37 protein-coding genes and 1 riboswitch are annotated in these 57,671 nt (G+C 49.0%); of the genes, 16 read left to right on the forward strand and 21 right to left on the reverse strand.

Annotated features, from left to right (window positions below):
• Positions 1-348: 348 nt before the first annotated feature.
• The 4 genes from WKT13_RS05565 to WKT13_RS05580 form a co-directional block, all read right to left on the reverse strand.
• Positions 349-3,048, reverse strand: coding sequence for a 3'-5' exonuclease (locus WKT13_RS05565; RefSeq protein WP_340323187.1), 2,700 nt, complete (start codon positions 3,046-3,048; stop codon positions 349-351).
• 57 nt (positions 3,049-3,105) lie between these two features.
• On the reverse strand, positions 3,106-3,897 hold the full coding sequence (nagB, locus tag WKT13_RS05570; protein WP_294460837.1) for a glucosamine-6-phosphate deaminase: 792 nt from the start codon (positions 3,895-3,897) through the stop codon (positions 3,106-3,108).
• Between the two features lie 31 nt (positions 3,898-3,928).
• Positions 3,929-5,560, reverse strand: coding sequence for a beta-N-acetylhexosaminidase (locus WKT13_RS05575; protein WP_340323188.1), 1,632 nt, complete (start codon positions 5,558-5,560; stop codon positions 3,929-3,931).
• Positions 5,561-5,694: 134 nt separating this feature from the next.
• A complete protein-coding gene (locus WKT13_RS05580) occupies positions 5,695-7,062 on the reverse strand; it encodes a glycosyl hydrolase (protein ID WP_340323189.1) in 1,368 nt (455 codons plus the stop codon).
• A 914-nt stretch (positions 7,063-7,976) separates the two neighbouring features.
• On the opposite strand from WKT13_RS05580, the gene hflX reads away from it, so the two are divergent.
• The 3 genes from hflX (at position 7,977) to WKT13_RS05595 (ending at position 14,102) form a co-directional block, all read left to right on the forward strand.
• Positions 7,977-9,236, forward strand: a complete 1,260-nt coding sequence (gene hflX / locus WKT13_RS05585; protein WP_298619793.1) for a GTPase HflX — start codon at positions 7,977-7,979, stop codon at positions 9,234-9,236.
• A 16-nt stretch (positions 9,237-9,252) separates the two neighbouring features.
• Entirely contained in the window at positions 9,253-11,106 is a 1,854-nt protein-coding gene (locus WKT13_RS05590; RefSeq protein ID WP_340323190.1) for a DUF4954 family protein, read from the forward strand.
• A gap of 92 nt (positions 11,107-11,198) precedes the next feature.
• Positions 11,199-14,102 (forward strand): M16 family metallopeptidase, encoded by a 2,904-nt coding sequence (locus WKT13_RS05595; protein WP_340323191.1) that lies wholly within the window; start codon positions 11,199-11,201, stop codon positions 14,100-14,102.
• Positions 14,103-15,006: 904 nt separating this feature from the next.
• Here WKT13_RS05595 and nhaA read toward each other — a convergent pair.
• A complete protein-coding gene (nhaA, locus tag WKT13_RS05600; RefSeq protein WP_340323192.1) occupies positions 15,007-16,329 on the reverse strand; it encodes a Na+/H+ antiporter NhaA in 1,323 nt (440 codons plus the stop codon).
• A gap of 595 nt (positions 16,330-16,924) precedes the next feature.
• Here nhaA and WKT13_RS05605 point away from each other — a divergent pair.
• Together WKT13_RS05605 and WKT13_RS05610 are read left to right on the forward strand one after the other, a co-directional pair.
• Entirely contained in the window at positions 16,925-18,571 is a 1,647-nt protein-coding gene (locus WKT13_RS05605; RefSeq protein ID WP_298619782.1) for a fumarate hydratase, read from the forward strand.
• Positions 18,572-18,662: 91 nt separating this feature from the next.
• On the forward strand, positions 18,663-19,307 hold the full coding sequence (locus WKT13_RS05610; protein ID WP_340323193.1) for a SagB/ThcOx family dehydrogenase: 645 nt from the start codon (positions 18,663-18,665) through the stop codon (positions 19,305-19,307).
• A gap of 138 nt (positions 19,308-19,445) precedes the next feature.
• Here WKT13_RS05610 and WKT13_RS05615 read toward each other — a convergent pair whose 3' ends face one another.
• From WKT13_RS05615 to WKT13_RS05630, 4 genes are all read right to left on the reverse strand, one after another.
• On the reverse strand, positions 19,446-19,883 hold the full coding sequence (locus WKT13_RS05615; protein ID WP_298619778.1) for a PepSY-like domain-containing protein: 438 nt from the start codon (positions 19,881-19,883) through the stop codon (positions 19,446-19,448).
• A gap of 17 nt (positions 19,884-19,900) precedes the next feature.
• Positions 19,901-20,338 (reverse strand): PepSY-like domain-containing protein, encoded by a 438-nt coding sequence (locus WKT13_RS05620; protein ID WP_445323588.1) that lies wholly within the window; start codon positions 20,336-20,338, stop codon positions 19,901-19,903.
• Between the two features lie 252 nt (positions 20,339-20,590).
• A complete protein-coding gene (locus WKT13_RS05625; RefSeq protein ID WP_340323194.1) occupies positions 20,591-21,871 on the reverse strand; it encodes a sensor histidine kinase in 1,281 nt (426 codons plus the stop codon).
• The gene (locus WKT13_RS05630; RefSeq protein ID WP_298619772.1) at positions 21,868-22,545 is read right to left on the reverse strand and encodes a response regulator transcription factor; all 678 of its coding nucleotides are present in this window, start codon (positions 22,543-22,545) and stop codon (positions 21,868-21,870) included. The genes WKT13_RS05625 and WKT13_RS05630 overlap by 4 nt, the downstream gene beginning before the upstream one ends.
• Positions 22,546-23,190: 645 nt before the next feature.
• On the opposite strand from WKT13_RS05630, the gene WKT13_RS05635 reads away from it, so the two are divergent.
• From WKT13_RS05635 to WKT13_RS05665, 7 genes are all read left to right on the forward strand, one after another.
• Positions 23,191-23,787: a hypothetical protein gene (locus WKT13_RS05635; protein WP_340323195.1), complete on the forward strand. Its 597-nt coding sequence runs from the start codon at positions 23,191-23,193 to the stop codon at positions 23,785-23,787.
• 94 nt (positions 23,788-23,881) lie between these two features.
• Positions 23,882-24,589, forward strand: coding sequence for a hypothetical protein (locus WKT13_RS05640; protein WP_340323196.1), 708 nt, complete (start codon positions 23,882-23,884; stop codon positions 24,587-24,589).
• Between the two features lie 12 nt (positions 24,590-24,601).
• Positions 24,602-25,171 (forward strand): DUF805 domain-containing protein, encoded by a 570-nt coding sequence (locus WKT13_RS05645; RefSeq protein WP_340323197.1) that lies wholly within the window; start codon positions 24,602-24,604, stop codon positions 25,169-25,171.
• A 243-nt stretch (positions 25,172-25,414) separates the two neighbouring features.
• Positions 25,415-25,509: riboswitch (TPP riboswitch) on the forward strand.
• 39 nt (positions 25,510-25,548) lie between these two features.
• The gene (locus WKT13_RS05650; protein ID WP_340323198.1) at positions 25,549-27,858 is read left to right on the forward strand and encodes a TonB-dependent receptor; all 2,310 of its coding nucleotides are present in this window, start codon (positions 25,549-25,551) and stop codon (positions 27,856-27,858) included.
• Positions 27,859-27,869: 11 nt separating this feature from the next.
• Positions 27,870-28,499, forward strand: a complete 630-nt coding sequence (pnuC, locus tag WKT13_RS05655) for a nicotinamide riboside transporter PnuC (RefSeq protein WP_340323199.1) — start codon at positions 27,870-27,872, stop codon at positions 28,497-28,499.
• Entirely contained in the window at positions 28,496-29,188 is a 693-nt protein-coding gene (locus WKT13_RS05660; RefSeq protein ID WP_340323200.1) for a thiamine diphosphokinase, read from the forward strand. The genes pnuC and WKT13_RS05660 overlap by 4 nt, the downstream gene beginning before the upstream one ends.
• 204 nt (positions 29,189-29,392) lie before the next feature.
• Entirely contained in the window at positions 29,393-31,423 is a 2,031-nt protein-coding gene (locus WKT13_RS05665; RefSeq protein ID WP_340323201.1) for a TonB-dependent receptor plug domain-containing protein, read from the forward strand.
• A 253-nt stretch (positions 31,424-31,676) separates the two neighbouring features.
• Here the strand turns inward: WKT13_RS05665 and dnaA are convergent, their stop codons facing one another.
• The 5 genes from dnaA to WKT13_RS05690 form a co-directional block, all read right to left on the reverse strand.
• Positions 31,677-33,068, reverse strand: coding sequence for a chromosomal replication initiator protein DnaA (gene dnaA / locus WKT13_RS05670; RefSeq protein ID WP_298619755.1), 1,392 nt, complete (start codon positions 33,066-33,068; stop codon positions 31,677-31,679).
• 1,174 nt (positions 33,069-34,242) lie between these two features.
• Positions 34,243-35,145, reverse strand: coding sequence for an MlaD family protein (locus WKT13_RS05675; protein WP_340323202.1), 903 nt, complete (start codon positions 35,143-35,145; stop codon positions 34,243-34,245).
• Positions 35,146-35,157: 12 nt separating this feature from the next.
• Complete coding sequence (locus WKT13_RS05680) at positions 35,158-36,408, reverse strand: N-acetylmuramoyl-L-alanine amidase (protein ID WP_340323203.1); 1,251 nt, start codon at positions 36,406-36,408, stop codon at positions 35,158-35,160.
• 53 nt (positions 36,409-36,461) lie between these two features.
• The gene (gene folB, locus WKT13_RS05685) at positions 36,462-36,845 is read right to left on the reverse strand and encodes a dihydroneopterin aldolase (protein WP_340323204.1); all 384 of its coding nucleotides are present in this window, start codon (positions 36,843-36,845) and stop codon (positions 36,462-36,464) included.
• Between the two features lie 117 nt (positions 36,846-36,962).
• Complete coding sequence (locus tag WKT13_RS05690) at positions 36,963-39,512, reverse strand: adenosylcobalamin-dependent ribonucleoside-diphosphate reductase (RefSeq protein ID WP_298619745.1); 2,550 nt, start codon at positions 39,510-39,512, stop codon at positions 36,963-36,965.
• Between the two features lie 231 nt (positions 39,513-39,743).
• Here WKT13_RS05690 and WKT13_RS05695 point away from each other — a divergent pair, with 231 nt between their 5' ends.
• Positions 39,744-40,484, forward strand: a complete 741-nt coding sequence (locus tag WKT13_RS05695) for a nitroreductase family protein (protein WP_340323205.1) — start codon at positions 39,744-39,746, stop codon at positions 40,482-40,484.
• A gap of 248 nt (positions 40,485-40,732) precedes the next feature.
• On the opposite strand, the gene WKT13_RS05700 is transcribed toward WKT13_RS05695, so the two are convergent.
• The 3 genes from WKT13_RS05700 to WKT13_RS05710 form a co-directional block, all read right to left on the reverse strand.
• Entirely contained in the window at positions 40,733-43,207 is a 2,475-nt protein-coding gene (locus tag WKT13_RS05700) for a bifunctional UDP-N-acetylmuramoyl-tripeptide:D-alanyl-D-alanine ligase/alanine racemase (protein ID WP_340323206.1), read from the reverse strand.
• 143 nt (positions 43,208-43,350) lie between these two features.
• Complete coding sequence (locus WKT13_RS05705) at positions 43,351-44,178, reverse strand: GSCFA domain-containing protein (RefSeq protein ID WP_340323207.1); 828 nt, start codon at positions 44,176-44,178, stop codon at positions 43,351-43,353.
• Positions 44,179-44,190: 12 nt separating this feature from the next.
• Positions 44,191-46,683, reverse strand: coding sequence for a YfhO family protein (locus WKT13_RS05710; RefSeq protein WP_340323208.1), 2,493 nt, complete (start codon positions 46,681-46,683; stop codon positions 44,191-44,193).
• Between the two features lie 974 nt (positions 46,684-47,657).
• On the opposite strand from WKT13_RS05710, the gene WKT13_RS05715 reads away from it, so the two are divergent.
• Positions 47,658-48,341: a 5'-methylthioadenosine/adenosylhomocysteine nucleosidase gene (locus WKT13_RS05715; RefSeq protein WP_340323209.1), complete on the forward strand. Its 684-nt coding sequence runs from the start codon at positions 47,658-47,660 to the stop codon at positions 48,339-48,341.
• Between the two features lie 18 nt (positions 48,342-48,359).
• Positions 48,360-48,845, forward strand: a complete 486-nt coding sequence (locus tag WKT13_RS05720; protein WP_340323210.1) for an S-ribosylhomocysteine lyase — start codon at positions 48,360-48,362, stop codon at positions 48,843-48,845.
• Between the two features lie 113 nt (positions 48,846-48,958).
• Here WKT13_RS05720 and WKT13_RS05725 read toward each other — a convergent pair whose 3' ends face one another.
• From WKT13_RS05725 to typA, 3 genes are all read right to left on the reverse strand, one after another.
• Positions 48,959-49,663: a porin family protein gene (locus tag WKT13_RS05725; protein WP_340323211.1), complete on the reverse strand. Its 705-nt coding sequence runs from the start codon at positions 49,661-49,663 to the stop codon at positions 48,959-48,961.
• Between the two features lie 170 nt (positions 49,664-49,833).
• On the reverse strand, positions 49,834-53,406 hold the full coding sequence (locus WKT13_RS05730; RefSeq protein WP_445323582.1) for a glycoside hydrolase family 2 TIM barrel-domain containing protein: 3,573 nt from the start codon (positions 53,404-53,406) through the stop codon (positions 49,834-49,836).
• Between the two features lie 378 nt (positions 53,407-53,784).
• On the reverse strand, positions 53,785-55,587 hold the full coding sequence (gene typA, locus WKT13_RS05735; protein ID WP_340323212.1) for a translational GTPase TypA: 1,803 nt from the start codon (positions 55,585-55,587) through the stop codon (positions 53,785-53,787).
• Between the two features lie 305 nt (positions 55,588-55,892).
• Here typA and rpsO point away from each other — a divergent pair, with 305 nt between their 5' ends.
• Positions 55,893-56,162: a 30S ribosomal protein S15 gene (rpsO, locus tag WKT13_RS05740; protein ID WP_298619727.1), complete on the forward strand. Its 270-nt coding sequence runs from the start codon at positions 55,893-55,895 to the stop codon at positions 56,160-56,162.
• A 1,000-nt stretch (positions 56,163-57,162) separates the two neighbouring features.
• Here rpsO and folK read toward each other — a convergent pair.
• Positions 57,163-57,597 carry a 2-amino-4-hydroxy-6-hydroxymethyldihydropteridine diphosphokinase gene (folK, locus tag WKT13_RS05745; protein WP_340323366.1) on the reverse strand — a complete coding sequence of 145 codons (435 nt, stop codon included), beginning with the start codon at positions 57,595-57,597 and terminating at the stop codon, positions 57,163-57,165.
• Positions 57,598-57,671 lie beyond the last annotated feature (74 nt).

Raw genomic sequence — 57,671 nt, forward strand, 5'->3', positions numbered from 1 at the left:
GCCTCAAACGCACCATATCACACCCTGATATGTGCATAACCAGAGCCTGAAACGGCCTTAATCGGAATGTCGGACCAACGATCCGTGACTGCAAGGCTGTGACTGCTACATGGCGGTTTGGGATGAAAGAGCCTTTATTGTGCTGATTTTAACATTCGTTCACACCTCCTTTGCGAAAATATTTTGTCAAAATAAAGTCAAGAAAAATCGTAAGTTGGTCTTCTGAGTTTCCTTCAAAAATCTGATGAACCTTTGTTTTCATCCGACATGACCGCCCATTCCGCATCATGTCATGACAAAAAACGGTACACAACATCGTGCACCGTTCATAATCATAACGTCATATTCTCAGTCGAACAGCTTCTGAAGCGGCATCATGAAACGTGTGAGATACTGCCTGTGCTGTTCGTTGTGATAGTCGCGCCGCGTCGTGCAGTAAGACACATAAAGCCTGCGTTTGGCGCGCGATATTGCGACATAGAACTTTCTCGCATCCTCAGCCAGCATCGCAGCATTGTTCTGACTGAAGAAGTTTGGGATTCTTCCTTCTATCGCGTCGAATACTATCACGTTGTCAAACTCCAGTCCCTTCGCCTTATGAATGGTCGTCACGAAGATGCGCTCCTTCAGACTTGCACTGTTGCAGAGGTCGGCTTCCTTAAACGTATTTATCTCCATCATATACCGTCCGAGCTGTTCGGCAAGCGAAGGATATTCGGACACGTCGATGACATCAGCCGAAAGGAAATCCAATATATAATCAAGGTTTCTCACAGGGAGTATAGTTTCGTTGTCAACAAGATGATTATAAAAATACAACATCTCGCTGACAAACACCGGACAGCCTTCATTCCGTCCACGGTCGTACATCGTCTGCCTTGCCCTGCGATAAAGTTCTGCGTATCGGCGACGCAGCGTTGAGACATATTCTGCCACACGACGTTCGTTAAGAAAACGCCGCTGCTCCTCTATCATTGTGCGCGCTTTCTCATAACAATGGTTCACAACGCTGCACGTGGCCATGACATCCTCATCGGCAAGATGCGAATTGCTGCCTTCCAGACCGAGCACCGCAAGCAGATACTTCAGCTTGTGTTCCTTCAGTTCGGGTTCAAGCAATCTCACGAGTCTGAGCGAATCGAGATAGCGCGGACAGCGTTTGCGAAGCTCCACTCCACTGCCACAGCATTTCAGATTGTTCTCAAGGATATTGTAATCGTAGTCGGCGTTGTGGCCGAGAAGCGCACTGTCGCCCACGTAATCCATAAACCTGAGCAGCGCTTCCTTCCTGTCGAGCAACTCATGGTGACGCATCTCCTCAATAATAGGATTTTCCACATCGCCCAACATGCGCGGTATTTCCCTGTCGGTGGCGATGAACAGCGACAAGGCAGAACCTTCCACAATCTTTCCATGGCGCATTTTCACGGCAGCAATCTGTACAATATCATCTTCAAAGACATTAAGTCCGGTGGTCTCAGTGTCGAATACCACAATATCAGAATTGTCGTAAACAGACACGAATTCCTGCAGATACGTACCGTCGGCGTCGTATTCCACGAGGTCGGAAGGCGAAATGGCACGGTCGAGAAGTCCACGCACAAACCTGCGTGCCGTGGAATTCTGGGCGAACACTTTCAGTCCTTTCAGCAGCCGCGCCCATGCTATGAAGTTGTTGCCGTTGGCAAGTATGTTGAGATGGGCAAGCAAAAGCTTCACCTCCGGCGACGAGAACAGGTCGGAACCCGACACCTTGAAATGACTTATCCCGTGCTCCGTGAGTTCCGTACTTATCAGGTCGGCGTCGCGGTTGGCGTTCACAATGACAGCCGTCGTCTGGTCCTCATACTTCCGGAACAGTTTTTCGGCTGTCTCCGCGACGTCTCTCACTTCAGTGTCATAGTTCTCGCTGCTCAATATCTTCAGCTCGTCGCCGCTGCGTTCCACATCAAAACTGTGCGACGGAAGCAGACTGCTGTCTATGCCGAGCACCTTAGAGGCATACGTATTGAACACATCCAGCATATAGGCCGGCGACCTGTGGTTGACATTGAGATGGTGTATGTTGCCCTCGCAACGCTTCTTCAACATTCCGAGTGTTTCCGTCTTGGCACCCATAAATGAGAATATTGCCTGCTGCTCGTCACCGAGATACATCACGGCAAGCGGACTGTCACCGCCCAGCTCGTCGATTATGGCCAGCTGCAAACGGTTAAGGTCCTGCACCTCGTCCACCTGAATCCACGGATAACGACAGTATTCGCCGGTGCTGTCTGCCTTCAGCGTGTCGTACGTCATCACCAGAAGATCCTCAAAGTCGAGCAGTCGGTTGGTACGCTTGTATTCTTCATACTGATGCGCGAGCGACATTTTACGCAGCAAAGTGGATATCATTGCCTTCGTGCCATAGTCGTATCCGTCGCCGTCGGATGCCTCACGATAGAACGATGTGTTGTCGTATATGTCGGTCATTGCCTTGGCATCGAACGTCATACGCTGCACCTCGCATATCTTCCTCAGCGCACTTATGTCCTCCATCTTCAGACATTCGGGATGTATGCGCAGCTCCTTAGGATGGCCGTGCCTTATCTGATACATGAAAACCGACAGCTGCATAACCTCCGCATACTCCCTGCGGCGACGGTTGTTCACTGTTATGTCATACTCGTCGTCGCCCATTATGCGTGCCAGAATGCTCAGTGCATCCTCATCGTCTATCACAGACGACTCCGCAGCCACAATGCCGTTGGAGAAGAGAAAACGCGAACAGAACCTGTGCACATTGCCCACATACACGTCGGCGGCGCCCTCATCGGTTATGTTTGCACTTATTCTGTCGGCCATGCCCCGTGCAGCACGGTTTGTAAACGTCAGACAAAGCATATCCTCGAAAGCCACTCCTTCGTCGTGAGCCTTGCGTATGCGTTCGGTCAGTATCTGCGTTTTGCCACATCCCGGTGGCGCCAGCACCAGGTGCATGCCACGCTGCGCGTCTATCACCTCCTGCTGACATGCGTCCGGCATCCAGCCTCTCGTATTCTCATTCATATATATACAATAAAAATTCCGGCCGTCACCATCGGGGTGTCGGCCGGAACACGATGCTTAAAGATTGTTTTTCTCTATGTCCTTGAAGTAGCGGTAAGTGCCTACTTTCAGTTCGTCTGTCGCAGCCTCATCACAAACAATAATGCCGTGGCGGTGCATCTGCAGCGCGCTGATTGTCCACATCTGTGTGACAGGACCTTCCACCGCAGCCTGAAGGGCGCGTGTCTTACCGTGTCCGTTGACAAGTATCATCACCTCGCGAGCATCCATCACCGTGCCCACACCCACAGTCAGGGCAAGACGCGGCACCTTGTTGATGTCGTTGTCAAAGAAACGTGAGTTGGCAACAATGGTGTCGGTGGTGAGTGTCTTGACTCTTGTGCGCGAAACAAGCGAGCTGCCCGGTTCGTTGAAAGCTATGTGACCGTCAGGTCCTATGCCACCGATGAACAGGTCGATACCGCCTGCCTCGGCTATCATCTCCTCATAATGGCGGCACTCTGCCTCCAGATCCTCGGCGTTGCCATTGAGTATATGGATGTTCTCCTTCGGACAATCGATATGATTGAACAGGTTTGTTGCCATGAACGAATGATAGCTCTCGGGATGGCTTTCGGGCAGTCCTACATACTCATCCATATTGAATGTTATGACATTCTTGAACGAAACGCGTCCTTCCTTGTAAGCCTTCACAAGTCCGGCATACATGCCTTTTGGCGACGATCCGGTGGGAAGTCCGAGCACAAACTTGCGTTCGGGCGTGGGATTGAATGCATTGATGCGTTCCACTACATGTTCGGCAGCCCATCTTGACAGCTGCTCATAATCTGGTTCTATAATTACTCTCATGTCAGTTATTTATGTTTTATATTATTTTCTATCAATTGTCAGCCCACGGCGATACGATACGGTCCGGCCACAGATGGCGTGCATAGTTCAGATTGTAAGCATCATACAGATTGAGCAGACGCGTAAGACGCTCCACGAATGCCTTATAATCCTTCTTACCTGCAGTCCACTGCACCTCGCAAAGAGCTGCCATACGCGGCAACACCTGATATTCCGCCTGATTCGGATACTGTATGTATTCAGTCCACAGGTTGGCCTGCACACCCAGAATGTGTTTCTTCGCCTCATCGGAGATGCCTTCAGCGTAAGGCTCAAACGAATATACCTTCTCCACTGGCAGATATCCTCCGCACAGCGTAGGCTCATACTTGGCGTTCTTCTCGTCGGCCTGGTTATAGTCGAAGTAGCAGTGCGATGTCGGCGACATGATGACATCATGGCCTGCCTCGGCTGCCTTACGTCCGTATTCGGTGTTACGCCAGCTCATGATGGTGGCACTTTGGTCGATGTTTCCGGCCAGTATCTCGTCCCAGCCGATGATGCTGCGACCGCGGCTGTTCACGAATTTCTCGATGCGAGAAGTAAAGTATCCCTGTATTGTTTCAGGCTTCAGGTTGTGCTCTGTTGCCACTCTCTGGCATTTCGGACAGTTTGTCCATCTCACTGTAGGCGACTCGTCGCCTCCTATGTGGATGAGCTTAGACGGGAATATCTGCATTATCTCATCAAGCACTCCCTCACAGAACTCATACACTTTCTCGTTACCCAGACACAGCACATCGTTGTATATTCCCCAGCGATGGCCCACCTGATAAGGTCCGCCGGTACAACCGAGGTCGGGATAAGCGGTGAGTGCAGCCACCATATGTCCCGGCATATCTATTTCCGGCACTACAGTGATATATCTCTGACGTGCATATTCCACTATTTCCCGTGCTTCGTCCTGTGTGTAGAAGCCGCCGTAAGCAATGCTGTCATCAAGCATTGTGTTGAAGCCTATCACCGTTCCGGTGCGCTTCGAGCCAATGGTTGTCAGAAGCGGATATTTCTTTATCTCTATGCGCCAGCCCTGGTCGTCACTCAGATGCCAGTGGAACACATTCATGTTGTGCAGCGCGAGCAGATCGATGTAGCGTTTCACAAAACTCAACGGGAAGAAGTGGCGCGAACAGTCGAGCATCATACCGCGATGACCGAAGCGCGGGCAGTCCTTTATCTCCACCGCCGGCATGAGTATTCTTGTGGCATTGCCGACAGGCAACGACTTGCGCAGAGTCTGCACACCGTAGAACACACCGCGCGGAGTGCTTCCGGCTATGGTGATGCCCTTCTTATCCACCACAATGGTGTAGGCCTCGTCGCCCTTCACCTTCTTGTCGAGCACGAGACGCATGCCCTTCTTCGCCTTTCCAGCCACAGGTGTCAGTCTCACACCTGTCGTCTCCGACACATACTCACAAAGAAATTCTGCGTTGCGCTTCATGTCTTCGTTGTCCTCTGTGTAGGCAACAGTCATTCCGCTTTCCATCATGAACGATTCGCCCTCGACAAGCGTCACACTCTGTGGCAGAGGCACAACATTGTAGTCGGCAGCCGGCATGGCTGATGCCACTTGCGGCGCAATGACACACAACAGGATGAATAATAAAAAAGTTTTTCTCATACTATCATTGTTTTATAGATTCCTTTCACGATTGTAACGCGGCTCTGCGGCACGTGCGGACGGACGATGCCATCATCACAAAGATAGAGTTTTATTTCCGAACCTCAAAGCATAAACGCAATAATTATGCAATATTATTTCAACCGCTGCCGCGACATGAGTATTATGAGCGGATGATCACTCACCTCCAGTTCCAGACTGCGGCCTTCGCGTCTTGCAACTGGAGTTGTGCCGACGAGAGGATCGAACACTTCCATCGCGTAAGATCTGCCCAGACGGAGCGTCACTTTCTCAGAACCGGAAGCACGCTCACCCCACACCACAAGTACGAAACTGCCGTCGTGCTTGCGAAGAAGAAGGTCGTGCACACAGTCGGTTTCGGTGCTGAGCGAATAGGCAAGCGAACCTCCTGAAGCCGGTAGCGAGTCGGCAAGCAGTGTTGTCATGTTGTGCAAAGCATGTGCGGCAAGGCGCGGTGTTGTATAGTCGCGGTGGAAAAAACCGAACGCTCCGTCGCCATCGTCAATCATTTCGTATATGAATGTATGTTTCCATCCTCGACTGAACTGCGCCAGATATACATTCATATAGTGGCAGGCCTGAACATGTTCAGTCACTTCACCGTTGCTGTCGCCAACCCTCACACCGGTCTCGGTGGTCACACGCGGCACCGTGGCGAGTTCTTCCACGCTATATCCTTCAAACTTTTTCAGCCATGTCAGCCCGTGATTGCCGTACAATCCATCAACACGGCACGCAGAAGTATGGTCGGCCGCCATCCACACACGGTTGTCGGCAAGTCCCTGCCACGACGGATGATACATGTAGTTGTGCACATTCAGGTAGTCGGCAAAACGTGTTCCCTCGGGCATGAGACACTGCGTTCCAGAAGGCACAACGAGAAACTGCAGACCGGTATTGTCGGTCTGGGCGCCTGTCTCGCTAACGCCGAACACCGGATAACGACACAGTTCACTGTCTGCTTTCACCGCAGCATAAAGATCGCACTGCATTTCGGCAACAGGCATCCACGTATTGTCTTTGGCAGTAGAGCGTCCGCGATAGGTCACACCACCGAAGTTGTTGGGCTCGTTAGGCCCTTCTATGGCGAGCAAAACTCCTGCACGGTGTAACCGACGAGCCATATCGAGCACGGCAGGCAGGTCGGCGTCGCGCGCACCGCTGCCCACACAGATGGCCACTTTCACCCCAGCGTCGTTGTGCAGACGTATGAGTCCCGACGTGTCATAGTTACGGTCGGCCGCATCGCGCACGTTTCTCACACCAATATATCTGAGCAAGGGCGCCATGCGCGAGGCATCCTCGCCATGCTGTATGTGTACGCACACTCCCATACTGTTGAGAAAATCTATGGCCGGCACGGCCTTTTTCTTCTCCGGTCTGTCATTATCCGCCATCGCAGCACAGACATCAGCCGCCATGCCGGACAACAGACATAAGGACAGCATGAAGCGTATGCAAGTAAACTCAAACTTATTCATATATACAAGGATGTTCACAATAAATGATATTAAACGTCAGAGTATTGGTTTTCAGTTACTTATCAGTATACTACATCTATGTTTTTCTCTTCTTCATAATGCGGACTCACCCTAAATTTATGCGACACTTACAAATATTGTGAAAGGTAAGTGCAACGACAAAACGGAGTAATATTATTTATCCGGATTTGGGTTTGTCGAACCGCATCATATGTTGCACAAAGATAGGAAAAATTCTCTTTCCCCACAATCCGTTACAGTTTTTTTAGTGTCTGCATTCTTTCCGGCAAATTGTCTGAACACAGCAACCTGCGTGCCTGATTTATTTCGTTGATTTTTATTAACGAAAACTCGACATAAAATTAACACATTTCCAGAACACATTCCAGAAAATTGAGATACAGAAAAAGCCTCTTTCGACAATCAAGTCAACAGCTTTGCAAAGCCGTTTTCACATACACGCCATGCGATACAGGCTTTATTACGCTACGTTTTAGTCATTATTACCACCTGATATGAAGCATTTCGGAGCATGAAACGGGCTATATCAGCACCTGAAATGATGTTTATCGCAGCACCAACTGAAAGAGACAGACACATAGATATTCCGTAATCACCTCATCATCAGGCATTTATACAAAACTCTCAAAAACAGCGTCATACGTCCGAAAATGTATTTTGAAGAAAACTCTGCGATTTTTCGAGCTTTTTAGAAACTGATTTTTTAACATTTCTCAGCCCTTGTTCGAGGCTTTCCGTCATACGCGCGCACGCCTCCACCATAATAAATAAGACGATTTCTTTTGCACATACGGCGATTTGTATTAATTTTGTGAAATAATCGGAAAGAAAAAACATGCACGCAACCGCCTGAAAACACATGCGGGAGATGCACAAAACAACCACAAAACTGAATGAAAGAATTTGTATTATCTGAAGTAAAGGCCGAGACCGCAGTGCTCGTTGGACTCATCACCAAAGACCAGGACGAGGCCAAGACAAAAGAATATCTCGACGAGCTGGAGTTTCTCGCCGACACGGCAGGAGCCATAACCGTGAAGCGTTTCACACAGAGAGTGAACGGTCCGAGCTCTGTAACATACGTGGGAAGCGGAAAGCTTGAAGAAATAAAACAGTACATCAAGGACGAGGAGGACGCCGAAAGACCGGTGGGTATGGCCATTTTCGACGACGAACTGTCGGCCAAACAGATACGCAACATTGAGAAGGAACTGGGCGTGAAGATTCTCGACCGTACATCGCTCATCCTCGACATATTCGCCATGAGAGCGCAGACGGCTGCTGCAAAGACGCAGGTAGAGCTGGCGCAATACCGCTACATGCTGCCCCGTTTGCAACGTCTGTGGACTCACCTCGAGCGTCAGGGCGGTGGCTCCGGCTCGGGCGGAGGCAAGGGAAGCGTGGGACTGCGCGGACCAGGTGAGACCCAGCTCGAGATGGACCGCCGTATAATCCTGCAACGCATCACGCTGCTAAAACAGCGTCTGGCTGAAATAGACAAGCAGAAAACCACACAACGCAAGAACCGCGGACGTATGATTCGTGTGGCACTCGTGGGATACACTAACGTGGGCAAGTCGACAATTATGAACCTCATGGCCAAGAGCGAGGTGTTCGCCGAGAACAAACTCTTCGCGACACTCGACACCACAGTGCGCAAGGTGGTGATAGAGAACCTGCCGTTCCTGCTGGCCGACACCGTAGGATTCATACGCAAGCTTCCGACCGACCTTGTGGATTCGTTCAAATCGACACTCGACGAGGTGCGCGAGGCTGACCTGCTGCTGCACGTTGTCGATATATCACACCCGGACTTCGAGGAACAGATAAACGTAGTGGAGAACACTCTGAAGGATCTTGGATGCGCCGACAAACCGAGCATGATAGTTTTCAACAAGATAGACAACTACACATGGGTGGACAAGGACGAGGACGACCTCACTCCACCGACAAAGGAAAACGTGACACTGGACGAGCTGAAGCGCACCTGGATGGCACGCCTCAACGAGAACTGTCTGTTCATATCGGCACGCCAGAAACAGAACATCGACGAGTTCCGCGACGTACTCTACACCAAGGTGCGCGAACTCCACGTGCAGAAATATCCTTACAACGATTTTCTGTACAACATAGAAGAACCTTACGAAGAATAAATATTAATAACACTTTATGAACTACAGACAACTTACAGAACAGGAAATAAGGCTGCTCGAAGACAACAGCTGCTGGGCCGAGGACTGGTCGGCCATAAGCGTTGCTGAGGACTTCAAGGCCAACTATTTCCACCGCGTGATGTTCTACGGCACCATAAAGCTCGGCACGTTTGAGAAAAGCGTGGAGGTGAGCAAAGGTTTCGTGAAGCACTCGGGCATAAACAACGCCACACTGCGCAATGTAACCATTGGCGACAACTGCCTCATCGAAAACATAGGCAATTACATAAACAACTACACAATAGGCGACGACTGCTACATATCCAACGTATGCACGATGGAGACTACCGAAGGAGCAACCTATGGAGAAGGCAATCTCATATCGGTACTCAACGAAGTGGGCAACGGTAATCTTACGCTCTTCCACGGACTGAACAGCCAGTTTGCGGCTTTCATGGTGAAGCATGCAGGCAACCGTCCGCTCAAGGATGCCATACGCCGCCTCATCAACGAGGAGATAGAACGCAACTCGCACGAGTGCGGAACAATCGGCAACAACGTGAAGATTGTCAACACCAAGGAGATAACCAACACCGTAATATACGACGACTGCGAGATAAGCGGAGCTTCAAGACTGAGCGACTGTACCATCATGAGCTCGGCCAACGCCAACGTATTCATCGGTACCGGCGTGATATGCGAGAACTCCATCATCTCCGACGGTTCGTCAATAATCAACAGTGTTAAGATGCAGGACTGCTTTGTCGGCGAAGCATGCCAGATAAGCAACGGATTCACAGCGTCGAGCAGTGTGTTCTTTGCCAACAGCTATATGTCAAACGGCGAGGCATGCGCGGCTTTCTGCGGTCCGTTCACGGCCAGCCATCACAAGAGCTCACTGCTCATCGGCGGCATGTTCTCGTTCTACAACGCCGGTTCGGCAACCAACTTCAGCAACCACGCATATAAGATGGGACCTGTGCACTATGGTCTGATGGAGCGCGGAACCAAGACTGCCAGCGGCGCATACATATTGATGCCTGCCAATATCGGCACTTTCTCGGTGTGCTTCGGAAAGCTGATGTATCATCCGGATACGCGCAATCTGCCCTTCTCTTACCTCATAGCGTACAACGACACCATGTATCTCGTGCCGGGACGAAACCTCACCACCGTCGGACTTTACCGCGACATACGCAAGTGGCCCAAGCGTGACATGAGAGCACATGGCGGACGTAAGAGCATCGTGAACTTCGACTGGCTCAGTCCTTTCTCCGTAGGCGAGATACTGCGAGGCAAACGTATTCTTGAAAGTCTGCGCGAAGCATCGGGCGATGATGTATCGACATACAACTATCATGAATATGTCATCAAGGCAAGCGCGCTGCGCAAGGGTATCAAATATTACGACATCGCACTGCGAATATACATGGGTGCCGTGCTCAAACGCCATATTCTGGAAAAACCGCTGAGCGAGACCGGCACTGGAAACTGGAACGACCTGTCGGGACTTTTGCTGCCCGAATCGGAAGAACAGCGCCTCATCGACGACATAATAAACGGAACCATCGACACAACACAGGGTGTGGAGGAACGTTTCAGAGACATAAACGACAACTATCCCGAGTACCGCTGGGCGTGGACATACCGCATGATGCTCGACTACTACGGACTGGAGACACTGACCGAAGAAGACGCCGAGAAGATAAGACAGGACTACGTGACGGCACGCCGCGCATGGATAGCGGAGATAAAGAAGGACGCACGCAAGGAGTTTGCGCTCGGAGACATTGAGGAAGAAGTGTTCCAGAACTTCAACGACCAGCTCGACCGCGAGGTTGACTTCGAGAATCAGAAGCTCTACATGTAGCGCAAAGCCGCCGTGCACAGCACACACCACGCTACCGGCACTGCTGTACACAACTTCCGGAATAAGAGTATTCACAATAAAAACAATACATAATGAAACTGAGATCTTTTATCGTCTTTTGTCTGATTGTGCTATGCAGCATGGCACAGGCAAAGGAACGTACTTACAAATCGGTGAATGGCGATCCGATGGCAACACGCATATACACATTGGACAACGGCCTGAAGGTGTATCTGTCTGTAAACAAGGAGAAACCGCGCATACAGACTTTCATCGCCGTACGCACAGGAAGCCGTAACGATCCGGCCGAAACAACCGGACTGGCACACTATCTGGAGCATCTGATGTTCAAAGGAACAAAACGCTTCGGTACATCGGACGCTGCCAAGGAAGCTCCGCTGCTCGACACCATACAGAACATGTATGAGGTCTACCGTACCATGACTGATGCCGAACAACGCAAGGCTCAGTATCACAAAATAGACAGTGTGTCGCAACTCGCAGCACAGTACAACATACCAAACGAGTATGACAAACTGATGGCGGCGATAGGATCGGAAGGCAGCAACGCCTACACCAGCAACGACGTGACCTGTTATGTGGAAGACATTCCGGCAAACGAGGTGGAGAACTGGGCCAAAATACAGAGCGACAGATTCCAGAACATGGTGATACGCGGTTTCCACACAGAGCTGGAATCAGTGTACGAGGAATACAATATGGGCCTCACCAGAGACAACAGCAAGATGTGGGAGGCAATGAACAAAATACTCTTCCCCACCCATCCTTACGGAACACAGACCACAATCGGCACGCAGGAGCACCTGAAGAACCCGTCGATAGTAAACATAAAGAACTATTTCAAGCGCTATTATGTACCGAACAACGTAGCCATCTGTATGTCGGGCGACCTCGACTGCGACAAGGTGATGGACACAATCGAGAAATATTTCGGACAGTGGAAGCCCAATGACAATCTTACTTTCCCAGTGTATGCTCCTGAACGTGACCTTACCGCACCCGTTGACACAACTGTTGTGGGACAGGAGGCAGAAACAATCATGGTAGGATGGAAGTTCGACAGAGCCTCATCTTTTCAGTGTGACACACTCGACGTAATATCCGAAATGCTGCAAAACGGCAACGCAGGCCTGTTTGATCTGAACATAAACCAGAAGATGAAGTGCCTTGGAGTAGGAGCATTTGCATCAAACATGAACGAATATTCGCAGTTCATACTCTACGGTATGCCTCTCGAAGGCCAATCGCTGGACGACGTCAAGAAAGTGATGTTGGACGAGATAGACAAACTGAAACGCGGTGATTTCGACGACGATCTGCTGCCGTCAGCCATCAACAACATGCGTCTGGCCTACTATGAGAACATGGAAAGCAACGAAAGCCGTGCCGACATGTATGTCGACGCATTCGTAAACGGCAAGAAATGGGAAGATGTGGTGAACCGCATCAACCGCATTGCAGGCATGAAAAAGAAGGACATCATGGAATTCGCTGCCCGTCATCTCGGCAACAACTATGCCGTAGTGTACAAGCGTCAGGGCGAAGACACCACACAGAAGAAGATAGACAAACCGCAGATAACACCCATCCCGGCCAACCGCGACAAGCAGAGCGCATTCGTAGGTGAGATAATCAATTCGGAGGTTGAACCCATACAGCCGCGCTTCGTCGATTTCGACAAGGACATGACAAAGGCTAAGACAAAGAAGGGACTGCCGTTGCTCTATGTCCAGAACAAGGATAACGGACTCTTCACGCTTGCCTTCCGCTATGAGTTCGGTGAGGAAAGCGACAAGTGGCTGCCTTTTGCCGCATATTATTTCGATTATCTCGGAACAGACAAAATGTCGGCAGAGGAACTGAAACGCAAGTTCTACAAACTGGCATGTACATACAGAATAAACGTAGGCACGGACGCCATGAACATCGTACTCAACGGTCTGAACGAAAATATGCCGCAGGCTCTTGAGCTGATGGAGGACATTCTGGCAAACGCAAAAGTGGACACCGAGGCATACAACAAATTTGTTGAATCAGAACTGAAGAACCGCAAGGACAACAAACTCAACCAGTCGGGTAACTTCTCTGCCCTGCTCAACTACGGCATCTACGGTCCGTACAACAGATTACGCAACATACCGAGTGAGCAGGAACTCAAAAACAAGAATCCGCAGGAGCTTACCGACATGCTTAAAGCATTGCGCAACTATGAGCACACGGTGCTTTACTACGGCCCGTACAGCGTGAAGGAACTGACGTCTGTAATAGACAAGAAACACAAGACGGCCAAAAAACTCACTCCGGTGCCTGCCGGTAAGGAATACACCGAGCAGCTGACAACCGAAAACGAAATAATAATAGCACCGTACGAAGCAAAGAACGCCTACATTGCACAATACAACAACAATGGCAAGAAATGGTCGGTAGAGCAGCAGCCTATTATCGAGCTGTTCAACGAATACTTCGGAGGAGGCATGAACTCGGTGGTTTTCCAGGAACTGCGCGAAAGCCGCGGACTTGCATACAGCGCATGGGCGGCATACTATACACCGGGAAAGAAGGACCGCAACGAGTTTGCACGCACACAGATAATATCGCAGAACGACAAGATGATGGACTGCATACGCACGTTCAACAGCATCATCGACACCATTCCGCAATCGGAAAAGGCATTCGAGCTGGCAAAACAGGCCACGACAAAACGCCTGGCAGCACAGCGCACAACGAAGTTCTCGATACTTAACGCGTACATTTCGGCACAGCGGATGGGCATTGACTACGACATAAACGAAAAAATATACAATGCGCTTCCCGGCATCACGCTCAGCGATATGGTGAAATTCGAGAAGGAGACAATGGCTGGCAAACCATACAGATATATCATCCTGGGTGATGAAAAGAATCTCGATATGAAATCGCTCGAACGCATAGCTCCAATAAAACGACTTACAACAGAAGAAATATTCGGTTATTAAAAACATAGCGGCGGACTGATTCGGAAATCAGCCCGCCGCTTTTCTGTCATAAGGTGGCGTCACGTCGTGCCAGCGATTCACCGTGGATAAACATTCACACCACATAAAGTATCATATAACGCCATAACACATCAGGACAAACATTTGGCTATATAAACCGCAGCGGCGCATTTCTTCACACAATAAAAAATCCACATTGCCAAAAGCTCTAAACTCCACGGCAATACCTACGACTGCATCCTGCACTCCTGCTTACATCCTTTATCCGTGATTTTATAGAAAACTCAAGAGAAGAACTATCACATTTTCTTGACTTTTTTTTGACAAAATAAAATCGGGAAAGAGACGTAAACGAATGTTAAATCATGCGTTAGACAGACCATTTCAGCCCGTACACTATCGGCATAAATCCTATAACGCAGTGGCGTATAATTCATCTGGCATCCTGATATTGCCCATCTTAGGGTCTGATTACGTCCGTATTAGGGTGTGATATGAAGCATTTCAGCCCCTGAAATGGACAATATCGCATGCCAAAACGGTGCTTATTGCAGGGCGAAGAAACGGCCTCTGAATATAAGCCTCTGGTATTCAACATTTTACACAACCCTCTTATTTCCCGCGTATTTGCGTCTGAAGGAATGTCCGGTCGCAAATTCTCGCTTATTTTTTGGGGTAGAACAGAAAACTCAGACGGAAAAATCAAAATCCGGTTACAATCCGAAAGCAGCCCATATCGCATTTCTTTCCGTAGAATAAAAAGCACTGAAATACACACATAATATCTGTTGCCCCGTCAAGGCGTGGGCATTGCTTTTCTAAAAAAAGCAGACATCAGACAAAACAACCGGGCGCACTGCATATCTGTGCAGCACGCCCGGTTGTTCTACATATAGTATTTCTGTTATTTCTTTCCTCTAAGCAAGATATATCCCAGCACCCCGCCCAAAATGGAAGCGGCGAATATTCCGAGCTTTGCCTGTATGAGATGGGTGGCATCGACAAAGGCAAGAGTGGATATGAACATCGACATGGTGAAACCGATGGATGCAAGGAAGCCTACGCCGACAAGTCTGCGGGTGGTCATCGAGGCCGACATGCGCGCAAGTTTGAGGCGTGTCAGCAGGAATACGGAGGCCACAATGCCGACTGGTTTTCCTATGAGCAGACCGAGCATCACGCCGATAGCCACATTGTTCGAGAATACAGTGGCCATGTCTATGCCCTCAAACGATATGCCGGCATTGGCAAGTGCGAATATAGGCATGATGACAAACGACACCAGCGGGTGCATGGAGTGCTCAAGACGCTGCAGAGGCGGGATGGCATCGCGCGAATCACCGATCATACGGTCGATTATCTCCACCTGCTCGGGTTCGAGTGTTGACACATCGTTAGGCTCTGCGTTGCGGAACCGCCTGATGAGTTTCGATGCCCTTGCCATATAAACCGGTTCGCTTATGCGTGCGTCGGCAGGTATCATGAAGGCAGCAAGCACGGCGGCTATCGTGGCGTGTATGCCCGACATAAGGAAGGCAGTCCACACTCCGCAGATGCCTATCACACCATAGAACACTACGTTCTTCACTCCCAGTCGGTTGGCAACATACATCACAAGAAGGAACGCCAGGCCCACACCTATACTGAGCAACGATATCTCCGAGGTGTAGAAAAACGCTATCACGAGCACCGCGCCAAGGTCGTCTACAATGGCAAGCGTAGTAAGGAACACCTTTATGGACAACGGGACACGGTCGCCCAGCACATAAAGAATGGCAAGCGAGAAGGCAATATCCGTTGCCATGGGGATTCCCCAACCGCTCGACACGTCGCCCTGAGTATTGAACGAGAAGTAGATGAGCGCCGGAACAATCATTCCGAACACAGCCGCACCGATGGGAAGTATCGTATTACGCACATCGGCAAGCTCGCCTCCGATGAACTCGCGCTTCAGTTCCAGACCGACGACAAAGAAAAACATCGACATCAGACCGTCATTTATCCAATGATGCAGGTCGTAATTGAAATAATCGACACCGTTGAACAGAAATCCGAACTTCTGCTCAAAGAAATGGAAATAACTGTCACTCAATGGAGAGTTTGCCAATACCAGCGCAACGACAATGCTTATACCAAGCACAATTCCGCCGGATTTCTCCTGATTGATGAAATGCTGCAACGGCATTATAAGCCGATGATTGATTGTTTCCCGATAATGTTTTATCATATTGATTTAACTGTTTTCCGCCCCGTATTCCGCCGTATGGTGTAACAGAATGAATGCAGGGCCACGTTATCCGTGCTGACAAAGTTAAATAAAAAGTTTTATTCCCGCAACCCGTTTATACACAACGCATAACGGCATACATATTTAATAATGGACCATCCCGGAGTGCTAAACATTTATTTGCTTATATTTCAAAATATTCAGAAAATTATTTCATGATTATGACAGGTACATACGACAGATTATGAACGCTTTACATACAGAACACGCGGCACACACCTACCCGTCCGGAACCATCTGGCAATAGTCATGCCACAACACCGGCAGCAATCAGAAAAGACTCTTCCATCACGCCGCCGGCCCGACATGAAAACACGGAACGGCAGGTCCTGAGAAAAAACCAAAAGGCGTCTTAATAAAGCAGAAATAAAGAAGCAGGTTTCAAAAAAATTGTATAACTTTGCAATCAGCCTTCAGGCATTAATCCGTAAGCGAAGTACGCCACATCAGAAGCCGTACGGAGATTGTTCCGAACGCTTTCTGACACACTGCAGACAAGGCAACAAGACTATAAAGGTTATATAAAACATACATTATGGCAACAACACCAGAATTCAAGTACGCGCCCATGTTCCAGATGGGCAAGGACGACACCGAATACTATCTTCTTTCAAAAGAAGGCGTGAGTGTCGGCGAATTTGAGGGCAACAAAATCCTCAAGGTAAGTCCGGAAGCACTGACAATGCTTGCAAACCAGGCATTCCGCGACGTCAATTTCCTGTTGCGCCGTTCACACAACGAACAGGTTGCTAAAATACTGAGCGACCCTGAAGCCAGCGACAACGACAAATACGTGGCACTGACATTCCTCCGCAACGCCGAGGTGGCATGCAAAGGAAAGCTGCCTTTCTGCCAGGACACCGGTACGGCAATCATCCACGGAGAAAAAGGTCAGCACGTATGGACAGGCTTCTGCGACGAAGAGGCTCTGTCGAAAGGTGTTTACAAGACATACACAGAGGAGAACCTGCGCTACTCACAGAACGCTCCGCTCTCAATGTATGAGGAAGTGAACACACGCTGCAACCTACCGGCACAGATCGACATCGAGGCAACCGAAGGCTGCGAATACAAGTTCCTGTGCGTAGTTAAAGGTGGTGGCTCGGCCAACAAGACATATTTCTATCAGGAGACAAAGGCACGCATACAGAATCCGGGTACTCTCGTACCGTTCCTTGTTGAGAAGATGAAGACTCTCGGAACAGCAGCCTGCCCTCCTTACCACATCGCATTCGTAATAGGCGGTACCTCTGCTGAGAAGAACCTTCTCACAGTTAAGCTCGCATCAACCCACTACTATGACAACCTGCCTACCACAGGCGACGAGACAGGACGCGCATTCCGCGACGTGGAACTCGAGAAACAACTGCTCGACGAAGCCCACAAGATTGGTCTCGGAGCACAGTTCGGCGGTAAGTATTTCGCACACGACATCCGCGTTATACGCCTTCCGCGCCATGGAGCATCATGCCCGATAGGTCTGGGAGTGAGCTGCTCGGCCGACCGCAACATCAAGGCTAAGATAAACGAAGACGGTATCTGGATTGAGAAACTCGACGACAACCCCGGCGAACTCATACCTGAAGAACTGCGCAAGGCAGGCGAAGGCAACGCAGTGAAGATTGACCTGAACCAGCCGATGAGCGAAGTATGCAAGGAACTGAGCAAATATCCGGTTTCTACACGCCTCAGCCTCAACGGTACAATCATCGTTGCACGCGACATAGCACACGCCAAACTGAAAGCACGTCTGGACGCAGGCGAGGATCTGCCGCAGTATTTCAAGGATCATCCTGTGCTCTATGCAGGACCGGCCAAGACTCCGGAAGGAATGCCTTGCGGCTCGATGGGTCCGACTACAGCCAACCGCATGGACCCGTATGTTGACGAGTTCCAGGATCACGGAGGTTCAATGGTAATGATTGCCAAGGGTAACCGTACTCAGGTTGTGACCGATGCATGCAAGAAGCACGGCGGATTCTATCTGGGAAGCATCGGCGGTCCGGCTGCCGTTCTGTCTATGAACAGCATCAAGAGCATCGAATGCGTGGAATATCCGGAGCTCGGCATGGAAGCCGTATGGAAGATTCACGTAGAGGATTTCCCGGCATTCATCCTTGTTGACGACAAAGGCAACGACTTCTTCAAACAACTGAAGCCGTGGACTCCAAGCTGTAAATAAATAATAGAAAGATAAACCGTAACGGATGGTCACGGCATGAACGCATCATGCTGTACCATCCGTTTTTCATTAATACAACATTCATAAGAACATGAAGAAAATGATATTCGCAGCCATGATGGCCGTGCTGGCATCAGGCGCAACAGCACAAAACGAGAACGACATACAACTGCAGGCACCCAACAAGGACAAAGGCGCAAGCATAATGAAATCGCTCGCCTTGCGTCAGTCGCACCGCGAATGTGCCGACAAAGAGCTGAGCGCAGCCGACCTTTCCGATCTTCTGTGGGCAGCCAACGGTATCAACCGTCCCGACGACAACAAACGCACCGCCCCGTCGGCCCTCAACCGCCAGGACATCGACGTGTATGTGATAAGCAAGAAAGGCGCATACAAATACATAGCAGCCGAAAACCGCCTGCAACTCATCACTGAAGGCGACCACCGTAATGCCGTGGCGTCAGGTCAGGACTTCGTAAACCAATTTCCGGTTTCGCTCGTTCTGGTTTCTGAACTCTCGAAGCTCGGTGACGCAAAAAATGAGCGTACACGCATGACTGCCGCCATGGACGCCGGCTATGTGTCGCAGAACATCTGTCTGTTCTGTGCCGGCAACGGCCTTGTGACTGTGCCGAGAGCCACCATGAACAACGCCGAACTGAAAAAGATACTAAAACTCAGCGACACGGCCCTGCCGCTTCTGAACAATCCGGTGGGCTATCCTAAAGATAAATAAAGAATGGACGTGTCAACATAATACGCGTACCACCAATCGGAAAGCACCGTAGGCAGTCCGCAGTAACAAAGAAAAGAGGTTGCAACACACACGGCCGCAACCTCTTTATTATTATGTCTTGTCAATCGAAAATACTTTTCAGCTCACCAGTGTACCGTCTTCCTTTATGAGAAGTCTCACATCCGGCTTAGCCAACTTCTCAAGTTCGATGTCGAAATAGTTCACCGTCGGTGTCTCTATCCAGTCAACATCATCCACTGTGTAACCGTCATAGTTTGCATTGATATAGTTCTGCACAGCTTCAGGCAATGTGCCTCTGAAGTTCGTCTCTGTACCTATCCATGTGCCGTCCTTATCGAACCATGCCTCTGTTTCCTGACCGTTCACCACGAACTCGGCCTTTATCTTTCCACGCTCCTTTTCCCAATGAGCCGTGGTGTCCGGATATTTTGCATTGAATGTCTCCATTACTTTGGCCGGAACATCATTCACAGAGAAGTTATCGTCATCGTCGCTGCAGGCTGTAGCTACGAATGCTGCAACTATAACAGCCATCAAATATAATTTCCACTTCATATTCTTATTCTATATTTTCAGTTGTCAATATCTGTTACCTGGAATTTTTTGTTGAATGTTATCTCCATTCCCGTGCTAAGTTTCACGTCGTACTCACTGCGGTCTCTTTCTATTTCGAGTATCTTGGCCGACGGATAGTTCTTCTTAACATAGTTGCTGATGGCGGCCGGTATGAGGCGGGCAGGAACCTGAGAGTATTTACATTTCAGTTCAGTCCAGTTACCGTTGCGGTCGAACTCCACTTTATCGCCGTTGGTGAAAATGATGTCATAGCTTGTGTCGAAGAGTCCCGACTCCATCTTGGCCAGTGCGACCTTCATCTTAGCGAAGTCCTTTTTCAGTATCTGCTGTGCAGCCTGAGGAAGCTGCGACACCTCTATCGGCTTGTCGTTTGAAGCCACTGCGTTAACACTCACTACAAACAGGCAGAGCAATGCTGCGATGCTGACTTTCAAAAATCTCTTCATATTCATTTCTTTTTTATGATTATTATTTTTATTGTTCTTTGTTTCCGAAACCGGGGAGGTTGCCTCTGTGGTCTGATTGTCCTGTCAGCCACCTCTCTGACTTTCGTATTGCAAAGTTGCAATGCAATTCTGAAATGAATCTGAAAAAACTGTCAGAATCTATAAGATTAACATTTATTAAGAATAAAGCCCTTCAGACCGCATTATCAGTACTGTCTGAAGGGTTTGTCACAGGGCCTTTCAGACCTGATTGTCGGTTATTTCGAACGTATGCAAACCGTTTTCGTAACGATAGTCAATACTGAAAGAATAAAGATTGCACACGGCACTCACCAGCGAAAGACCTATGCCCGTGGAGCTTTTCATGCCGCTTGTGTGATAGAAACGGGTGAATATCTTTGTCTTGTCCAAAGGTTCGTCAGCTCCGGTGTTGGCTACAGTCATGCCATGACTGCCTATATTCACTATCACGCGTCCGCCGTCCACATTATGCACAAAAGCGTTCTTCAACAGATTGCCCACAAGTGTTGAAGCAAGCATGGAGTTCATCTTCACATGCCAGTGGTCCGAACATCCCACCGTCACCTCTATGTTACGCGTCTTCAGCACACTTCTGAAGTCGTCCATCAGACGCTCCGTCAGTTTGTCCATATCCACCATCTCCTCGTCGGTGAACTGACCGTTCTCTATCTTGCAAAGCAGCAGCAGCGACTTGTTGAGCCTTGACAGCGAACCAAGAGTGCCGAGTGTCTTCACCAGTTCGCCCATCTGATGCTCGGTGAGATTATCATCATCGAGCAACATTTCAATACGATTCTGACACACAGCCAACGGTGTCTGCATCTCGTGCGAGGCATTACCTATGAACATCTTCTGCTGCTCGTACTGTTCCTCACTGCGTTTCATCGAGCGCACCACAGCGTCATTGAGCTTGCTGAACTCTGTCACGTATGTAGGATTATCCAGTTCGCGGTTCTCACGTCCCAGCCGATAGTCGTCCACCCACTTCAGAAGCACCGCCAACGGACGCATACTGCGTTTCACAGCAATGAGATTAAGCAGAACAAAACCGAGCAGAATGGCCACATAGAGGAACAGTAGCCAATAGAATATGGCTTCCTTCAGGTCGGCCTTGTCGATGGTAGGCACAGACACTTCAACTTCGAAGAATCTGTCGTTGCCTGTTGTATATATATAGGTGATGACACGTGCAGGCTCAAACTCGCGCTTCTCCCTTATATAAACCGTACGGTCCTCATAGCGCACATGCGGATGAGTGTCGGCATATTCGGCCGACACCTGATGGAGATAATACTGGTTGTTCGAACCGCTCGAGGCTGTAGGCAGAGGCTCACCAGCCAATGCACGGCGTATGACAAGCTCGGCGTAATCCTCCAGTGAGTCGTCCACTTCGTCGTTTATCTCGTCTATGATGGCAAAATAGAAGAACACCGACCAGAATGCCAGCACCACAGCGGCTATCACCGACAGGCGTAACGATATGTAGTTTATGAGTTTCATACCTCTACAAGTTTGTAACCGAATCCGTAAACAGTCTTTATCTCAATGCCCGCACCGGCCGTCTTGAGACGTTTGCGCAGGTTTTTCATCTGTGCATAAACAAAGTCGAAGTTATCGGCCACGTCTATATAGTCGCCCCATACGGCTTCAGCCAGCATCTGCTTCTCGATGAGCCGACCCGGACGATTCATGAAATAAGTCAGTATGTCGTACTCCTTACGGCCGAGCTCAAGCGGTTGCCCGTCTACCTCCACCCTGAAACTGTCGGTGTGCACACACACGTTCGCCATCCTCATCACGTTATCGCCGTCGTTGCGGCTACGCCTTATCACGCTCTTCAGACGTGCGTGCAGTTCGGCCAGATGAAACGGTTTAGCTAGGTAGTCGTCGGCTCCAAGATCAAGACCGGTCACCTTGTCTTCTATAGAATCCTTCGCCGAAAGTATTATTACGTTGCACTTACGGCCACGCGCCGACATGTCGCGCAGTATATCCAGACCGCTGCCGTCGGGCAGCATGATGTCGAGCAGCAGGCAGTCGTATTCATACACGAACACCTTCATGCGGGCGGTGGCACAGTCAGCCGCCGTCTCAACCACGTAACGCTCTTTCTCCAACGACCTGACAATAATCTCACGCAGGTCGGCATCATCCTCTATGACCAGTATCTTCATCTGTCGTTTCTATATGTTTTTCAAGTCAATGGCTATGCACAGCGGTACTGATGCAAGCGCGTCTAGTTGCGCCACTGTTCATGCCACCGGCTGTATGTCGTTTCGCAAAGATACGCCAAACACGCGGTTCTGCATAACACGGACACCGAAAATTAAGTTAAAATCCGAAAAAAATTAACACTTCACTTTTTCTCATTCTAAAGAATGACAAGCTGCAAAGATACCTTTGCATATTGCCTGCAACCAAAATTCTGTATTCTTTTTCATATTCACCGATACGGAAAAGGCTCTTTCACACTCCATTAAGGCCCATTTCATGCGTCAATAAAGACCATTTCGGCATACGGCAGAGACCGTTTCGCAATGCAATACAGCACATTTCGCACAGCATAGGAAATGGCTTCAGTATATGATTTCGCACAAACCATTGTATATCAAGCAATTATCCAAATTATTCATTTCTGAATTATTCTCCGTAAGATATTATTCGTTGGCAAATACGCAAGTTTTGAAAGGTGCTCCAAATAGCGCATACTATTTATAAATGTTATATGTTAATTATACTAAAGAAGGTACACCCAGACGGATTATTTACTAAATTTGTAATATAAAACCGAATTGTTTCACCCGAAATACTCTACAATTATGAAAAAGTTTTTATCCGTACTATTTTTAAATATCATAGCGGTTGCAGCTTTTTCACAGCAACCGGAACAAGTAGAAAAGCATCTGGAGTTCATGGGCGAACCCATATGCGGAACACTCAACAACTTTGTCAATAAAATGGTAAAGAAGGGATTCACCTTCTCCGAGATAACACAGGACGGCACAGCCATACTCAAAGGTGAATATGAAGGCTACAAAAACTGCGATATCTATATCTATTCGGTGCAGAACGGAAAGAAGGTGAACAACGTGGCAGTGTCGTTCCCCTATCAAGACACGTGGTCTGCGCTGTCGGACGATTACTACAATCTGAAGAAAACACTCACAAAACGTTACGGCCAGCCGGACATATCGATTGAAGTGTTCGAAAACGAAGTGCCCTACGATCTCAAGATGCTGTATGTTGAGACCGACCGCTGCGACTTCAAATCTACATTCAACCGCGACAACGGAGTGATAGCACTCGTAATCAACCATGTATTTTTCGATGACAAACACTACAGCAACGTCAGAATAATATACATGGACCAACCTAACTACGGTTCGCAGAAACAGAAGGAAGAAGAAAAGAAATGATCGCAAACAGACCTTATTATACAACTTCCGGACACCTTGAAGAAGACCTTTTGAAATAAACATAAAAACCTTATAAACCGCAAAACAATATTTTATGAAAAAACAACTGATGTATATTCTTATGGCCGGTCTCACGCTGACATCGTGTGAGGAGGTAACCAAATTACTGATAAAACAGAAAGAGGAGCCAAAAGCTGTAGCGGACTACAGCAAATACACCCAGGAGGACAGCACCCACATGTTTTTCAAGAATGTACCAATAAACGGCCCACTCGAAATGTTTGTCAAACGTATGGAACAGCAAGGATTCAAAAACTACGGCAGCGACAACAGCGAGAATATACTCATAGACCCGGAGGATTCTGCCGATGACGGCACTGCAGTGCTTTATGGCGACTTTGCGGACTATAAAGATTGCATACTCCACGTGCAGACTCTCGATTCCAAGGACGTCGTAGCCAAGATAAATGTTGCCTTCCCCGTGCGCGAAGAATGGGATGACTTGCACGGTGACTACAAACATCTGAAAGAAATGCTAACGACAAAATACGGTAAGTCTTCGGCATGCAGAGAGAAGATAAATATAGATCCGATATACATAAGCGCCCGTATCAGCAACCATGACAGAATGTATGCCGTGGGTGACAACCGTTGCGAATATGTCACAACTTTCACCACCGACAAAGGCAATGTGAAGCTCAGCATTGAACCGAAAACACCTACCACCGGATTTGTAATGCTGACTTATACAGACAAAATAAACAGCGGAGTAATAAGAAAACACGCCATCGACGACCTATAATACTTATAATATATGGAAAATTTCAAGCAAACGCCATCGCTGGATTTCCCACAAGCCATTCAGGCGGCGGCCACCAAAATCATCCAGTTCCGCGGACGCTCCAGACGCTCGGAGTTCTGGTGGACAATACTTCTCATCACCGTTGTTGAAGTTTTCGTCCTGCCCATAATTTTCTACACACCATTCACCGGCATATTGATAGCTCCGCTGCTTGGACTCCTGCTCGAACTCGCAAGAATACCACTCACATTCCGTCGTCTGCACGATACAGGACGCAGTGGCATATGGTGTATCATCGACTTTCTGCTGCCGCTGGGATTCATAGCAATTGCTGTATACGACATATCTGTATATACAATTTATGACAATTCATCATGCGATCATCATATTTATGATACGCACAGCATGTTTACTGATTTATACCTCATTACCTCAATATTATTCAAATATCTGGTGCTGAGTATAGTATGCCTTGTGTATAAAGTGATATTGATTGTATTCCTTTGTCGCGACAGTGACAAATTTGAAAACGAATACGGGCCATCTCCCAAATACTCCGACGTAGATGATCAGCTGCAATAACGCGCCAGACTCCACAAGTTCCCGACACATCATATTATATACATAAAAACATAAAAGCGTAATACGCACATCACTGCAATAGACATACGCGGAAATAAAAAGTGCTGAACTGTAAACACAAAGGAAAACACCCGACATGTCCGCGACACCATATGAGTGTGCCACAGACTTCAATATACTGAAAAACAGTGTTTTCCTTTGCGTTTACATTTATTTACATTAACTTTGCACCCGACTTACAAGGAGTAAGTTAAGGGGTGCCGGAGATTTCCGGCTGAGATCAAACCCTCTGACCAGATCCGGTTAGTACCGGCGGTGGAATAAGGCAAAACATAAAAAGTACCCCTTTTTGTGTATTTTTAAAATCAAACAAATTAATGAAAAAAACAGTTTTACTAATTGCTGCACTTGCAAGTGTTGCAACAGTAAACGCAGCCGGGCCGGGAGGTGAACGGCTTGACACATTGAGAACTTACGAACTGCAGAACGTACAGGTAGTATCGACACGTGCCGACAAAAAGACACCTGTGGCTTACTCGGACATGAGCAAAAGCCAGATCAAAACGCTCAACAAGGGAAAGGACATGCCATGGATACTCAACTTCACGCCGTCTGTCACAACGTCATCCGACGCAGGAATGGGCATCGGCTACACTGCAATACATGTGCGTGGAACAGATCCGACACGCATAAACATAACCGCCAACGGCATCCCTGTGAACGATGCGGAGAGCAGTCAGCTTTATTGGGTCAACATGGCCGACTTTGCTTCCAATCTCGAATCAATACAGATACAGCGCGGTGTAGGCACTTCCACCAACGGTGCAGGTGCATTCGGAGCAACCGTCAACATGCAGACAGAAAACATCAGCCAGAAAGCCTACGGGCAACTCGACCTTTCCGGTGGATCGTACGGCACACACAAGGAGACCTTCAGCTTCTCCACCGGACTGCTGGGAGGCCACTGGGGCTTCCAGGGACGCCTGTCCAACATCGGCAGCGACGGCTTCATCGATAGAGCATCGTCAAGACTCAACTCCTATTTTCTGCAAGGCGGATACTTCGCCGACAACACCGTCGTGAAGTTCATCACATTCAATGGAACTGAGAAAACATACATGGCGTGGGACTATGCGTCGAAAGCCGATATGGAGAAATACGGCAGAAGCTACAACCCGAGCGGAATCTACACCGATAAGAACGGCAATGTGGCTTTCTATAAGAATCAGACCGACAACTATCATCAGCAGAACTACCAACTTCTTTGGAACCAAAGATGGTCGTCTGACTGGAACACCAACGTAGCGTTTCACTACACACGGGGCGACGGCTACTATGAGCAGATGAAGGAAGACCAGAAACTTTACAAGTATCTAATGACCAAAAACACAGACTTGATGGCCAATCTCGTAAGACAGAAAAAGATGCTTAACGATTTCTACGGCTTCATAGCATCAGCCAATTATGACAACCACAACGGATTGACTGCCACCATCGGCGGCGGATGGAACAAGTACGACGGCGACCATTTCGGCAAAGTGCTGTGGTCAGGAAGCCCATACATCTGGCTGGAAGACGGCATGCAGGTATATTACAACGATGGAGTCATATTCAATCCCGACCATGAATACTATCGCAACAACGCCAAGAAGACCGACGGAAATATTTATGGAAAAATCAACTATGAGTTTCTTCCGGGTCTCAGCGGATACGTTGACCTGCAGTATCGTCACATAAGCTACAAGATGGACGGCACATCACAGGAGTTCGACGAAGACCATAACCAGCGTCCACTCATACTCGACCGTAAATACGATTTCTTCAATCCGAAGTTCGGACTTGTCTATAACATCACTTCCGAACACACCGTATATGCGTCTTACGCCATAGCACACAAGGAGCCGACACGCAACGATTTCGAGGATATGATGGCCGAGACAGACGCCGTTGACCCGCAGGCTGAGCGACTGAACGATCTTGAGGTAGGCTACAAATACCAGTCGGGAATATTCAATGCCGGAGTGAACTTTTATTATATGGACTACGACAACCAGTTCGTTCTCACCGGAGCACAGGACTCCAACGGCGAAATGGTGGCACGAAACATAAAGGACAGCTACCGCATGGGCGTCGAACTGATGGCCGGACTGCGTCCTTTCAAGGGCTTTGAATGGAACATCAACGCCACACTGAGCAAGAACCGGGCAAAGAATATGAACGTAACAGTGATAAACGAAGACTGGAGTCAGTCGTATGCCAACGTGGGAACAACCAAGCTGGCCTACTCTCCTGACGTCATAGTGAACAACATATTCACTTACGAATACAAGGATCTGCGTGCATCACTCATGAGCAAATACGTCAGCGAACAGAACATGACGAACTCCGGTTTCAAGAAATATCTGAACACAGACGGCAAGACTTACACCAGCGCTGTCATCGACGCGATGTTCGTAAGCGACCTCGACCTGTCCTATACGTTCAAGATGAAGGGACTGAAGAGCGCTACCGTGGGCGTGACTGTTTATAACCTGTTCAACGAAGAGTATGAAAGCAACGGAAGCTGCTCAATGAACTTCAAGAATGAAAACGGCAAGATAGTTGCCTACGACGGCGGATGGGCGTGGTCAACATATTCAGCCCAGGCTCCTACTCACTTCCTCGCACATCTTTCCATCACATTCTAAGCAGTGCAGGAATGAACGGAATATTGAATTACATAGCCGACAACCAGCTCATGATACTTGATATCCTGAGCACGGTTGTCGGCATAGTTTATGTCATTCTTGAATATAGGGCGAGCATATGGCTATGGTTTGCAAGCATCATTATGCCGCTGATAGACATTGTGCTTTATCTTGAAGCTGGACTGTATGCCGATTTCGGTATGGCGATATATTATGCAGTGGCCGCCATTTACGGTTTCATTGTATGGAAATACGGGCGCAAACGCAACCAGAGAACAGCCGGAGAGATGCCTATAACCCACTATCGCCGCAATCTGATAATACCTTCCGTTGTTGCATTCGTGGTGGCATGGATAACCATCTACGCCATCCTCACACGATTCACCGACAGTGATGTGCCGGTGACAGACAGCTTCGTGAATGCTCTGAGCATCATTGGTCTGTGGGCACTTGCACGCAAATATGTTGAACAATGGATCATATGGATTGTCGTTGATGCCGTGTGCTGCGTGCTCTACGCGTATAAAGGCATACCGTTCAAAGCCGGACTGTATGGCACTTATGCCGTGATTGCAGTGTTCGGATATATGAAATGGAAGAAAATGATGACCGTTCAGCCATCAGAAAAAAGCACTGTATGAACTATCCGCTTATTGACGAACAATCGGTGTTCGACGCCGTAATACTGTGCGACGGTGACTTTCCCGTCCACAAAATACCACTGTCAATACTACGCAGAAACAGCTTTCTGTGCTGCTGCGACAACGCCGGAATAAGCGCATTCGACCATGGACTGACACCAGATGCCATCGTCGGCGACGGTGACTCGATGCCCACCGGTTTCAGAAACAGCCACAGCGACATAATACACATAATCGACGAACAGGACGACAACGACCAGACCAAGGCCACACGCTACTGCATCGGCAAAGGATTCCACAACATAGCATACCTCGGTGCTACCGGAAAGCGCGAAGACCACACACTGGGCAACATATCACTCATGGCAAGATACATGGACGACTTCGGCATAAAGCCAGTGATGATAACCGACAACGGATATTTCATCCCTGCCAAAGGAAGAAACAGTTTCGCCACATTCAAGCGCCAACAGGTGAGCATATTCAACCTCTCATGCAGTCACCTGACCGGTGAGGGCCTGAGATGGCAACCCTACGCATACAAAAGCATGTGGCAGGGAACGCTGAACGAGGCAACCGGAGACAACATAACACTTGACGGGGACGGCTCTTACATGGTGTTTCTCACACATGACAGAAAAACGACAGAGCCGGAACACACGTCAGAAAGTCACAAGAACAGTTTCTGAAAAAACAATAATAACCGGAGAAAACACTACACAGACACATAAAAAAGCGCAAAACGGGCGGCACGTCTCTTTATTTCGTGCCGCCCGTTTTCGTAATAATCACTATAACAGGAAACACCCTCAGTATGAAGTCCGGCATCACACACAGTTGCCCTTTCCACTATTTTTTCTTACCTTTGCACCGTTTTTTTAATATTAACATTTATGTACAGACCAATTTTCAACACGCGCACAGCTCTGATTTTCACGCATTTCACGCGTAAGAGCTACGCCCTGTTCAATTGTCTGGGTAAGGAAGTGCTCATCGGCACTCTTAGCGTTGCAACGCTGACTTATGCCAAAGCTGACGGCATAGCCAAGCGCGACGTTATGGAGAAAGACTCACTCGGACATCAGGAGGTGAAGCTCAGCGAAGTGGTGGTGACGGGAGCGTGGGCGCCACTGGCCGACCAGAAGCCGGCCATGATTGTCTCTGTCACGACAGCCGACGACATACGGAGGGCTGCGGCAGAAAGTATCAACGACGTATTAAAATCAGCCACGGGCGTGGATGTCCGTCAGCGCGGTGGCTTTGGAGTTCAGACGGACATCTCCGTAAACGGCGGTACGTTCGACCAGACGGTCATTCTACTGAACGGTATCAACATCTCAAGCCCGCAGACCGGGCACAACGCCGCCGATTTTCCAGTTTCTTTATCCGACATCCAGCGCATCGAGGTGCTCGAAGGCGCATCGGCACGAGTATTCGGCAACCCTGCATTCAGCGGTGCCATAAACATCGTGACCAAAAACAAGGAGCATAGCAATGCCTTCGCCACCATTGAAGGTGGCTCGTTCGGCACCGTATGCGGTGAGGCGGGAGTGACCTTCAACACCCGCACCACCAACAACCGACTGAGCGGAGGCATAAGCCGGAGCGACGGAGGAACGAAGAACAGCGACTTCGTAAAGCGAAAACTGTTCTATCAGGGCAACTTCTCCACACGTTATGCCGACATGATGTGGCAGGCCGGCATAACCTCGCAGGACTACGGCGCATCGACCTTTTACAGTGCGAAGTTCGACAACCAGTATGAGGAAACGCGCCGATACATAGCCTCGGCAAGTGCGGAGATAAGACCGTTGGGCGACAGACGGCTGACATTCTGCCCGACAATATACGGCCACAGAGACTACGACCACTATCAGCTGACACGCGGTATGACCGGAGCGGCCAACGGTGAGAACCTCCACCGCATGGATGTCTACGGCGCAAGCATCAGTGCCCGACTGTCATGGATAGCCGGACAGACAGCGGCCGGAGCCAACATCAAAAGAGAACACATACTGAGTACATCATACGGCGACCTGCTTGACGAGGACCAATGGCACGACATCAGCGGCTCGTCGCGGGTTTACGACCATGAGGGCAAACGCACATGTACGAGCCTTTTCCTTGAACACAACATCAGCATAGGCGGCTTCAGACTGTCGGCAGGAGTAATGGCCGACAGAAACACAGGGCTGGACGACAGTTTCAGATTCTATCCCGGAGTAGATGTAAGCTACCGGCCGGACAACCACTGGACCATATTCGCCTCGTGGAACAAGGCCATGCGCATACCCACATACACCGAACTATACGTCAGCAGCGCCGCACAACAGGGCAGCACAGCACTGAAACCCGAAAAGAACACCACACTGAAAGCCGGCCTGAGATACCGCCGGCCGGAATGGGAAGCCACCGTCAGCGTGCTGCGCAACTACGGGCGCGACCTCATAGACTGGGTTTACGAAAGCGAGGAAAGCACAAAATATCAGGCACTGAACATAGGCAAGGTGGACAACACCGGACTGACATGCGATCTGGCACTGCGCCCCGACCTGCTGACAGGATGCCCAATATTCACGGGGCTGAAGGTAAGCTACGGCTACATAAACCAGAAACACACGTCGGAACGCAACATATACAAGTCGCTCTACGCCCTTGACTATCTGCGCCACAAACTCAGCGTGCAGCTTGATCACCGCATATGGCGCAAGCTGACCGCCCACTGGTGCATGAGATGGCAGCAGCGAATGAACGGCTATCATCCCTATGCCAAGCTCGACGCGAAGCTGGCATGGACAGAAGACAAGTATGACATATATCTGAAAGCGGACAACATAACCAACCACAGATATTACGACATAGGCGACGTGCTGCAACCCGGAATATGGGTTATGGCCGGAGCTAAGGTGAAGATTGCGTTTTAGCGTACACACCTCAACTATATAATGACAAAGGACAAAGACGTTACAGCAAACAGTCTTTGTCCTTTTTTATATATGATTACGTCCCTTGCTTTATGTATAACAGCCTGTACACCGCTGTTATATACCGGCCACCGGTCTCCCCCAAAAGCCGGCAAAGAATGAGGCACCGCCGGTATGACGGTACAACACAGCCCGGCATAAACTGCGGAAAAGTAACTCCGGCCTGCGGATACGGAAAAAATGATAAACGGATTCAGCGTTTCAGCTTGAACGAAGCCTCTATGCTGCCCACCTCGTCGGCATAAGAAGAGTCTACCTTTATGCGTTGCTCCACCTGCGAGCAACTGTATATCACGGTGGAATGGTCGCGTCCGCCGATGAGTCGGCCTATACGGCTGGAAGGCATCTTGGTGTACTTCTGCGCAAGATAGATGGCCGTCTGGCGTGCTGTCACAATGTCGCGCTTGCGGCTGCGTCCCATTATGGCAGCCTGGGTAACATTGTAGTGAGAGCATACACTCTCCAGAATGTCGTCCACGGTCAGCGGTTCGTCGTCCACCTTCACCGCACGCTTTATGACGCGCTCGGCCAGACGCATGTTGATGTTGCAGTTGTACACAACGCTGTACGCCATGAGCGAATTTATCACTCCGTGCAGATCTCTCACACTTCCGTTGGCCGTCTGTGCCACGAAAGCTATGACATCGTCAGGTATACTGAGTCCGTCGCGGCGTATCTTGCTCTTGAGTATGTCCACACAGAGCTGCACATTTGGTTTCTCCAGTTCGGCGATGAGTCCGCACGAGAATCGTGTGAGCAAGCGGTCGTTCACACCCTTGAGCTCCACGGGCGGGCGGTCGCTGGCCAGAATGATGCGTTTTCCGTTGCGGAAAAGATGGTTGAAGATATGGAAAAACGTGTTCTGCGTTCCCTTCTTGTCCTCCCACTCCTGTATATCGTCCACAATGAGCAGGTCGATGGTCTGATAGAAGTTGATGAAATCGTTTATCTTGTTCTGCAGAACAGCGTTTGTATATTGCACCTCAAACAGACGAGCACTCACACACAGCACTCTCTTCTGTGGATAGAGCTGCTTGGTACGCACTCCGATGGCGTTGATAAGATGGGTCTTGCCACATCCCGACGGTCCGTAGATGAAGAAAGGATTGAACTGCATGTTGTGCGGATGTTCGGCTATGGACAATCCTACCGAACGCGGCAACTTGTTGCTTTCGCCTTCAATATAGTTTCTGAATGTCAGATGCGGATCCAGCTGCGGATTGAGCTGCGGCACTTTGGGCTGCCCCACCTTGGGAGCCTCACGCGCGGTATTGTCAACCACCGGCTTCTCCGGCAGGTCAGAAGGAATCTCCGTTCCCTTCCGGCCCTTGTCTATGACGCGGTAGGTAAGCTTCACATCGTTGCAGAATACCTCTGTGAGCACTCTTGTGAGCAAATCGACATGGTTCTGTTCGAGCACTTCGTACACAATACGATCAACCTGCACCAAGACTGTCTTGGTGTCGGCATTGAACGACTTGAACACGATAGGCTCAAACCATGCTTTATATTGTTGCTCAGTAACGCTTCCTCTAATGAGCGAAAGGCACTCGTCCCAAAGAGCATCAGGACTTGCTTTTGTCATAAATAAAATGTTTACAGGTGTATCTTGCGATGTAGTATTTTTGCTTATGCCGTGCAAAATTAAGAAATAATTTGTAATCTGCAAATCCTTTTTTTCACTTTGTAAAATAAAATATCGCACCCGCATATTTTCCATCTTCCGCCGAAAAGAGGGTCCGCACATGCTGCCAGGCACGTACAGACTGAAGGTGAAAACCGTCTTGCATAAATGTGCAACAATGCATACCGGCCGTGCATAAACATTCGTCGTGAACTCGAAAATACTGCCGTCATTTAGTCAGAAGAAATCTTCGGACACATATACACAGATGTTGAACAGTCAGGACAAGCACCTTGCATACAACTATATATCCACATTGCCACTATCTATAAATCCACACCTGAAGAAGAGCACATACTCGCAGTGTGTTTACTTACGCTCAATGTCGGCTTTTTAAAAGAAAACTCAGGAGACGGACTTACAGTTTTTCTTGACTTTTTTTTGACAAAATAAAATCGCGAAATAAATGTTAAGAAATGTAAAAACGAACATAATAAAGGCTCTTTCGGACTGTAACGCCATGTAGCAGTCACAGCCTTGCAGTCACGGAAAGTTGGTCCGGCATTCCAATTAAGGCCGTTTCAGGCTCTGGTTATGCACATATCAGGGTGTGATATGGTGCGTTTGAGGCCCTGAAACGGGCAATATCGCATGCTGAAATGGTGCTTTTTGCAGCACTAAAAAATAAATATCACACATAAATTATTGCTATTCAATAACTTATATAAAACTCTCAGAATTCGCGTATTTGCGCCCAACGGAGAGTCGGTCCGCAAATTCTCGCTTATTTTTTGGGGTAGAACAGAAAACTCAGACGAAAAAACAGCAGGATACTGAAAATCTGAAAGTGCCCCGACAGCTTCACTCTCTGTTGAAAGCAACAGTGCCTATACAGGATTGATATCAATGTTTTTTAGAACACCCAATTACCATTGAATTGCTACTAAGCCAACATTACAGAGAGCGGAAAGCATGGAACGGATGCAGAAGTCATCATGATCCTTACGGGACTTCCGCCACGCCCCACCCTACAAAGGATGTATAAAAAACATGTCGCGGCACACTTCTGTGTGTCGCGACATGCACTTGGGAGCACAGCCATGCGCAAGCACAGCCGTTGACTGCCGTTTATCTATCAGTTGTCCTTTCTGCCGAAAATTGAGAAATGCACATAGCGCTTCGGATGTTCGCGCAGGTTCACCACGAGCGAGTCGGCATGCATCATTGTAGAATTGAGGTTATTGTAGAGCGACGGATCGTTCATGAGCAGTCCGAGCGTTCCCTCGTTGCTGTTCAGCTTGTCGGTGAGCGAGCGTACATTGGCCAGCGTACTGTTCACTTCGGTCATGGTGCGGTCTATGTCGAGGGCCGCAAGCTTGGCCGTGAGAGTGTCGGTGTTGTTGAGTATTCCGTCTGCCTTGGCCATCATGCCGGGCACGTTGCGGTTGAGCGTACGCATAAGGGCGTTGAGCTCGCGTGTAGATGTGGTGAGATTGGCCGTGATGTCCTGCACATTGTGAAGCGATGCGGCGATGGCCGGATCGGCAAGCAGGGCATTCAGACTGCCCATTATGCTGTCGAGCTTGGGCAGCATCTTCTCCACGGCCGGGATCATTGCGGATATCTGTCCCATTGCTCCGTTGTCTATACATCCCTTTATGACGCCTCCCGGCGCTATCATCTGAGTGGATGTACCGTTGATGTCGAGGTTTATCTTCACGTTGCCGAGCATGTCGCTCACAATCTTCGCCTGGCTGCCCTGGGGGATGCGCATCTCCTGGTCAACGGCTATCACAACTCTGGTAGGTGTTGTGTTGCTGTAGTCATATATGATGCTTTTGACTGTTCCTACCTGATATCCGCCCACATAAACAGGGCTGGACGACGACAGACCGCTTATATCATCGAACTCTACGTAATAGTCTGCCGACGATGAAAACAGGTTCAGACCTTTCAGAAAATTCATTCCGAAAAAGAGCAATACCACTCCGGCTATCGCAACAAGTGCGATTTTGACCTCTTTAGTAAAAAATTTCATATTGTCCTGTATTTATTTTCTGTTGTTCTTAAATTCCTTTATCGCCTCATTGACGTTCATCTTCTGTCCGTCCTTGAAGGCAATGATGAACGCTTCGGGGAACTTGTCGAGAATCAGCTTGCGCAGACGATATATCTCGTTGTAGTTTTCGGATGCGCCATATGTGTATTTCTGCAGTCCGTTCTCCTCGTAGCGCTCGCAGCCGGTGAGACCTTTCAGATGGCTGTCACCGTCTTTCAGATTGAGACTTGACACAAGAATCTGTATCTTGAACACCGGACGTCCGCTTGCAACAGCTGCCGGTTGCTGCACCGGTTGTGGTGCGGCAGCTTGCTGCACAGGCTGCTGCGGTGTGGTCTCTGTCACGGTCTGCACAGGTGTTTCCGCCTGTACCGCAGGCTGCTCTGGTTCGGCCGCAGGAGTTGCAGGAGCCGGTTCGGGTGTCTCGGGCAGCATTGGGCTGTCCGTTCTGTAAGGCACGGATATGCCGTTATAGTTCTTATTCTTGTATTCTACAAATGCATTGTATATGCCGACAGCCATCTGGTTGAGTCTGTTCTTGTCGTTGAGAAGAGCTTCCTCGTCGGCCGTCGTGATGAAACCGAGCTCCACCAGACATGCCGGCATGGACGTAAGTCGGAGCACGGCAAGGTTGCTCTGGTGCACACCCTTGTCCGGACGGCTTGCCGCACGGCACACGTTCTTCTGCAACATCTTGGCAAACTCGATGCTTTTTGTGAGGTTTCGGTCCTGCACAAACTCAAACATAATATTGCTTTCGGGCGAGTTGGGATCGTAGCCCACGTAATGCTGTTCGTAGTTTTCCTCAAGCAGAATGACGGAGTTCTCTCGCTTGGCCACCTCAAGATTGGTTTTCGTGGCCTGTGAACGGCCGTCGCCGAGCGTGTAAGTCTCAAAACCGCGGGCTATGCGGCCGCGTTCGAGAGCATTGGTATGTATTGATATGAAAAGATCGGCCTTGTTGCGGTTGGCTATCTCGGCACGTTCGTAGAGCGGCACAAAAACGTCTGTCTTGCGTGTATATACAACCTTGACATCCGGATTGTTCCTTTCCACATACTTTCCGAATGCAAGCGCCACATCCAGATTGATGTTTTTTTCCTTTGAATATTTGCCCAATGCACCCGCGTCACGTCCGCCATGACCGGCATCTATGACAAGAACAAACTTGCGGTCAGCACCACTGACCGATATGGTACACGCGGCAAATAATACCAATAATACAAATATTCTGTTAATCATCAGTCTTGTATGATGCGACAAAGGTAAGCAATAATACGAAAAACTCCAAGTAATCATTTAGTTTTATAATTTGTTAAATGAATTTCAACGCCCGCACCCGAGCAGTCGGCACCCATAGGCGGGTTGTGCTTCACTATCTTGACATCGAGCGACAATATAAGCGGAAAACTCTCGAAAAGGCTTTCTGCTATGCGGCCCGCCACATGTTCGATGAGTTTCGACGGCCGGTCCATCTCGCGTCTTACAACTTCGTACACGGCCGCATAGTTGAGTGTATGGTTCACATCGTCGGTCTGCATGGCCCGGGTAATGTCATATCCGGCGCGTACAGACACCGTATAGTCGTTGCCGGTAAGCAGTTCCTGGTCTATCACTCCGTGGAAAGAATGAAACTTCATGGCGTCGATGAAGACGTATCCACACTTGTATTCGTACATAAAAAAAGAAAATCGGTGTTGAAAAAGAAAAACGAAAGGGTGCGCCAGAAACCTTGTCACTCATCATGAACAGCCTCCGGCACACCCGTATATAAAGATTAGATCTTCAGAAGAATACTATCCGCAACGCGATGCACCGCAGTTTTTGCAAATGAGGCAGCCTTCCTGATAGACAAGAGTTCCACCGCATACAGGACAGGATTGTCCCTTAGCCTCGGTGCCATCCACAATATATTTCTTCAATGCACGCTCAACACCGTTCTTCCAGGTATTGATGCTTTCGCTCTTGAGCTGCAGCGAACCGACCAGCTTGATTACGTTGCCGATAGGCATGCGGTAGCGCAGCACACCGGAAATAAGTTTTGCGTAGTTCCAGTATTCCGGATTGAACTTTTCGCTCAGTCCTTCTACAGTGGTCTTATATCCACGCTTGTTCTCAAACTGGAAGTCGTAACGGCTGTGGCCGTCCTCGTTCTTCTGCTTGATTATCTTACCCTTGGTTACTGTCTTGGGCAGAACAATGCCTTCCTCGTCGTCCTGCAGACCGGTGAAGATCTCGTAAGGATAACCGTTGAGCAGACCTACGAAGGCCACCCATTTCTCCTTGTTGTTCTGGAAACGCACAACATCACATTCCAGTTCCTTCGGTCTCACCTCCGTAACTTCAGGATGTGCGCAAGGACACTCTTCCTTGTCATCGCTCTTCTTGTCTTTCTTCGAAACGGAAATCATTACTCCCGAACGGCTTCCGTCGCGATAGATAGTACATCCTTTGCAGCCAGAGCGCCATGCTTCTACGTACAAACGGTTGACAAGAGCCTCATCCACATCATTCGGAAGGTTCACTGTCACACTGATGCTATGGTCAACCCATTTCTGGATTGCACCCTGCATCTTGACTTTCATCAGCCAGTCGACATCGTTTGCTGTTGCCTTATAATATGGTGATTTCACCACGAGGTCGTCTATTTCCTCCTGGGTGTAACGCTTCTCTGTATCATATCCGTTCACTTTCATCCATTCGAGGAACTTCTTGTGATATACGATGTATTCCTCAAATGAATCGCCCACTTCGTCAACAAAATCGACATGCACCTCCGTGTCGTTAGGGTTCACTTTGCGACGACGTTTGTAAACAGGCATGAACACAGGTTCAATTCCGCTTGTTGTCTGCGTCATCAGACTTGTTGTACCCGTTGGCGCAATGGTAAGACATGCTATATTGCGGCGGCCGTATTTCATTATATCCTCATACAACTGGGCGTCAGCTTCCTTTATACGGAGCAAGAACGGGTTGTTGGCTTCGCGTGATGCGTCGAACACTTCGAACGCTCCGCGCTCACGGGCCATCTCTACTGAACTGCGGTATGCACTGAGAGCAAGAGTCTTATGCACTTCAACACTGAAGTCGGTGGCTTCCTGGGTGCCGTAGCGCAGTCCCATCGCAGCAAGCATATCGCCTTCGGCCGTGATGCCCACACCCGTACGGCGTCCCTTTCCGCTCTTGTCCTTTATCTTCTCCCACAGATGATACTCGGCGCCTTTCACTTCCTGACTCTGCGGATCGATGTTTATCTTCTCCATTATCTTATCGATCTTTTCGAGCTCAAGGTCTACAATGTCATCCATTATACGCTGAGCCACACGCACGTGAGCCTTGAACTTCTCGAAATCAAAGCGTGCTTCAGGAGTGAACGGATTCACTACGTATGAATAAAGATTGATTGAAAGCAGACGGCAGGAGTCGTAAGGACACAACGGAATCTCACCGCAAGGATTGGTGGAAACAGTGCGGAAACCCAGATCTGCATAACAGTCGGGAATGCTCTCGCGCAATATTGTATCCCAGAAAAGTACACCCGGCTCGGCGCTCTTCCATGCATTGTGCACTATCTTGTCCCAAAGCTGCTTCGCGGATATCTCCTTTTTCACCATGGGATTGTCCGAATCTATTGGGAACTGCTGTGTATATGGTCTGTCGTTTACGGCTGCTTCCATGAATTCGTCGTCTATCTTGACAGACACATTGGCACCGGTCACCTTGCCTTCAGTCATCTTCGCATCGATGAAAGCCTCGCTGTCCGGATGCTTTATGCTTACAGACAGCATAAGCGCACCGCGTCGTCCGTCCTGCGCAACCTCACGTGTAGAGTTGCTGTATCTTTCCATGAACGGAACGAGTCCGGTGGAAGTAAGCGCAGAGTTGTTCACCGGTGAACCTTTAGGACGTATGTGTGACAGGTCGTGTCCCACTCCACCGCGACGCTTCATCAGTTGTACCTGCTCCTCGTCGATACGCATTATCGCACCGTAAGAGTCAGCATCGCCATCGAGACCAATTACAAAACAGTTGCTCAGTGAAGCCACCTGATGGTCGTTTCCTATTCCTGTCATAGGACTTCCCGCCGGAACTATATATCTGAAATGGTCGAGAAGGTCGTACACCTCCTGCGCCGTCATCGGATTCTTATACTTGTTTTCTATCCTTGCAATCTCGTTGGCAATACGCCAATGCATGTCTTCGGGCGACTTTTCATATATGCGTCCGAAGCTGTCTTTCATCGCATACTTGTTAACCCACACTCTTGCTGCGAGCTCATCTCCGTCAAAATATTTCAGAGACTCGCCGAAAGCCTCATCGTATGAGTATGTCTTCAAAATTTCCATCAGTAAAATATATAGATTATTCAATAAAAATCAAGAACACAATGTCAATCAGCCGGTTCAATTTTCGTACAGATATGACAACGCCGGCCGTTGACATTTACTGATGCAAAACTACAATATTATTTTCACATTAAGAAATCATTTAGGATATATTTAGTCAATTAACATCAGCAGAATTTTCCAAAAAAGAAAATTTCCGTATCTTTGTAGTGAACTAAAATTTACAAAAAAATGAATTCATTAGATACAAGACGAAGCATAAGGAAATACTCCAGCCGTGATGTTTCCGACGAATTACTGCAGAACATGCTTGCACATGCCGAGCACACACAGACTATGGGAAATCTGCAACTCTACAGCGTAGTTGCAACAAGAAGCGCTGAAATAAAACAGCGTCTGGCCCCGGCACACTTCAACCAGCCGATGGTGACCGAAGCACCTGTAGTGCTCACCTTCTGCGCCGACTTCAGACGAACCACCGTATGGGCCGAAAACCGCAATGCAACACCGGGATACGACAATTTTCTTTCGTTCATAAACGCTGCCACAGATGCCCTTCTCTTCTGTCAGACATTCTGCAATATTGCTGACGAACAGGGTCTCGGCTATTGTTTCCTTGGCACAACAATATACGATCCGCAGGCTATCATTGACGTTCTCAAACTGCCGCAGCTCGTCATGCCGGTGGCAACAATAACACTGGGATGGCCGGACGAGAACCCGGCAATATCGGACAGACTGCCTCTGAAAGCCATTTTACACTCAGAAACATTCCACGACTACACCCCTGAAAATATCGATGAATATTATAAAGAAAAGGAGTCGTTGCCGGAAAACCGCCATTTTGTAGAGATAAACAATAAAGAGACGCTAGCACAGGTATTCACAGACTGCCGTTACACAAAACGTGATAATGAGGCGATGTCGGCCGGAATGATAGAAGCACTCAAGCGGCAGGGATTCCTGAAATGATGTTTTCCCTAATCAAAACATAATTACATAAAGGTCAGAAACAACACTGTCATTCCACAGTACGCCGCCTACCACTTATGGATATATAAAAAAACAAAAGAGACACATCGCGAATTTATGCTGATGTGTCTCTTTTTTTCATATCATCATTCCGGCTTTGCAATGTTCTGTCAGCACCAGTACGGATACAAAATCACGCACATACAATGACAAGGGTACCAACATCCAAAGATACACCGGAAAACATATCAATCCTGGAAATACACTTTCTTCACTCGGCTGCTTATGCCTGTCAGTACCTCATACGGTATTGTATCGAGTGCGTCAGACAGTACAGTGACAGGCAGATTATCGCCGAATATCTCCACTCTGTCACCTTCCTTACAGTCTATTCCGGTGACATCAATCATCGCAACGTCCATACAGATGTTGCCGACATACTCGGCTTTCTTGCCGTTCACCAGGCAATAGCAATGGCGGTTGCCCAAATGGCGGTTCAGACCATCGGCATATCCTATAGGAATGGCAGCAATCACGCTGTCATGATCTATTTTTCCCTTGCGGCTGTATCCCACAGTTTCACCAGCCGGAACATGGCGCATCTGTAATATTGTGGTGCGGAGTGTACTTACATTGTTTATTACCGAGTTGTCGATAGGATTGATTCCATAAAGTCCCAATCCCAGACGACACATGTCAAGTTGGCGTTCCGGGAAATGCTCAATGCCTGCAGAGTTGTCTATGTGACGCAATATCTTGTGCGGGAAAGCGGCTTGCAGTCTGCGACTTCCCTTATCGAACAGTTCGAACTGATGTTTGGAGAACTCATTGAAATTGTCTGAATCGCTTCCGACAAAGTGTGAGAACACTGACCGCGGTATTATCGCGTTCTGACGATGAAGTCTGTCGATAAGTTCATCGATGTCCTTCTCCGGATCGAATCCGAGACGATGCATACCTGTGTCCAGCTTTATATGGACAGGGAAATTGGTTATTCCTTCCTTGCGTGCAGCTGCTACAAGTGCGTCAAGAAGTCTGAAACTGTAAACCTCCGGTTCGAGATCGTAGTCAAACATTGTCTTGAATGCCGTCATCTCCGGATTCATTATCATGATGTTCTGCGTGATTCCGTTCTTGCGCAACGTGACACCCTCGTCAGCAACAGCCACGGCAAGATAATCAACACGATGCTCCTGCAAAGTCTTGGCAATCTCAACCGAACCGGCTCCGTAGGCGTCGGCCTTTATCATACACACCATCTTTGTCTCCGGACTCAGGAAAGAACGATAGTAGTTCAGATTGTTCACAACAGCGTTAAGGTTCACCTCAAGAATCGTTTCGTGTACCTTCTCCACCAGAAGTTCCGTAAGATTGTCGAAACCAAAGCGTCGTGCACCCTTGATAAGTATCACCTCATCGTGCAGATCGTCGAAAGCACCACTGCGGATAAACGATATACAGTCTGGGAAGAAATGCTTTTCCGGCACTTCTATCACGTCAGCCTGCGACGCAATCTGCGGTCCTATGCCGATAAGTTTCTCCACACCGCGCTTGCATGCCATTGTAGAAACCTCGGTGTATAACTCGTCGAGTGGTTTGCCACTCTGATAAATATCACTCAGGATGAGTGTGCGCTTGCGGCCCTTATGGTCAGGACGGCGGTTCATGAAGTCGAGAGCTATGTCCAACGAGTTTACGTCGGAGTTGTAAGAATCGTTTATCAGAGTACATCCGCGCTGTCCCTTCTTCACCTCCAGACGCATTGCCACCGGCTCAAGACGGCCCATACGCTCATCGAGCACCTCCGGCTTCAGGCCAAGATGCAGTGCCACAGCTGCGCATGAGACAGAATTGCGCACAGAAGCCTCATCTATGAAAGGCAGCGTGTAGGCACCCTCCGTGCCCTTATATATATAATGTACTGTTGTGAATGTATCCTTCTTCTCCACCGACTTTATGAAGAACGGCGCTTCATGATCCTTCTCCGACCATGCCAGACGCTCGCCCTTATAGTCCAAAGTACCAATAGTGTCGTTAACCACAGCCTCATCCGAACAGTATATCACGGTTTCAGCGTCATGGAAAAGCATCATCTTCTCGCGGCATTTAGCCTCCGGCGATTCGAAGTTCTCCTGATGGGCGGTGCCCAGATTGGTTATGATGCTTATCGTAGGCTGTATGATATTACGCAGTGCAAGCATCTCTCCCGGCTTGCTTATTCCTGCCTCAAAGAGTCCAACCTGCGTCTGTTCGGTCATCAGCCACACCGAGAGAGGTACACCAATCTGCGAGTTGTAGCTGCGCGGAGAGCGCACAACCATCATGTCAGGTGACAGAAGCTGATAAAGCCACTCCTTCACCATTGTCTTGCCATTGCTGCCGGTTATGCCCACAACGGGTATATTGTATTCCTCGCGATGGCGTTCAGCCAGACGCTGCAACGCAATGAGCGGGCTCTCCACCTTCAGGAAGTTAGCGTCAGGATAAGCCGTAGCAAAATCGTCGGGAACCACCGACACCACAAAATTGCGCACACCGCGACGGTAAAGATCGGGTATGTAGCGAAAACCGTCATTGCGTTCCGATTTCAGTGCAAAGAACAATGTTTCTTCAGGAAAACACAGCGATCGGCTGTCTGTGAGCAGGAAGGCTATGTCTGAGTCGGTGTTGCCATAACGGTGAGCACCGATAAGCGTGGTAACTCTTTCGATACTGTAAGTCATTTTCTTGTGTTTTTGATGGTGCAAACTTAATACTTTTTTTTCACATACGGCACAAGCATATACAAAAATAAAAGACTCCTTCCGGCATAATCTTCAGCAGAAAGGAGTCTTTCATTATTATCTTGACTTTGCGCACAAGAGCATCACGTGCCACAATTCGCGCCGTCCCATTCCATATCAGGATATTTTTCGGCAAGCAATCCGGCCTTATGCATAGTGGCGGCAAGGAAATCCTTGTACTCCTGAGAGTCAGGATTGAACGGCCTATGCCCCAAAGCCTCCTTTATCGGACGCCACTCTTCCAGAAACTTCCGGGTGTCGTCGCTGAAATAAGCAGCTGAAAAGCGTTCCCATATATAGCTTACGGCCTGCTGTGAAGGATGAAGCATGTCTTCGGCGTAGAAACGGTAGTCGCGCAGTTCGTCGTTCACTATCTCATAGGCAGGAAAATATTCCACCACACCCGGATACCGTCCGACCAGCTTCTCGGCGGCAAGCAGCAGCACAGCCTTTGACAATGCACTGCCGTGGAATCCATATTTGGCATAGCGTATCGGACTCACTGTCACGACGACATGCACACCGGCATTGCGCGAAAGCAGAATATCGACCGCACGTGACAGATAGTCGCAACATTCGTCCACCGTCAACTGTTCCTCACGGAAAAGACGCTGTGGACGCTTGCGACAGTTATCCACAATCTCTCCCGTCTCCTTCAAGATATAAACATGATTTGTTCCGAGCGTGAAAACGGCCACCGCCGGCGGCTCGCCTTCATAGCGTTCCACGGTGTGGAGAACGCTCGCCGGATTGTACATCACTCCGAAAGGATTGACAACGGCACGGAACTTGTCCTCCACAAAGCGCCGTCCCATGCTGTCGGCAAAGCACGACCCCACGAAAAGCATCCTCTCACAGGGACGTATGCTGAACTGCGGGCGCTCCACACTGACTATTGTCCTGAACTCCATGCCGCGCCGGTCTTATGCGTTGCTTTTTCTTTTACGCCACTCGAAGAACACTCCTAATGCCACTGCCAGGAAGAGCAGAGCATAAGCCACATAGGCCACAGTCTCGGTGTTGTCGACAGACTTAGGCTTGAACGTCAGCACAACAGTGTGGCGTCCCGGCTTCACGTTGAGAGCGCGCAGTATGTAGTTGGCGCGTCCAAGCTCAGCCTCGGCACCATCCACGGTAGCCGTCCATCCCGGATAATAAATCTCCGAGAACACGATCACGCCACCCTTGTCCGACTGCACGTCATATGTGAGTTCGTTGGGTTCGTATTTCTTCAGTGTCACGAGCGAGTTGCCGGTCTGCGGGACAGCCTGTCCGACCTGCTCTCGGAAGCGTTCGTCCACAACGGCAGTGCGGCGGAGATTAACCTGTCCTACGGCGTCTATCTCCTCGTTTGCATTCTTCACATACTTCACATTGTCCACAAACCAAGCGTTGCCGCAGGCATATGGATTGAGAATAGGCACGGTCTGACCGTCCTGGAGAGGCAGAATGAAGTATTTGGCATTGAGCATATTGAGCACCGGATAGATGGAGTCGCCCGGCACTTTGGTCATGTCGCCTCCGGCTTCTACCACAGCCTTCTGCAGTTTTGCCATCTCCGGTGAGATGTAATGACCTATCATGTCGTTGTAGCGTCCCAGTTTGGCAGCATGATATCCACCGATGCTCTTGTGATAATATGAAGTCTCGTTCTCGTTGAACGTGTTGCTTGCAAGGTTCAGCACACGATAATCGAGCGATTTGTCCTGAAGAATCAGCTTGTCGGTCTCAGTCATCTGCTGCGGTGTTTCCCTTACACTGCGCTCCACGAACATGCCGTCGTTGAGATAGCGCTTGTTCACCTGCCACATGTCGATGAGACAAAGCACCGTGATGGCAGCCACCATATAACCGGCACGAAGTTTCTTGGCCTTGAACAGAAGGAGCATGAACGTGCCGAAGACTACTATCCAGAACGAGCGCCAGCAGTCAGCTGTGAAAACAGCCTCGCGCATTGATCGGAGGTTGGTGAGCAGCGGATTGAGATATTCGGCAGGTATTCCCTTCATAGCCTCCATCTCAGCAGAAGAAATGAAGTCGGAGAAGAACACACCCGGCATCAGCGCGAAGAGCAGACACACACCGGCCGTGAGAGCAAAGCTGACGTACACAAACTTTATCTTGCGTGTGAGAATCTCCGGTTCGTCAACAATCTTCTTGAGTGCCAGCATGGCCAGCAGCGGTATGGTGAACTCGGCTATTACAAGTATTGAAGCCACCGTTCTGAACTTTGAGTACATGGGCACATAGTCGAGGAACAGATTGGTGAACCACATGAAGTTGTGTCCCCACGACAGCAATATGGACAATATGGTTGCAGCGAGCAACGCCCACTTGATGCCGCCCTTTACGATGAAGAGTCCCATAATGAATAGCATCAGCACAAAGGCGCCCACATATACAGGACCGCTCGTGCCGGGTTGTTCACCCCAATACTGGCCGAGCTGCTGATATATCTGCATGAACTGTGGGTCGGCTTTCTCCATTGCCGTCTCGTTCATCGACAGTGGCACGGACGCGCCTCCCTTGACATTCGGCACAAGCAGAGTCCATGTCTCGTCTATGCCGTAGCTCCACTGCGTGATGTAGTCGCGGTCGAGACCGCTTCCGGTCTGGTTGGCGGCGTCTTTCTTCACAAGTTCGCTCTTGCCGCGCATAGATTCCTGGGTGTACTCCCAGGTGTGATACAGGTTGGAAAGATTCACACACAGACCTATTGCAGCGCCTGCCAGACACACGCCAGTGGCCTTGAGGAAAGGCACGTAACTCTTCTTGCGTATGGCATCTACAAGCCATGCGATGAACAAGAAGAGGATGATGAACATGTAGTAGTATGTCATCTGTATGTGATTGGCCTGTATCTCAAGAGCCGAGAACAGCGCAGTCAGAATGAATCCCCACAGATATTTTCCACGATAGGCCAGCACAACGCCCGCTATCATCGGCGGCAGGTAGGCAAGGGCTATGACTTTCCATATATGGCCGGCGGCTATGATGATGAAGAAGTAACTGCTGAAAGCCCAGATGATGGAGCCAAGCGCCGCAAGCGACTGCCGGAAATTGAACGCCCTCAGCAGGATGTAGAATCCAAGAAGATAGGCAAAGACATACCACACATTCTCCGGCATCCACAGGTGATAGAACTTGCCGACACCGTTGAGCACGTCGGCACTCTTGTACGACGGAGCCATCTGATAGGTCGGCATACCGCTGAAGAGCGAGTTGGTCCAACGGGTGGGTTCACCCGTACGCTGGTAGTATTCGGTTAGTTCGACTCCCGAACCGCGTCCGGCCGAAGAGTCATGACGATAAAGAATGCGCCCCTCGATGTCTGCCGGGAAGAAATAGGCAAACGAAATAAGCGCAAACATCAACACTGCCAACAAGTCGGGCAGGCACATTTTCAATGTTTTCATTGATCAACTATGTTTTTGTTTATATTTACAAAAGCGTGGCGGCGGTATGACCCGGCGTGCGTAAAAAGTGGACAGAGTGTCCGTGCGCTGACGCCGGCCTGCTGAAAAGCCCGTGCGGGGCGCTTCGGCAGGTGCCGCTTATCAGTTGCAAACTTACTGAAAAATTCCGAAATATCGCTCACAACGACGGCATAAATGTCCTTAAATCAGCTTTTTTGCAAGCCGTTCCGTCAGCACGGACAAGCCACAGCTGCGGACAAAGAAGGCAACATGAAGGCCACACACGGCCGACAGCACGCTTCCATACTATAGACACGTGCTGCGCAATGGCAGTAGAATCATGCACATACGAGGTTCAAGGAAGCATGTGGAAAAAGTGTGAAGGCAACATAAGTATTTAACACTTTTAAGTTAAAATCCGACTCGCAAAAATGTCGTCACAGACTGACACTACAGAAATCCGGACACGAGAAAAACGATATGAAAAAGCCTTTACCACAATACTGAAAAATCGTTCAAAACTAATGGCGTCGCAATATGGTGCTTATCACACTGCGATATGCACCATTCCACACTCTGATACGGGCTATATCAGCACCTGATAAAGCCTGTATCACACCCCGATAAAGCCTATAACGCAGCACCGAACAGTGACCGTCAGAAAGCAGCGAAAGGATAACCTTCTGATTTTCAAACGATTGTGTAAACGCTTCATTTTCCGGATTTTCGTCCGCAGATGTGACTTTTGTCGGAAAAATCGCACTCTCAGAGGGATAAATTTTAACATTCGGGGATTTATACGCGCAATATATCAACTAACCATCTGTCCACCGGTACAGCCTATACAAAGGCAAGACGGAGAACTGTGCCATTAAGCTGCACCACACAAATAAATGATAAAAAAGGGCGGCTCGCTTCCGCGGACAAAAAGTTTATGGTAAATTTGCAGACGTAAACAGATTAAGTCATCAACAATGAAAATAGGAATTGTAATAGCGATGGACAAGGAGTTCATCCGCATAAAGTCGCTCCTGCACGACGTCAGCCAGACCGAGAAGCACGGATTCACGTTCGTCACGGGCACAAGCGGCGCCAACACGGTGGTGATGATGCAGTGTGGCATAGGCAAGGTGAATGCCGCCATGGGCGCGGCTGAGCTTATAAGCCTGTTCGAACCCGACGCCGTGATATCCACAGGTGTGGCAGGCGGTGCATCGACACAGCTCGAACGTATGGAGGTGGTGGTGTCGTCGCAGACGTGTTATCACGACGCCTACTGCGGCAGCGAGCAGGCCTACGGACAGATAATGGGCATGCCGGCACGCTTCGACGCCGACAGCGATCTGCTGGCCAAGGCATGCGCCATAGACTGCGGTACGAAAATAACACCGGGACTCATAGTGACGGGCGACTGGTTTGTTGACTCGCGCGAGAAGATGAGCTCCATTCTGGAGCATTTCCCTGAGGCAATGGCCGTAGATATGGAGTCGGCTGCGATAGCGCAGGTTTGCCATCGGCGCGGCGTAAGATTCATCAGTTTCCGCATAATAAGCGACATTCCGCTCAAGGACGACAAGGCCCAGCAGTACTACGACTTCTGGGAGAAAATGGCCGAAGACTCGTTCGGCGTGACAAAAGCATTCATGGAATCAATCTGAAAACAGAAAAACAAGAATATGGAAAAGATACCAAGTTTCACAATTGACCACAACCGCCTGCTGCGCGGCATATATGTTTCGAGAAAAGACGAAGTGGGTGGCGACACAGTGACCACGTTTGACATCAGAATGAAAGAACCTAACCGCGAACCGGCATTGCATCCTGGCGCACTGCACACCATAGAACACCTGGCCGCTACCTATCTGCGCAACGACGCCGAATGGAAAGACCGCATCGTGTACTGGGGACCTATGGGATGTCTCACGGGCAACTATCTGCTGATGAGGGGAGATCTGAAGCCTGCCGACATCGTGGAGCTGATGAAGCGTACGTTCCGCTTCGTGGCCGAATTTGAGGGCGACGTGCCCGGAGCAGCACCGCAGGACTGCGGCAACTGGCTGCTTCACGACCTGCCAATGGCACGATGGGAGGCTCGGAAATATCTGGAGGAAGTTCTAGAGAACATCAAGGACGAGAACATGAACTATCCGGAACGTGGATAAAAAAAGCAAGCATACGGCTCTGACACGGAAATGTCAATGCCACGATAAGTAAAAATCCATATACGGATTACGACAAAAGGAGATGCCTGTGCATCTCCTTTTGTCGTATAATATTATAAATTGAAACGATAGCCTACAGTGATGGTGAAGAACCTGTTCTTCGACTTCAGGCCATCTATCTTGTAGATATTGGTCAGCCCGAAGTTGTAGCGGGCATCGAGTATCACGTTCATATATTCGTAGGAAGCACCGACAGGAATGGATAAATCGACAGTATTGCCGGCAAAATCAATATTATATGCCTCCGTGTCGCCATATTCCTTTGAGCCATCCTCATTGACCGTGAACGGTGTCTCCTCATATTTTATCTTGCCGTCGAGCAGGAATCCTACCTGCACACCTGCCTTAAGCGCAAAGCCTTTTGCAACATAACAGTTGAACATAAGCGGCACGTTGAGGTAGTGGAGATCGGTGACCCAATCACGAGTACCGGTGAACGAATTCTCCCCTGAGCCGGCAGTCTGGTGGTCAGGATAGCTGCAACCCTGGAGCGAATACTGCAATCCGAGCGACACGGACACCTGAGAGGTGGCCTGATAGTCAACATCAAAACCGGCGAGAAGTCCTGCCTTGTTGCGCGATTTCAGCTCATCCGAGTTGCCATCTTCCCCGGGAGTCACGTAAATACTGTTGTTGCTCATGTTGGCAATGCTCACACCGAGACGCGGAATGATGGAGAAACGTCCAACCTCATTCTGCGCAAAAGCAGCGAATGCCGATGCCACGAACGCCACAAATAAAATAATTCTCTTTTTCATATCATTATTGTTGTTTTCGTTATTTTCCGCCATAGGCCTTCAACAGACTCATGTCCGCCATTCCACAGCATAACAACAGGCTGACGCTGCGGTGTTAATAAGAAAAGTGGGGAGTGCCAATGAACATGTCACCTCCCCACTCTTTTTATCTAAACGTAAGTGTCTCGTTTTTATTGTATGCCTCCGGCAGGTTCTATACGGAAATCGTAAGAATAGTCGCAGTCATTCTTTATCTCATACTCAGGCAACGGCTGAGGTCCGCAGCTCGCGTTACCGATGCCTCGCTGTATGCAGTCGAGATTGAGCACTACCTCGGCACGACGCACAAGGTCGATGTCGTGGCCGTACTTGATGCGCCACAAGTCGCGGTCGGTATAGTGGAGAGCAGAGAAGTCGAATGTTCCGTCGGCTGTTATTCTGACACCCTTACCACTATCGTCGGTGAGTTTGAGCCAGCGTGTATCGGTGCGTCCGCCCATTGACTGTGCACGAACGTAATACTCACGCATGTCGCTTACGGTAGACTTATACAGTCCCACAAAAGCAGCATCGTTGCGGTCGCGGTAGTTCTCTATAGGACCACGGCCGTACCACTCTACATTCTCGAGCGACGGGCTGAACATGGTCTGTAATGCCAGACGTGGCAGGTTGAAATCCTTCGAAGCATGGAAGTCAGCCTTCACATCCACTGCTCCACCGGCATGAACAGTATATACAACAGCGTGAGGAACTACAGTATTGCCCACATGTGCCTCAAGAGTAGTTGTAACTTCCACCGTGCGCTTGTCGGCAGACAATGTGCACTGGAAGTTCTTCAACTTGACTTCGGTGTTCTGCCAGTTACGTGGGTCGTTGTTGATTGAGCGATACCAGCTGAACTGCGGGCCCTGCATCATGTGGAGCATCTCGCGTCCGCCATAGCGCAGAGATGTCATCTGGCCGTTGCTCTTATCGAACGATACAGCCACACGGTTGTTAACGATACGTACAAAGCCGTTCTGCTCTTCGTTGACCTTCAGATCGCGTGCGTCCTTGTTGTCCACAACAGCTTTCAGTTTATTGTCGGCATTGCTCAGTGCGAACTGCTCCGAAGCAATCACATGGCCGGCGTCGGCCCACAACTCCGGCTTTCTCAGACGTATCTCCACATTGAGGAAATACTCAGAGGAGGCATCGGCGGTGAACTCTGCAACAGGAATCTCTATCTCGGCTTTCTGCCAAGGAGCGGCCGAAGGCAACGGCTGGCTGCCGGTCTTGACGCTCACACCATTCTTATATATGGTGTAGTACAGGTCGAACTCGTCGAGATTGTATGATGTATAGCGGTTTTCGAGGGTCAGCTTTCCGGTTTCAGGTGTATAGAAAAGCTTTATGTACTGATATACTTTCTTCACTTCGAGCAGTTTTGGAGTGACGCGGCGGTCGGCCGTAGTGAGTCCGTTGCAGCAGAAGTCGTTGTCGTTAGGAACGTCGCCGAAGCTTCCGCCGAAGTAGAGATGGGCTTCCGGCTCGCCCACTTTGTTGATGGCCTGATCGACAAAGTCCCAGATACAGCCACCGATCATGCGCTCGGAGTGATTCTCTATGTAGTCCCAGTACTCGGGAAGATTACCTACAGCGTTACCCATGGCGTGGGCATACTCACAGAGGAAGAACGGTTTGTCAGCACCGTTGCGGTCGGTCTGCTTCATACTTTCCACCGAAGGATACATGCGCGAATCCATATCGGCCACTTCGTTCTGGCCCTCATAGTGTATCAGACGATTGTCGAGAGCTTTCACTGCCTTGTATTCGGCTTTGATGTTGATACCGCCACCCGACTCGTTACCGAGCGACCAGAATATTACGGACGGATGGTTCTTGTCGCGCTCAACCATGCGCACAGCTCTGTCAACATAAGCATCGGTCCACTCCGGATTGTCAGTTATGGAGTGATTGCCGTGACATTCCTGGTCAGCCTCATCCATCACGTACAGTCCGTAATAATCGAACAGTGCGTACATCTTAGGATCGTTGGGATAATGGCTGGTACGGATGATATTCATATTATGGCGTTTGTAAAGCAGAATATCCTCGATCATCGACTCTACAGGAACAGCCTTACCGTACTTCGGATGTATGTCATGACGGTTGGCACCCTTGAAATAGGTAAGCATACCGTTGATATACACTTTGTTGTTGCGCAGTTCTATCTTGCGGAAACCATACTGCTGGGCTGTGGCTTCTGTCACATTTCCGGCAGCATCGAGCAATTCCACGTTGAGAGTGTAAAGATATGGTTTCTCAGCGCTCCAAAGGTTAGGCTGAGAAAGATTTATCTTGGCATTCTGAATAATTTCCTTTCCACCAGCAACGGTTGCGGCGTCAACAGTAGCAGAGCCTACTTTCTGACCGTTGGTGTCGAGAAGCGTAAAACGCAATGCAGCCTTTCCGGCAGACTTTCCATCGTTCTCAACATTGGTACGGATATTAAGTGTGGCTCCGGAGAAGTCGGACGTAAGATCTGAGGTGAGATAAAGATCGCGCAGATGTACCTTAGGCATTGCCACGAGATAGACGTCGCGGTGGATTCCGCTTAGGCGGAACATGTCCTGATCTTCCAGATAACTGCCGTCAGACCAACGGTAAACTTCGACAGAAACATTGTTCTTGCCTTTGCGTACATACTTTGTTATGTCGAACTGCGCATCGTTGTTGGCGCCCTGGCTGTAGCCGACTTTCTTGCCGTTCACCCAAAGATACATGGCGCTATACACACCGTCGAAGTGGATATATACCTGCTTGTCGGTCCAGTCGGCCGGCAATGTGAACTCGCGGCGGTATGAACCGACAGCGTTGGGCTCGTTGTTGATGGTGTAACCGCGCTGCGGCTGAATGAACGGAGGATTGTTAAGGAACGGATAGGTGATGTTTGTATAGATAGGAGTACCGTATCCCTTCATTTCCCATGAGGACGGAACGTCGATATTGTCCCATGCGGACACGTCGTAATTGTTCTTATAGAAAGAAACAGGACGGTCCTCAGGCTGTTTCGACCAGCGGAATTTCCACTGTCCGTTCAGCAGCATGTAACGGCTCGAATTGGTGCGCAGCCACGGCTTACGGTAGGCCGGGTCGTTCTGCATTTCGTTTACATCGGCGAAAGGAATGTATGTAGCGTGTCCCGGTTCCTTGTTGATGGCGAACACATGCGGATTCTCCCAGTCGTTCTTGCTTGATGTCTTGGGAGTTATCATCGTAACCTTGACATTGGATTTCACAAGTGTCCACTGTTGTGTAGCCTTGGTCTCATCAGCCTCTACCTGCCATACCGGCTCGCCGAACTGGGCAGCGTCGCGCAGACCGAGATTCATTCCACTGGCCTTGCATGTGAATGTGTACTTGCCATTGGCAAGACGCTTGGCAATCCAAAGCTGGTTTGCGTTGTTATAATCGGTTGTCCACTGCAACGCAGTACGCATCTTGTTGCCGTTTCCATTGTCAAGAGAACGAAGCGAACTGGCGTTGATGATGTTGTAGACATTCTCTGACACCTTGACAAGTTTCCATGCCTGACTCTCCTTGCCTTCGTTGCGCCTGGAGATAAAAATACCGGCTCCATTGTCAAGACTGCCCTGATTGTCGAGTACAAGCCCGTCAGCGACATGAAGCTCATACACGGCACCGGTGTCTATGTTCTGCGAACGTCCCGTCAAAGACAGCATGAACATAAACAGAAAGGTTAAAAAACTTCTGATTTTCATGATTGTTTGTTGTGATTGTTTATTTAATGAAACAAAGATAAGGCATTTTTCTGACAACGCCAATCTTTATGAAGCAAATTGTAGAAAATAGATTCCACTTTACAAGATAAACGGCAGTGGAATATTCATTTTGCAAAAATAAGAAAACGAAAGAAGCCCGGCGACTGATTTTTACCGCACATAATCTACCGTCACCAATCTTCCATAACAGCCTGATAAACTCAGCCGACACACAATGAAAAAGCAGATATCAACACCTGTCAGGATATCAATACCGCCTCGAAAGAATATTACTTACCAAAAATACAGCACTGATGAGCTCCATATAAAAAAGCGGCAGACACCGATTTCATGTCTGCCGCTTTACTTATTTCATTCTTAATCCTTGTTTGCTTTCTTCCGTTCGTTGTGGTCAAGGATGGTTTTGCGGATACGCATACTCTTAGGAGTCACTTCAACAAGCTCGTCGCCCTTGATATACTCAAGACATTCCTCAAGACTCATAAGAACTTTCGGTATGACACGGGCTTTCTCGTCAGAACCGCTCGCACGTACGTTTGTGAGCTGCTTGGCTTTTGTCACATTGATGACAAGGTCGTTGTCGTGAACATGTTCGCCTACAACCTGTCCGGCATAAACTTCCTCTCCCGGATCGATGAAGAACTTTCCGCGGTCCTGCAGTTTGTCGATACTGTAGGCATAAGCCGTTCCTGTCTCCATAGCAATCATTGAACCGTTGACACGACGTACTATCTCGCCCTTGTAAGGCTGGTACTCTTTGAAGCGGTGGGCCATGATTGCCTCACCCTGACTTGCCGTAAGCACATTGGTACGAAGACCGATGATACCACGTGAAGGAATGTCGAACTCGATGTTTACGCGGTCGCCCTGGCTTTCCATCGAGGTCATCTCACCCTTGCGGCGTGTCACCATATCAATCATCTTGCTTGCCGTTTCCTCCGGCACATTTATTGTAAGCTCTTCTATCGGCTCGCACTTCACGCCGTCGATTTCCTTATATATAACCTGCGGCTGGCCCACCTGAAGCTCGTATCCCTCGCGACGCATTGTCTCGATGAGCACAGACAGGTGGAGCACACCACGTCCGCTGACAATCCACTTATCGGTTGTGTCCTCGAACGGCTTAACTCTCAGCGCGAGGTTCTTCTCGAGTTCTTTCTGCAGACGGTCGTTCACGTGACGGCTTGTCACGAATTTTCCCTCACGGCCGAAGAAAGGTGAGTCGTTGATTGTGAACAACATGCTCATCGTAGGCTCGTCGATGGCGATAGGAGGCAGCGGTTCCGGATTCTCAAAATCGCAGATGGTATCACCAATTTCGAAACGTTCGAGACCGATAACAGCGCATATGTCGCCACTGTCAACATGATCGGTCTTATTGTGTCCCATACCTTCAAAAGTATGGAGTTCCTTTATCCTTGTACGCTCCTGTGTTCCGTCGCGATGACATATCGTCACGTTCATGCCGTCGCGGAGAGTTCCTCTGTGTACACGGCCCACAGCGATACGTCCTGTATAGTTGCTGTAATCGAGCGAAGTGATAAGCATCTGCGGAGTGCCTTCGATCTGTTTCGGCGCAGGAATTATCTCAATAATCTTGTCAAGCAGATAATCTATGTTGTCAGTTGGTTTGTTGAAATCCTCTGCCATCCATCCGTTTTTGGCAGAACCGTAAACAACAGGGAAATCCAACTGGTCTTCGGTTGCATTCAAAGCAAACATAAGGTCGAACACCATTTCGTATACTTCCTCCGGACGACAGTTGGGTTTGTCCACCTTGTTCACCACAACGATGGGTTTCAAACCTATCTGCAGTGCCTTCTGCAGCACAAAACGGGTCTGTGGCATCGGGCCTTCGAAAGCATCGACAAGCAGGATGCATCCGTCCGCCATATTGAGAACGCGCTCCACCTCGCCACCGAAGTCGGAGTGTCCCGGAGTGTCTATAATGTTAATCTTGACGCCTTTCCAGTTTATCGAAACGTTCTTGGAAAGAATTGTTATACCGCGCTCACGCTCCAAATCATTCGCGTCGAGCACCTGTCCACTGTTATCCTGACCTTCGCGGAATAATTTTCCGGCCAGCATCATCTTATCTACAAGCGTTGTCTTGCCATGGTCAACATGGGCAATGATTGCAATGTTCCTGATATCTTGCATAATATACCTTAAAAAATCGAGTGCAAAATTAATAATTTTAATCCACACTTCACATATTGTATATACATAATTTTCAAGCAAATATCGATTTGTCATACCATGGAAATAACACAACGGCAATACGCCAAAAAGTCATGTGCAGTGTGACACCATGTACAACTGCACACAGAAAGCCCCGTTTTGTATGTAAAAAAAAGTTAAACAAAAGATTAATATACACCGTTAAGTCTTATTACTGAATAAAAAACAGTAACTTTGCATCCGCATTTCGCAAAATCAATAAATAAACATTAACAAAAAGTTCTATGTACTTAGACAAAGCAAAAAAAGAAGAGATCTTTGGACAGTACGGAAAGTCTAACACTGATACTGGTTCAGCTGAGAGCCAGATAGCATTGTTCTCATACCGTATTTCCCATTTGACGGAACATCTTAAAAAGAACCGTAAAGATTATACAACAGCTCGTTCGTTGACCAAGCTTGTCGGCAAGCGCCGTGCACTGCTCAACTATCTGTACGACCGCGATGTAAACCGCTACCGTGCAATAGTAAAGGCTCTCGGTCTGCGCAAGTAATAAGACGACGACAAGAGATTCTTTTTAAAAAGACAAAAACGTCCGGAAGAAACAATGATTTCTTTCCGGACGTTTTCTTTTATCATACCTTACGAAAAACACGTGACGGCATACCGGAAAACAAAAGAACTTATCCAGAAACAGACTACATGGAAATTAAGCGGTGATTGGTTATATTTATGAACTGCCACACAATGGCCGTAAACGTCCATACAACGCAGCGTGGCATAAAGAACGTCAGCGCATCTGCCCAATCTGAATTCACGTTTCAAGAACAGATAAATCCTCACAGCAAAAGAACTGCATACATACCGTGTGTTTCATCACGCGCCATGTCGGCGTTTCTGAAGAAAACCCGGGCGACGGACTTACAGTTTTTCTTGACTTTTTTTTGACAAAATAAAATCGCAAAAGAGATGTAAAGATATGTTAAATGCGGCATCAAAAAGCCCTGTTCGGACTTTACTGACTTGTGGTATACCCCGTTTGGGATGCCCGGATAATCTGTCTTGCGTTCCGGTTATGCCCATTTTAGCCTGTGATTCCGTCCGTTTAAGGGTGTGATATTGTGCGTTTCAGGCCCTGAAACGGGCAATATCGCATGCTGAAATGGTGCTTATTGCAGCATTAAAAAATGGATATTAGACATAAGTTATTGCAGTTCAGTAACTTATATAAAACTCTAACAATTCGCGTATTTGCGCCCGACGGAGAATCAGTCCGCAAATTCTCGCTTATTTTTTGGGGTAGAACAGAAAACTCTGACGAAAAATCACGGGACACTGAAAATCTGTAAGTGTACCATATTGCAATTCTTTCAGCAGACGAAAACAACGCTGAGTCAGGATTAAATCCACAGTTGTTTTATTGAAACCACCGTCACAGCATCTCTACCGAGCCACCCGGAGCGGTAAAACGTCCTGTGGACGAGACATGGCTCATACGGAAACATATCGGAGTAACGGCACAAGCATCGCGAAAGACATGCCTAAGATCCGCACTATACAAACATGGCCGAAACAGTAGCATCGTCCAATATCTCCATGAGAGGGCGCATCACAAAGTCGCGCTCACGCATGTGGGGATGCGGGATGGTGAGTTCGGGAGTGTTTATGCTTATGTCATCGTAAAGCAGAATATCAATGTCAATGAGTCTGTCGGCATAAACTCCGCCGGACGATTTGGCCTTTCTGCCAAGCCTGCGCTCTATTTCCTGCGTAGCTACAAGCAGCTGTTGCGGCGAAAGCTGTGTATCAACAGCCACACACATATTCAGAAACATATTTTCGGACTCGAAGCCCCATGGTTCGGTTTCGATCATTGACGACTGCCGCACCACCCTGCCCACGGCCTTTTCGAGCATTTCCAATGCCGCAGACATACTGGCATGACGGTCGCCGATGTTGGCACCGAGAGAAAGATAAACCTTATGCAACATAATAAAAATATCAGTTCATAAAAACAAACGGGAGCGCGACGACATGTCCGCTCCCGTTTTTGTATGTATGA

It is taken from the genome of Prevotella sp. HCN-7019, from assembly GCF_037890215.1.
Taxonomy (GTDB): Bacteria; Bacteroidota; Bacteroidia; order Bacteroidales; family Bacteroidaceae; genus Prevotella.

Excerpts from the sequence above, each read along its gene's own strand:
- WKT13_RS05580 (WP_340323189.1), bottom strand. The coding sequence starts at position 7,062 with ATGAATAAGTTTGAGTTTACTTGCATACGCTTCATGCTGTCCTTATGT.
- WKT13_RS05695 (WP_340323205.1), top strand. The coding sequence starts at position 39,744 with ATGAATTCATTAGATACAAGACGAAGCATAAGGAAATACTCCAGCCGT.
- WKT13_RS05565 (WP_340323187.1), bottom strand. The coding sequence starts at position 3,048 with ATGAATGAGAATACGAGAGGCTGGATGCCGGACGCATGTCAGCAGGAG.
- nagB (WP_294460837.1), bottom strand. The coding sequence starts at position 3,897 with ATGAGAGTAATTATAGAACCAGATTATGAGCAGCTGTCAAGATGGGCT.
- WKT13_RS05640 (WP_340323196.1), top strand. The coding sequence starts at position 23,882 with ATGAAAAAACAACTGATGTATATTCTTATGGCCGGTCTCACGCTGACA.
- rpsO (WP_298619727.1), top strand. The coding sequence starts at position 55,893 with ATGTACTTAGACAAAGCAAAAAAAGAAGAGATCTTTGGACAGTACGGA.
- WKT13_RS05645 (WP_340323197.1), top strand. The coding sequence starts at position 24,602 with ATGGAAAATTTCAAGCAAACGCCATCGCTGGATTTCCCACAAGCCATT.
- folB (WP_340323204.1), bottom strand. The coding sequence starts at position 36,845 with ATGTACGAATACAAGTGTGGATACGTCTTCATCGACGCCATGAAGTTT.
- WKT13_RS05680 (WP_340323203.1), bottom strand. The coding sequence starts at position 36,408 with ATGATTAACAGAATATTTGTATTATTGGTATTATTTGCCGCGTGTACC.
- WKT13_RS05730 (WP_445323582.1), bottom strand. The coding sequence starts at position 53,406 with ATGAAAATCAGAAGTTTTTTAACCTTTCTGTTTATGTTCATGCTGTCT.
- WKT13_RS05720 (WP_340323210.1), top strand. The coding sequence starts at position 48,360 with ATGGAAAAGATACCAAGTTTCACAATTGACCACAACCGCCTGCTGCGC.
- WKT13_RS05665 (WP_340323201.1), top strand. The coding sequence starts at position 29,393 with ATGTACAGACCAATTTTCAACACGCGCACAGCTCTGATTTTCACGCAT.
- hflX (WP_298619793.1), top strand. The coding sequence starts at position 7,977 with ATGAAAGAATTTGTATTATCTGAAGTAAAGGCCGAGACCGCAGTGCTC.
- typA (WP_340323212.1), bottom strand. The coding sequence starts at position 55,587 with ATGCAAGATATCAGGAACATTGCAATCATTGCCCATGTTGACCATGGC.
- WKT13_RS05630 (WP_298619772.1), bottom strand. The coding sequence starts at position 22,545 with ATGAAGATACTGGTCATAGAGGATGATGCCGACCTGCGTGAGATTATT.
- WKT13_RS05575 (WP_340323188.1), bottom strand. The coding sequence starts at position 5,560 with ATGAGAAAAACTTTTTTATTATTCATCCTGTTGTGTGTCATTGCGCCG.
- WKT13_RS05700 (WP_340323206.1), bottom strand. The coding sequence starts at position 43,207 with ATGACTTACAGTATCGAAAGAGTTACCACGCTTATCGGTGCTCACCGT.
- WKT13_RS05590 (WP_340323190.1), top strand. The coding sequence starts at position 9,253 with ATGAACTACAGACAACTTACAGAACAGGAAATAAGGCTGCTCGAAGAC.
- dnaA (WP_298619755.1), bottom strand. The coding sequence starts at position 33,068 with ATGACAAAAGCAAGTCCTGATGCTCTTTGGGACGAGTGCCTTTCGCTC.
- WKT13_RS05710 (WP_340323208.1), bottom strand. The coding sequence starts at position 46,683 with ATGAAAACATTGAAAATGTGCCTGCCCGACTTGTTGGCAGTGTTGATG.
- WKT13_RS05705 (WP_340323207.1), bottom strand. The coding sequence starts at position 44,178 with ATGGAGTTCAGGACAATAGTCAGTGTGGAGCGCCCGCAGTTCAGCATA.
- WKT13_RS05715 (WP_340323209.1), top strand. The coding sequence starts at position 47,658 with ATGAAAATAGGAATTGTAATAGCGATGGACAAGGAGTTCATCCGCATA.
- WKT13_RS05725 (WP_340323211.1), bottom strand. The coding sequence starts at position 49,663 with ATGAAAAAGAGAATTATTTTATTTGTGGCGTTCGTGGCATCGGCATTC.
- WKT13_RS05595 (WP_340323191.1), top strand. The coding sequence starts at position 11,199 with ATGAAACTGAGATCTTTTATCGTCTTTTGTCTGATTGTGCTATGCAGC.
- WKT13_RS05675 (WP_340323202.1), bottom strand. The coding sequence starts at position 35,145 with ATGAAATTTTTTACTAAAGAGGTCAAAATCGCACTTGTTGCGATAGCC.
- WKT13_RS05690 (WP_298619745.1), bottom strand. The coding sequence starts at position 39,512 with ATGGAAATTTTGAAGACATACTCATACGATGAGGCTTTCGGCGAGTCT.
- WKT13_RS05605 (WP_298619782.1), top strand. The coding sequence starts at position 16,925 with ATGGCAACAACACCAGAATTCAAGTACGCGCCCATGTTCCAGATGGGC.
- WKT13_RS05650 (WP_340323198.1), top strand. The coding sequence starts at position 25,549 with ATGAAAAAAACAGTTTTACTAATTGCTGCACTTGCAAGTGTTGCAACA.
- WKT13_RS05625 (WP_340323194.1), bottom strand. The coding sequence starts at position 21,871 with ATGAAACTCATAAACTACATATCGTTACGCCTGTCGGTGATAGCCGCT.
- nhaA (WP_340323192.1), bottom strand. The coding sequence starts at position 16,329 with ATGATAAAACATTATCGGGAAACAATCAATCATCGGCTTATAATGCCG.
- WKT13_RS05635 (WP_340323195.1), top strand. The coding sequence starts at position 23,191 with ATGAAAAAGTTTTTATCCGTACTATTTTTAAATATCATAGCGGTTGCA.
- pnuC (WP_340323199.1), top strand. The coding sequence starts at position 27,870 with ATGAACGGAATATTGAATTACATAGCCGACAACCAGCTCATGATACTT.
- WKT13_RS05610 (WP_340323193.1), top strand. The coding sequence starts at position 18,663 with ATGAAGAAAATGATATTCGCAGCCATGATGGCCGTGCTGGCATCAGGC.
- WKT13_RS05615 (WP_298619778.1), bottom strand. The coding sequence starts at position 19,883 with ATGAAGTGGAAATTATATTTGATGGCTGTTATAGTTGCAGCATTCGTA.
- WKT13_RS05660 (WP_340323200.1), top strand. The coding sequence starts at position 28,496 with ATGAACTATCCGCTTATTGACGAACAATCGGTGTTCGACGCCGTAATA.